36 protein-coding genes and 6 pseudogenes are annotated in these 40481 nt (G+C 60.6%); 25 read left to right on the top strand and 17 right to left on the bottom strand.

The window, feature by feature from the left end:
• The 6 genes from MRBLSP13_RS11415 to MRBLSP13_RS11390 form a co-directional block, all read right to left on the bottom strand.
• The coding region (locus tag MRBLSP13_RS11415; RefSeq protein ID WP_363754571.1) for a DUF6644 family protein at nt 1-491 on the bottom strand (491 nt) is incomplete at its 3' end.
• Between the two features lie 121 nt (nt 492-612).
• Nucleotides 613-1593, bottom strand: a complete 981-nt coding sequence (locus MRBLSP13_RS11410) for a hypothetical protein (protein ID WP_363735830.1) — start codon at nt 1591-1593, stop codon at nt 613-615.
• 127 nt (nt 1594-1720) lie between these two features.
• On the bottom strand, nt 1721-2329 hold the full coding sequence (locus MRBLSP13_RS11405) for a YceI family protein (RefSeq protein WP_363735829.1): 609 nt from the start codon (nt 2327-2329) through the stop codon (nt 1721-1723).
• 153 nt (nt 2330-2482) lie between these two features.
• A complete protein-coding gene (locus MRBLSP13_RS11400; RefSeq protein WP_363754570.1) occupies nt 2483-3475 on the bottom strand; it encodes an extracellular solute-binding protein in 993 nt (330 codons plus the stop codon).
• Nucleotides 3476-3740: 265 nt separating this feature from the next.
• Nucleotides 3741-4331 carry a DUF3237 family protein gene (locus MRBLSP13_RS11395; protein ID WP_363735827.1) on the bottom strand — a complete coding sequence of 197 codons (591 nt, stop codon included), beginning with the start codon at nt 4329-4331 and terminating at the stop codon, nt 3741-3743.
• Nucleotides 4332-4360: 29 nt separating this feature from the next.
• On the bottom strand, nt 4361-6205 hold the full coding sequence (locus MRBLSP13_RS11390; protein ID WP_363754569.1) for a CocE/NonD family hydrolase: 1845 nt from the start codon (nt 6203-6205) through the stop codon (nt 4361-4363).
• Nucleotides 6206-6764: 559 nt separating this feature from the next.
• Here MRBLSP13_RS11390 and MRBLSP13_RS11385 point away from each other — a divergent pair.
• The 10 genes and pseudogenes from MRBLSP13_RS11385 to MRBLSP13_RS11340 all read left to right on the top strand — a co-directional run bounded on the left by MRBLSP13_RS11385 (nt 6765) and on the right by MRBLSP13_RS11340 (nt 14863).
• Nucleotides 6765-7937 (top strand): amine dehydrogenase large subunit, encoded by a 1173-nt coding sequence (locus MRBLSP13_RS11385; RefSeq protein WP_363754573.1) that lies wholly within the window; start codon nt 6765-6767, stop codon nt 7935-7937.
• Entirely contained in the window at nt 7934-8497 is a 564-nt protein-coding gene (locus MRBLSP13_RS11380) for a MauE/DoxX family redox-associated membrane protein (protein ID WP_363754568.1), read from the top strand. Before MRBLSP13_RS11385 ends, MRBLSP13_RS11380 begins: the two co-directional genes overlap by 4 nt.
• Entirely contained in the window at nt 8494-9147 is a 654-nt protein-coding gene (locus MRBLSP13_RS11375) for a methylamine utilization protein MauD (RefSeq protein WP_363735823.1), read from the top strand. Before MRBLSP13_RS11380 ends, MRBLSP13_RS11375 begins: the two co-directional genes overlap by 4 nt.
• Nucleotides 9144-9689 (top strand): methylamine dehydrogenase light chain, encoded by a 546-nt coding sequence (locus MRBLSP13_RS11370; protein ID WP_363735822.1) that lies wholly within the window; start codon nt 9144-9146, stop codon nt 9687-9689. The genes MRBLSP13_RS11375 and MRBLSP13_RS11370 overlap by 4 nt, the downstream gene beginning before the upstream one ends.
• 13 nt (nt 9690-9702) lie before the next feature.
• Nucleotides 9703-10245, top strand: coding sequence for a cytochrome C (locus tag MRBLSP13_RS11365; RefSeq protein WP_363754567.1), 543 nt, complete (start codon nt 9703-9705; stop codon nt 10243-10245).
• Complete coding sequence (locus MRBLSP13_RS11360; protein WP_363754566.1) at nt 10242-10706, top strand: (2Fe-2S)-binding protein; 465 nt, start codon at nt 10242-10244, stop codon at nt 10704-10706. The genes MRBLSP13_RS11365 and MRBLSP13_RS11360 overlap by 4 nt, the downstream gene beginning before the upstream one ends.
• On the top strand, nt 10703-12844 hold the full coding sequence (locus MRBLSP13_RS11355; RefSeq protein ID WP_363754564.1) for a xanthine dehydrogenase family protein molybdopterin-binding subunit: 2142 nt from the start codon (nt 10703-10705) through the stop codon (nt 12842-12844). The genes MRBLSP13_RS11360 and MRBLSP13_RS11355 overlap by 4 nt, the downstream gene beginning before the upstream one ends.
• A gap of 51 nt (nt 12845-12895) precedes the next feature.
• A pseudogene (locus MRBLSP13_RS11350) lies at nt 12896-13264 on the top strand (integrase core domain-containing protein); the annotation flags it as partial.
• Nucleotides 13261-14157, top strand: coding sequence for a 3-keto-5-aminohexanoate cleavage protein (locus MRBLSP13_RS11345; protein ID WP_363735817.1), 897 nt, complete (start codon nt 13261-13263; stop codon nt 14155-14157). The pseudogene MRBLSP13_RS11350 and the gene MRBLSP13_RS11345, both read left to right, overlap by 4 nt.
• A gap of 268 nt (nt 14158-14425) precedes the next feature.
• Nucleotides 14426-14863, top strand: coding sequence for an acyl-CoA thioesterase (locus MRBLSP13_RS11340; protein WP_363735816.1), 438 nt, complete (start codon nt 14426-14428; stop codon nt 14861-14863).
• A gap of 252 nt (nt 14864-15115) precedes the next feature.
• Here the strand turns inward: MRBLSP13_RS11340 and MRBLSP13_RS11335 are convergent, their stop codons facing one another.
• The gene (locus MRBLSP13_RS11335) at nt 15116-15652 is read right to left on the bottom strand and encodes a hypothetical protein (protein ID WP_363754563.1); all 537 of its coding nucleotides are present in this window, start codon (nt 15650-15652) and stop codon (nt 15116-15118) included.
• Nucleotides 15653-15759: 107 nt separating this feature from the next.
• On the opposite strand from MRBLSP13_RS11335, the pseudogene MRBLSP13_RS11330 reads away from it, so the two are divergent.
• Nucleotides 15760-15939, top strand: a pseudogene (locus MRBLSP13_RS11330) (tyrosine-type recombinase/integrase); the annotation flags it as partial.
• A gap of 111 nt (nt 15940-16050) precedes the next feature.
• Here MRBLSP13_RS11330 and MRBLSP13_RS11325 read toward each other — a convergent pair.
• A complete protein-coding gene (locus tag MRBLSP13_RS11325; RefSeq protein ID WP_363754561.1) occupies nt 16051-17961 on the bottom strand; it encodes a glycosyltransferase in 1911 nt (636 codons plus the stop codon).
• 43 nt (nt 17962-18004) lie between these two features.
• Nucleotides 18005-19315 carry an HlyD family secretion protein gene (locus MRBLSP13_RS11320; protein ID WP_363735813.1) on the bottom strand — a complete coding sequence of 437 codons (1311 nt, stop codon included), beginning with the start codon at nt 19313-19315 and terminating at the stop codon, nt 18005-18007.
• Nucleotides 19316-19375: 60 nt separating this feature from the next.
• Here MRBLSP13_RS11320 and tnpA point away from each other — a divergent pair.
• The 3 genes and pseudogenes from tnpA to MRBLSP13_RS11305 all read left to right on the top strand — a co-directional run.
• Nucleotides 19376-19767, top strand: a pseudogene (gene tnpA / locus MRBLSP13_RS11315) (IS200/IS605 family transposase).
• A 261-nt stretch (nt 19768-20028) separates the two neighbouring features.
• Nucleotides 20029-23643, top strand: a complete 3615-nt coding sequence (locus MRBLSP13_RS11310) for a beta strand repeat-containing protein (protein ID WP_363754559.1) — start codon at nt 20029-20031, stop codon at nt 23641-23643.
• A gap of 523 nt (nt 23644-24166) precedes the next feature.
• Nucleotides 24167-24436: pseudogene (locus MRBLSP13_RS11305) on the top strand (tyrosine-type recombinase/integrase); the annotation flags it as partial.
• A 183-nt stretch (nt 24437-24619) separates the two neighbouring features.
• Here the strand turns inward: MRBLSP13_RS11305 and MRBLSP13_RS11300 are convergent.
• The 3 genes from MRBLSP13_RS11300 to MRBLSP13_RS11290 are packed head-to-tail and all read right to left on the bottom strand — an operon-like array spanning nt 24620 to nt 26180.
• Entirely contained in the window at nt 24620-24871 is a 252-nt protein-coding gene (locus MRBLSP13_RS11300) for a hypothetical protein (RefSeq protein ID WP_363735810.1), read from the bottom strand.
• On the bottom strand, nt 24868-25593 hold the full coding sequence (locus MRBLSP13_RS11295; protein ID WP_133654631.1) for a hypothetical protein: 726 nt from the start codon (nt 25591-25593) through the stop codon (nt 24868-24870). The genes MRBLSP13_RS11300 and MRBLSP13_RS11295 overlap by 4 nt, the downstream gene beginning before the upstream one ends.
• Entirely contained in the window at nt 25590-26180 is a 591-nt protein-coding gene (locus MRBLSP13_RS11290; RefSeq protein ID WP_166666449.1) for an RNA polymerase sigma factor, read from the bottom strand. The genes MRBLSP13_RS11295 and MRBLSP13_RS11290 overlap by 4 nt, the downstream gene beginning before the upstream one ends.
• On the opposite strand from MRBLSP13_RS11290, the gene MRBLSP13_RS11285 reads away from it, so the two are divergent.
• From MRBLSP13_RS11285 to MRBLSP13_RS11275, 3 genes are all read left to right on the top strand, one after another.
• A complete protein-coding gene (locus MRBLSP13_RS11285) occupies nt 26167-27447 on the top strand; it encodes a S8 family serine peptidase (protein ID WP_363754557.1) in 1281 nt (426 codons plus the stop codon). The genes MRBLSP13_RS11290 and MRBLSP13_RS11285 overlap by 14 nt on opposite strands.
• Nucleotides 27448-27571: 124 nt before the next feature.
• On the top strand, nt 27572-28180 hold the full coding sequence (locus MRBLSP13_RS11280; protein WP_363754555.1) for a hypothetical protein: 609 nt from the start codon (nt 27572-27574) through the stop codon (nt 28178-28180).
• Nucleotides 28181-28251: 71 nt separating this feature from the next.
• Entirely contained in the window at nt 28252-29025 is a 774-nt protein-coding gene (locus tag MRBLSP13_RS11275; RefSeq protein ID WP_363754553.1) for a transporter, read from the top strand.
• 56 nt (nt 29026-29081) lie between these two features.
• Here MRBLSP13_RS11275 and MRBLSP13_RS11270 read toward each other — a convergent pair whose 3' ends face one another.
• Both MRBLSP13_RS11270 and MRBLSP13_RS11265 read right to left on the bottom strand, forming a co-directional pair.
• Nucleotides 29082-30206, bottom strand: coding sequence for a S8 family serine peptidase (locus tag MRBLSP13_RS11270; protein ID WP_363735805.1), 1125 nt, complete (start codon nt 30204-30206; stop codon nt 29082-29084).
• A gap of 313 nt (nt 30207-30519) precedes the next feature.
• Nucleotides 30520-30663 (bottom strand): hypothetical protein, encoded by a 144-nt coding sequence (locus MRBLSP13_RS11265; protein ID WP_363754551.1) that lies wholly within the window; start codon nt 30661-30663, stop codon nt 30520-30522.
• A 121-nt stretch (nt 30664-30784) separates the two neighbouring features.
• Here MRBLSP13_RS11265 and MRBLSP13_RS11260 point away from each other — a divergent pair, with 121 nt between their 5' ends.
• Entirely contained in the window at nt 30785-31042 is a 258-nt protein-coding gene (locus tag MRBLSP13_RS11260; protein WP_133654637.1) for a ribbon-helix-helix domain-containing protein, read from the top strand.
• Between the two features lie 5 nt (nt 31043-31047).
• Complete coding sequence (locus tag MRBLSP13_RS11255; RefSeq protein ID WP_363735803.1) at nt 31048-31362, top strand: type II toxin-antitoxin system RelE/ParE family toxin; 315 nt, start codon at nt 31048-31050, stop codon at nt 31360-31362.
• Between the two features lie 51 nt (nt 31363-31413).
• Here MRBLSP13_RS11255 and MRBLSP13_RS11250 read toward each other — a convergent pair.
• A pseudogene (locus tag MRBLSP13_RS11250) lies at nt 31414-31707 on the bottom strand (integrase core domain-containing protein); the annotation flags it as partial.
• Between the two features lie 272 nt (nt 31708-31979).
• On the opposite strand from MRBLSP13_RS11250, the gene MRBLSP13_RS11245 reads away from it, so the two are divergent.
• The 5 genes from MRBLSP13_RS11245 (at nt 31980) to MRBLSP13_RS11225 (ending at nt 35505) form a co-directional block, all read left to right on the top strand.
• The gene (locus MRBLSP13_RS11245; RefSeq protein ID WP_363754572.1) at nt 31980-32936 is read left to right on the top strand and encodes an acetaldehyde dehydrogenase (acetylating); all 957 of its coding nucleotides are present in this window, start codon (nt 31980-31982) and stop codon (nt 32934-32936) included.
• Entirely contained in the window at nt 32933-33988 is a 1056-nt protein-coding gene (dmpG, locus tag MRBLSP13_RS11240; RefSeq protein WP_363735802.1) for a 4-hydroxy-2-oxovalerate aldolase, read from the top strand. The genes MRBLSP13_RS11245 and dmpG overlap by 4 nt, the downstream gene beginning before the upstream one ends.
• A 4-nt stretch (nt 33989-33992) precedes the next feature.
• Nucleotides 33993-34493: a ketopantoate reductase family protein gene (locus MRBLSP13_RS11235; RefSeq protein WP_363754549.1), complete on the top strand. Its 501-nt coding sequence runs from the start codon at nt 33993-33995 to the stop codon at nt 34491-34493.
• Nucleotides 34375-34731 (top strand): ketopantoate reductase family protein, encoded by a 357-nt coding sequence (locus MRBLSP13_RS11230; protein WP_363754547.1) that lies wholly within the window; start codon nt 34375-34377, stop codon nt 34729-34731. The genes MRBLSP13_RS11235 and MRBLSP13_RS11230 overlap by 119 nt, the downstream gene beginning before the upstream one ends.
• A 237-nt stretch (nt 34732-34968) precedes the next feature.
• The gene (locus MRBLSP13_RS11225) at nt 34969-35505 is read left to right on the top strand and encodes a winged helix DNA-binding protein (protein WP_133654642.1); all 537 of its coding nucleotides are present in this window, start codon (nt 34969-34971) and stop codon (nt 35503-35505) included.
• A gap of 240 nt (nt 35506-35745) precedes the next feature.
• Here MRBLSP13_RS11225 and MRBLSP13_RS11220 read toward each other — a convergent pair whose 3' ends face one another.
• Both MRBLSP13_RS11220 and MRBLSP13_RS11215 read right to left on the bottom strand, forming a co-directional pair.
• Nucleotides 35746-36591, bottom strand: a complete 846-nt coding sequence (locus MRBLSP13_RS11220; RefSeq protein WP_133654643.1) for an N-acyl homoserine lactonase family protein — start codon at nt 36589-36591, stop codon at nt 35746-35748.
• A 107-nt stretch (nt 36592-36698) separates the two neighbouring features.
• Nucleotides 36699-39179, bottom strand: a complete 2481-nt coding sequence (locus tag MRBLSP13_RS11215) for a TonB-dependent receptor (protein WP_363754545.1) — start codon at nt 39177-39179, stop codon at nt 36699-36701.
• A 1010-nt stretch (nt 39180-40189) separates the two neighbouring features.
• On the opposite strand from MRBLSP13_RS11215, the pseudogene MRBLSP13_RS11210 reads away from it, so the two are divergent.
• Nucleotides 40190-40481 (top strand): annotated as a pseudogene (locus tag MRBLSP13_RS11210) (TonB-dependent receptor); the annotation flags it as partial.

Genomic DNA, 40481 nt, shown 5'->3' with positions numbered 1-40481 from the left:
AGTATCGCCGCTGAGGTGAGCCGGACTGAAGTTCGACGCGCGTGCGTGGCTTCCCAATCCTTGACGTTGAGCCGCACCGTCCGCGCCTGGAAGGCCAGAGTCACCCCGATCATCGAGATCACGAGGACCATCTTGATCCAGAAGGCCGCATTGAGGAGCTCGCGGGTTGGCTCGGCAATGATCATCCCGAGTCCGCTGATGACCAGGACGAGCAAAGCCCACCAGATCCACGGCGCGAACCGCGCGACGGTGTCGCCCATCGTTCGGTCGACCCCGCTGATCCTCAGGATGCGCATGTTGATCATGAGCACAGATCCGAAAGCAGCCGCGATCGCAAGGATGTGCGCGACCTGAAGCGCCGGGACCGCCCAGAAGTTGCTGCTGATCGACTGGCTGAGGGAGGTCGCGGCAATCCGATCCGCCAGATCCAAAGCCGGAGTGGTCCGCAGATACTGGCTCAAATCATACAACAGGTCACCGAAGGTGGACATGTGCTTCCTTCACTGCTGGCACTTCAACTCCGTGAAGCTGTGTCGTCCTTAACTCTCGATAGCTTCTGCTGCCGCCAAGCCGATCAGAATGCCCATCGAGCGTGCTGAGATGACCGCAGGCCTACTGCTCAGCGGGGGCGGCCGCGCCTCTCGCCCGCGCTTCCGCTTCCTCGATCTCCTGCGGCAGCATCATCACCTGGAAGCCGTCCGCATCCATCTTCACGTTCGGAACGCATGGACGATCATTGAGGCTGAGCAGGCGGTCCGTTCTCATCGTGCCGTTCATCGTGAGCGGCTTGGTCCGGCCATAGTAGCGCTTCACCACCCATGGCTTGGTAAAGGCCTCGGGATCCGTGATCGTCATCTCGTTTTCGATCACCTTTGGATCGATTAGCCTGATCCGCTCCACCATCGAGAGCTTTTCGCTGTGTGGAGCAGCCGTCTCGTCGAAGAAGGCATTGATCATGTTGACGGTCTCTACGACCAGCGTGTCACCCTCCCATCGGCCAACTGAATGACCGGAATAGCTGGGTCCCGCTCGATCAGTCTCTTCACCCGACGGATGCTTGCGGCCATCCAGGAAGATGCGCCTCTCGGTTCGGCCGTAGGGGTTGTACCAGAGCATCACATCCGGAGCCTGGATGATATCGAAAGCCACAGGAGACGCCCCGACCATCCTTGGGACACCATAAGGGACACAGGCGGCGAACGTGTCTCGGGCCTTACCTTGCAAGGCGTCGGCGACATAGGCGTCGTACATCTTCTGGTACTTCGCATTATATGGGATCCCCTGCATCTTGGTGCCGGGCAGCGGCCCAAAAGTCTGTTCCCCGGAAGGAGGACGAGGTGGACAGACCGCGGATTCCGGATTGAACAGCGGTCCGCCGCATGCGCCCTCGGGATCGAGCATCTGCCAGATTCCAGTCATATCCGGCTGCGCGGCCAGCTTTGCGGCTTGTTCCGTCAGCTTCGGGCCGACGTAGGTCTTCGCGCGCGAGAGGATCCCCGGCGTCGGATACTGTGCATAGGCCAGCTGGCAGAAGGGCAGCGACAGCGACGTCACGGCGACTGCGGCCGTCAGAAGGAGTTTTCGGGCGAGCATGACGGAGACTCCGGTGCAAGAAATGGAAGGGGCTGCCCGTCGAGCCGAGCTCTTCGCAACGGCGCACCGGTGGACTGCCAGTGCCGCCTCGCGATTATGGTTGGCCGAAACGAGGTCCCGATCGACATCAATCCTTCGTGAAGGCTGCATTGATTTCGAGCGTCACTTCGTCGCTGACAGCTGGCACCGCCATTCCCAAGCCGAATTCACTGCGCTTGATCGTGCCGGTGGCGAGGAACCCGACGTCGAACGTGTCACCCATCGGATTGTCGCCCGCGCCGACCAGCTTCACCTGCAGTGTGACCGGCCGGGTGACGTCCTTGATGGTGAGATTGCCGACAATCGTGGCAGTGTTGTTCGGGCCCGGACGGACTGAGCTCGAGACGAAGGTGGCGGTGCCGAACTTCCCCGTGTCGAAGAAGTCCGAACTGTTCAGATGCTTTGTGAACGCTGCAAAGCTGGTCCTGAGCTGAGTCATGTCGAACGTGACATCAACCTTCGCAGCGGCGAGATCAGCCGGGCTCAGCCTCAGCGTGCCGCCCCAGGCACCAAATTGGCCCTGCAGCATGCTGAAGCCCAGATGATTGACCTTCCAGGTGACCTGCGTGTGGTTCGGATCGATGGAGTAGGTTCCTGCCGTGATCCGCTTAGGATCAGCCGCGCCTGGCATCTGCGCAAAGAGGTGGACAGGAGCCACGGCGAACATCAGTGGCAGCATGGCCAAGCGGAAACGCATCTTCGGTTCCTTCAAGCGACTTTGTTTAAGGTTAGCTGAGGTGCGGTGGGCGACAACGCGAAAATGTCCATGCTGCGGTGCCTTGAATCTCAGATGCGGTGAGTTCTGATCACCGTCTCTTCCTCCGCATTCACGCGCGCACGACCCGCATCTTCACTGCGCCGCAGTGATCTTTTTCCAGCCAGCTTCGACTAGTGAGGCTCGCGCTTTCACGGCCGCGGGAGACGTGGGCACTAATCGCTCGACGCCTTCGGGCGACGGCGCCACGTCGGGGGCGTGTCTACGGTCTGCGGCGATGTTGGGCGCGGCAAGCCGATTGATCGTTCCGTAACCCGTATGGTTCGTGGTGGACGCGCTGACCTTCGGATCCAGCATGTAGTCGATGAAGGCATGGGCATTGGCGGAATGCGGCGCGTTTGCAGGTACAAGGTAGCTGTCGAACCACATGCGGGAGCCTTCACGCGGGATCACGATCCGGATCTCCCTCGATGACGGCGATGTTGGTGCCGAACGCATCTGGCCACCATAGCCAGCCGCGGCACACAGCTTGCCGCTCTGAAGGTCCCTAGCTTCCGGGAAGCCGAACTGCACGTAAGGCGCGACGCGGCTCAGAAGGTCGGTCGCGCCGTCGATGTCGGTGGGATCGGTGCTGTCAGGCGAACGGCCCAGCGCCAGTAGCGCCACCGAGTAAGCCTCGTCCGGATATCCCGGCAGCATGACTCCGCAGCTTCTTAGTGCCTTCAGGACCGAGGGATTCAAGAAGCGCTTCCAACTGACGGTCGGATCGTCCGCAACGAGGGTGCGGACCTTCGCCGGATCAAAGCCGATCGCGACGGCTCCCCACATATGTACCACGGAATGAGCATTCTCCGGATCGGACACTGCGGCCTTCCGAGCGATGGCAGGATCGACGTTGCTCAGCCGGGGGATCAGATTTCTGTCGAGCTTGCGGAAGTAGCCCCGGGCGATCGGATCCGGGTAGGCGGAATCAGACGGAATGATCAGGTCGGCCCATGCGGCTCCCTCCGCCAACTGTCGGCCCATCTCCTCGTCGGTCGCATAATTGACGACCTTGACCTGGATCCCTGTCGCTTTTTCGAAACCCTCGATCGTGCCTTCCGCCAAATAATGGTCTGCGCTGCCCATTCCACCCACGGTCGGAGGGTGAGGGGACCAGACAAAGAGATTCAGGACACGCTCTCCTGCAGCCATCGGCCTTTCGGTCTGGGTGTCGGCTTGGCAGGCGGCGGTAACGAATAGGAGCGGCAGCACCGCTCTTCCCAGCAGCTGTGCGGCTGCGTCCAAACCTCTCATCGTCATGCCTTCCGCAGATGTTGTGACATTCGAACAATCTACCTTAGCCAAGTGTCGCGACGTGTTTAGACGCCGCCCGCGATCACCTTCGTCGGGCTCAGAGGACACGGTGGACCTGAAGCAGGCGGTCGTTCTCATTTGGACCCTTGGCTAGCGCCATGTGAGTGGGCACCGGATCGACCAGAGTGCAGAGGAAGATCGACTTGTTGAGCCAGTCGTATTTGCCCACCGGTGCGATGAACTCGGGGACCAGACGGTATTTGTCGTTCGAATAGCCCAGGCCTCGGTTGTGGATGATGATAGTGACCCCATCGGTGGTCTTGAGGCGGTACAGGGCGTCGATGACGACGGCTCCGTCGGGTCGCTCCACGGGAAAGTCACCGCCGCCGGGAATGACGGTGCCGCTGATGCCGGGACCCTGGAAGCGACCGCCGATGATCGGCCAGATGCTGTCGCGGTTACCGTCCTTGCTCGCGCTGGACGGCGCCATTTTCTCGGGCGAACTGCACGTCACCACAAGATCCATCACAAGTTCAGTCCTGATCGGATCGTAATCCTTAAGCGCTGTCCTGGTATCGGGCGCAGCCAGCGCCTCCGCGCCCGCCCCCGCCAGGATTGCGACGGCGGTCGCCGTCTGGCTCCCCGCGAGCAGAATGGACCGACGGCTTAGCTCTTCCCGAGACTGCATTCCAACCTCCTGTTCCTGCGCCCCAACAGTTAGTTCGCACCGCTCGCGAGAGGATCACGGCGGCAAGGCTGCATCATTACGGTACCGCAGTTGGGGCGTGCGGCAGGTACCGGCCGGCTGTCAACCGCTCCCAGCACGAGGCGGGATGGGTGCGTGGCATCGTGCCAAATCTTCACGGTTGAAGGCTGCGATATAGGCGAGAAGCCGTAGCCGCCCCATGCGCTCGGCGTGTCGATCCAGATGCGTAGACGCGAACCTTTGCGGAACGGATGGGCGAACTTGTTCAACTCGACCCGTCCCAGCGCCGGCTGCTCGGGTGTTAGCGACTGCATCGTCTCCGGAAGATCGATCGGAAACGGACGCAAGTCGGTCGACCTGCCGTCATCCTGCGCGCGATTGGACATCCGCAGCCAGCCGCGCTGGACGAACATCTCCTGACCGTCCGGACGTACCTCTGTCAGTGTGACCTGCAAGTCGACATCCGTTGTCGACGCCGATACCCAAAGGTCTGCACTGCCGGAGCCGTAGAACATCATCGTCCGTGCGAATGGCGGAGACGTGTAGGCTACGCTGCCCCGGCGCCACTCGGCGGGCTGCGCGCCCCAATCTTCGGTCCCGTTCTTGGTGGTGACCGTCGGCCCGGGGATCGGGTAGGCGTAGTTGTCCGGCTCGCCGCTCGGCGATCCATTCTCGGTCAGTGAGTTGCCAGCCCCCAGCGTGAAGCGCACCGGCGTCACCGCCATCGGAAACTCGGACGAAGTCAGTTCGAAGCCCGGCTTGAGGCTCTCGAACTTCGCATGGCCGTCGCCGGTGCCGCTGCTCTCCGACCAGACCCGAACGTGCGGCTCCCGCTCGAAGCCGTTGCGATCGCCTTTGACGAAACGGTCGAAGAACGAAATCAGGATCCGTCGGAACCAGGTAGACTCGTAGAGGTCGTGAGGGCCGTTGACCTGGAGGAACCACAGCTTCTCGGGATCCAGCGTCTCCTGATAATAGCCTTCCCGCGAGGTGACCGCCTCGTCCTGGAAGGCCTCCATGGACAGGACCGGAACTTCGATATTGGACGTGCGCAGCGCCAAAGCTCGCTGATCAATGTAGTCGTCGCGAAGCGGGTGGCGGATGATCACGTTGGAGAGGTTGTTCGCCTCGGCGGTCTTACGATTGAGGTCCACTTGGGCCATGCACTGTCGGTCTCCTTCGGCTTCGGCACTCGCACGCACCGCCGTCCATCTGGAGTGCACGAACCGCCACCAACCAGCGACGAAGGCTGGGGAGGGCACGCCACCGGGCGCCCAGCTGTCGAGACGTGCATCGCCCAGCACCATGCCCGGAGCGACGGCCTTCAGGTGCGGCGGTCGTTCAGACGCGGTGGCGAGCTGGGACATTCCGGCCCATGACCAGTTGGCCATGCCGATTTTACCGTCCGACCAGGGCTGCGTCGCAAGAAACTCGACCGCGTCCCTTCCGTCGCGGCCGTATTCCCGCCCCAGGAATTCGAATACGCCTTCGGAGCAACCTGTGCCCCGGGCGTTGATCCCCACCACCGCATAACCTCGCTCGACGAGCGTCCTGTCGAGATTGACCGACATCGCTGTGTCGTTGTTCAGGTAGCTGGAGCCGCCGATAGCTCCGGGATCGTAACCACTGTAGTTGATGATCACCGGGAACGGACCACTGCCCTTTGGAAGCAGCGCGCTGTACCGCAGGCGTGTCCCGTCGCGGGCGGTGAGGTAGCCGGTCAGCCGCCGGCCCCAGAAGGGCTGAGTACCTTTGGCTTCACGATTGTAGCTGGCGACGGGCGGAAGCGGCGGCTGAGCGACCGACGCAGTCGCGGAAATCAGCAAAGCCGCGATAGTCGCGCGGACCAAGATCATAGATAACGCCCCCCTCACAACATCGTCGTCCGAAGCGCAGTTCAGCTCGCGTCGGGCGCGCCTTGGCAGCCCACAACGCACAGCCCTTCGGCTCGGTCGTCGGCCTGGAGGGCCGGGCTGCGTCAGGCCGTCTTTCGAACGGTGCGCATCTCAGCACGTGGCGAAGTGCAACACCATAGCTCGCACTGCAGATGGTGCGACCTAATCGTCACCCGGTGGCGCCGTCCGAGCAACGCTGACCGAGGTGCACGACTCTACTCGCGGACCATCGACAGCGGCCCGTCAAATGCGACGCGGCGCGCACAGACTGTCGGCATCGTAAGCTGGCTCCAGCTGGTGCTGATCCGACAACACTTTGGAGGGTCAAAGGCCTTGTCTGTGATCGGCCGATATGTTCTATCTCGCTCGACCAGACGACCATGGGGGCACGGTGTTTTCGCGGGGCTCGTCTTCGGCAGGAATCGTGGCAGCATAACCGGATCTCGGTTCGGGCTGGTTCGAGCGGTTGCAGCTGCGGCCCGAGCCTTTGAGGTCGGGTGGAGGGTTTGAGCAGGTGCGGATGATCGGTTTACTGACGAATGTGGCGCTGGTGGCGCTGATGGTGCAAGGATCTGCAGGGGCTCAAGCTCCGGCAGCTGCGACGTCCGAACCTGCTGCGGTGCCCGAAGTCGAGGAAAGCGACATCGCCACGCTGCCGACGATGAGCGACCATCTGGCCTTCGTGATGAGCGCATGGGGCAATGGCACGCGTCTAATCAACGGCGACACCGGCAAGATGCTCGCCACGATCCATACCATACCTCTGTCGAACGTGGCGATCGATCCGCGTCGCCGCTTCGTCTATGTAGCGGAATCTATCTGGACGAAGGGCAACCGCGGCACCCGCCAGGACATGGTCAGCGTATACGATGCCCGCACGTTGAAGCTTCTCCACGAAATACCGCTTCCCGGTAGACTGTTGACTGGAAACCGCGTGCAGAACCTTGCAATCTCCGCGGACGGCAACCTAGCATATATCTACGACATGACCCCGGCGGCAGCGCTACACGTCGTTGATCTTGCTCGCAGAAGGCTGGTGAGTTCCGTCGAAATCCCGGGCTGCGCGCTTGCCTTCGCGGGGGCAGGCGGGGCGGTTGCATCGCTCTGCGGCGACGGCACGTTGGCGACGATCCGGCTTGATGGACGACGGAAGGCTGTAGTTACCTCATCCGAACCTTTTTTCGACGCTGACAACGACCCCATATTCGACAACAGCGTCGTCGATCGGTCGACCGGAAAGGCTTTCTTCCTAAGCTACAGCGGCCTGATCTACGAGACGATGATCGGACCAGGCGGGGGCGCGATGCAGAAGCCCTGGTCGATACAGGAGGCCGGGGGGATGGCGCGGGGTTCGACCGCTCCGTTGACGAGCGGCTGGCTTCCTGGCGGTCGGCAGCTGCTATCCTACCATTCGGCAACCGGACGCCTATTCGTGCTGATGCACCTGGGCGAATTCTGGTCGCATAAGGCGGATGGCACTGAGCTCTGGGTGCTGGACGCGGGCACGCGCAAGCTGATCGCCCGCAGGGCCTTGAAGGACCCGATCACCTACATGCAGGTCACCCAGGACGACAAGCCGCTGCTGTTCCTGGCCGGCAAGGGCAAGATGATCGTTCTCGATGCCACGACCTACGAGGAGAAGCACGGGCTAGAGGAGATCGGAGCCGGGACGATTAGCGTGAGTGGCCGGTGATCGAGTTCGGGGTGCTTGTGTTGGCTGCGCTTGGCCTCGCCTTGCGCACTTGCCTGAGTCTGATCTTCGCTGCCGCAGGGGTGTCCAAGTTGCGCGATCCGGCGATATTCGAACGCGCCGTGGCGGGCTATCGATTGCTGCCCGGCGTTCTCGTCGCACCAGTGGCGATGGTGCTGCCGTTCCTGGAACTCGCAATTGCCGGAGCACTTTGGATCGAACCGCTCCGTCCCGCTGGCGCGGCGGCGGCGGTCGCGCTGTTGCTGCTCTTCGCGACTGCGATGGAGATCAACATCCGCCGGGGGCGGACCCAGATCGACTGTGGTTGCGGCAGCGGATTCGCCTCGCAGGCGATCTCCAGGCTGCTCGTGCTCCGTAACGGCGTGCTTGCAGGGACAGCCGCCCTCGTCCTCGCGGCGCCCGACGGGCTCGGCGGGCTGGCGCTTGCCAACTGCTTGGTAGCTGGACTGCTTCTGTTTGGCCTTCACATCCTCGTCGACTTGGTATTGGCGCTGATCGCGCGTCCGACCCGCTCGACCCGAAGCGCGTGGAACATTCAATGATCACCGTCCTACTCGTCTCGCAGTTGCTCGTCTGGATCGTGCTGGCACTGCTCGTCTTCGCGGGAATCGCACTAACCAGGCAGGTCGGCATCCTGTTCGAACGTGTCGCGCCGATCGGAGCACTGACCGCGGCCAGCGGACCTTCGGTCGGCAGCGCGGCGCCGCGGCTTTTCTTGGAGGCACTGGACGGGACGGCGATCACGATCGGCGGCCCGTTGCCCGCAGGGACCGGACGACTTGTGCTGTTCGTATCGTCGCGTTGCCCGATCTGCCGCAAGCTCATCCCGATCGCGGTACGCTTCGGACGCTCCGAGCGGCTGGACGTCGTATTCGCCGGCGACGGCGAGGACGACGAGCAGCGTGCCCTCGTCGCGCGCTACGGCATTGCGGACCATCCGTTCGTCAATAGCCGAGAGCTGGGAATGACCTACGGCGTCGACAAGCTCCCGCACGCGCTGCTGCTGGACGATCGTGGACTGATCGTCGCCAAGGGGCTGGTCAACAGTCGGGAGCAATTGGAGAGCCTCGTCGTGTCCCGCGACAGTGGCCATGCGTCGGTGCAGGACTTCCTTCGTACGCGTACAGGGGGAGATCATCAGCAAGATGCGTCGCCGTCGCAAGAGATTGATTCAGGAAGGTTGAGCGTATGAAGAGCCCGAGCCGCCCCTCGATCATGGAGCGCTTCGCGCGTGGGATCGCGGCGCGGACCTCCCGCCGAGGACTGCTGGCGAAGCTAGGTGCCGCAGCAGTCGCCGCACCCGTCTTCCCCCTACTCCCCGTCAGTCGCGCCCACGCGTCGACAAAAGACCGATCAGTCCAGGCAAAGACCGCGTTCGCCCGCCGCGCGCAGACCACGGATGAACTACAATGCGACTATTGGCGGTACTGCGCGATCGATGGTGATTTGTGCACCTGCTGCGGCGGCGGTCTGCATACCTGTCCGCCAGGAACCGAGCCTTCACCGACGGCATGGGTCGGAACCTGCGTTAATCCAGCCGATGGCAAGGCATATCTGATCGCCTATCGCGACTGCTGTGGAGCCGCTCAATGTGGTCAGTGCGCCTGCGACGGAACGGACCGAGAACTGCAGACGTATCGTCCGCAGAGCAACAACGACATCATCTGGTGCTTCGGCGTATCAAGCATGGAATACCATTGCTCCACTGCAGTGCTGGTAGGCGCGGCCGAATGATAGGCATAGAGCCATGTCGGCGCTGACCCGAAGCAGACGGCTTGCGGTCGTCGCAGCGGTCGTCGCACTCGTCACGGGCCTGTCCGCCGTCGTCGGTCTGCCGACCTTGGCGGCGTCATCACTCGGTGCCGCTAGGTCCAGCTACGTCGAACACTGCGCGGGGTGCCACGGCATCCAAGGTAGTTCGGCTCCGGCGCAGGTGCCGCAGCTGCGTGGCAGGGTGGGGTACTTCCTTTGCACGGCCGAGGGGCGCGCCTATCTGATCCGCCTGCCGAACGTCTCGCATGCACCTATCAGTGACAATGAAGAACTTGCCGAGCTGATGAACTTCGTGGTCTTCGGACTCGGCGGGGCCAGCGCTCCCGAAGGTGCGCTGCGGTTCGACGCGGCGGAGGTTGCCCGTCTGCGGAAGGAGCCGCTTACGCCGGGCGCCTCACTCGTACGTATACGGCGCAAGATCGTGGACGGCCTCATCCGGACCTGCTCCGCGCCGGCGGATCTGCGGGGCATGTATGGATCGCTGGCCGCTTCGCGGCCGGCCAAGGAGATGCGATGAAGTACGCGATCACCGTGAACGGCGCGACTCGTTCAGTCGAAGCGTCCGAGGACACGCCGCTACTCTGGGCTCTCCGCGAGCAGCTTGGGCTTCAAGGCACGAAGTTCGGCTGCGGGGTTGGGCAGTGCGGCGCCTGTACCCTGCATCTTGGCGAGGAAGCAGTGCGTTCATGCGTAACGCCGATTTCCGCTGTCGGCGACATGGCGGTCAGGACGATCGAGGGTGTTGACCAGGATGTACTCGGCAAACGCGTTCAGCAGGCTTGGTTGGATCTGGCGGTCGTGCAGTGCGGCTACTGCCAGCCCGCGCAGATCATGTCCGCCATTGCGATGCTCCGGCGCATTCCCGATCCGACCGACGAGCAGATCGACAGCGAGATGACAGTCCTCTGCCGCTGCGGCACCTATCCGCGAATACGGGCCGCCATCCATCGTGCAGCACGCGGGGGGACTGTCCGATGAGCGAAGAGCACCTGATGGAAACCGGGCGCCGCACCCTCCTGAAGGCCGCCGCTTGGGGCGCCGTCGGGCTCCTCGTGCCGGTGCGGATCGCGGCGGCGCCGCCGAAGGGGCTCGCAGTTGGAAGCTCTACGCCGACGTCGTTCGAGCCGTCCGCCTGGATACGGATCACACAGGACGGGCGCATCACGCTGACGATGGCGCAGATAGAGATGGGGCAGGGGGCTCAGACTGGCCTAGCCGCGATCATCGCCGATGAATTGGAGGTGCCGTTCGACTCTGTGCGGATCGAACAGGCTCCCGCGGACAAGGAGCGCTTCGGCGTACAGGCAACAGGAGGATCTACGTCGATCCGGGAAGGCTGGAAGCCGATGCGGGAGGCAGGCGCCACCGCCCGGCAAATGCTGATCCAGGCCGCCGCACAACAATGGAAGGTCGAGGTTGGCAGCCTCACCGCGCGCGATGGTGACGTGGTGCACGCGGCGAGTGGACGGCGTGCGGCCTACGGTTCACTGGTCGAAGCGGCATCGCGACTTCTCCACCCCGACAAGGTGTTTCTGAAGGACGCAACCAAGTTCCGCCTGGTCGGTCAGTCGCTGCCGCGTATCGAGGGTTCAGCAAAAGTCCGCGGGACAGCGGTCTTCGGCATCGATGCCGCCATTCCCGCCCGCAAGATCGCTACTTTGGCGCAATCGCCGGAGTTCGGCGGCCGCCTTCAGAGCGTCAAAGAGTCGACTGCGCTTGCCGTACCCGGGGTGATCCGGATCGTGCGCCTTCCGGACGCGGTGGCGGTGATTGCTGACAGCATGCCCCAAGCACAGAAGGGGCTTGAGGCGCTGGAGATCGGATGGTCAAGCGGCCCGCTCGCCCAACTGAATACCGCAGAGATCTATGCCGATCTGGCAGAGGCGACGACGCGCCCAGGAGCCGTCGCACGTAGCGTGGGCGAACCCGGCAAGGCGGACGGGCGGCGGATCGAAGCGGTCTATCAGCAGCCCCTGCTCGCCCACGCTCCGATGGAACCGATGAACTGCACGGTCCACGTTACCGCCGACGGATGTGACGTGTGGACTGGGACCCAGGTCGCCACCGATGCGCAACAGGCCGTCGCCAAACTGCTCGGATTGCCCATCGGCAAGGTCCGCATCCACGTCTACCTCATGGGCGGTGGCTTCGGCCGACGTCTCGAGACCGACGGAATAATCCGGGCCGTCGAGATCGGCCGGGTGGTCAAGGAGCCGTTACAGGTCATCTGGACACGGGCGGAGGACATGCAGCACGATCTCTACCGCCCTGCCTACTGCGATCGTATCTGGGCGACGGTGGATGCCGCGGGCAAGCCGACAACGTGGAACCACCGCATCGCCGGATCATCGATCATGGCCCGCCTCTATCCGGAGGCGTTCAAGGGGGTGGACAGCGACGCGGTCGAGTGCGCGGCTCAGCCGGTCTACGCTCTCTCGGATCTGAGGGTCGAGTTTGCTCGGGTCGAATGCGGCCTACCCACCAGCTGGTGGCGCGGAGTGGGCCCCACCCGAAGTCTGTTCGTGATCGAGAGCTTCGTCGACGAACTCGCGACGGCAGCGCGGCAGGACCCAGTGGCGTACCGCCTCTCCATCTTAACCGATCCACGCGCGCGCGAGGTGCTCAGTCTGGCGGCTGAGAAGTCGGGATGGGGCGCGAAGCTGCCCGCCGGGTGGGGACGCGGGATCGCTCTGGCGAACGCGTTTGGGAGCTACATCGCACTGGTCGCCGAAGTTTCCATCGAGCCCAAGGAGGAAGTGCGTGTGAGGCGCGTCGTGGCGGTAATCGACTGTGGCCGGGCGGTTAACCCCGACATGGTGCGCGCGCAGATCGAGGGCGGCGTCATCTTTGGCGCCGGCGCTGCTCTCATGAGCGAAATCACCGTGGCAAATGGTCGTGTGGAGCAGGCGAGCTATAGCGACTACCCGATCCTGACGATGGTCAATGCTCCGAACGTCGACGTTCACATAGTGGAAGGCGCGGAAGATCCGGGAGGAGTGGGTGAAATCGGAACTGCGGCCATCGCGCCGGCGATCACGAACGCGATCTTCGCAGCGACGCGGAATCGGATCCGGACGCTCCCAGTCAGCCGATCCCAGCCTGTCTGGATGGGATGATCCGCGACACAGTTGGCGGGCTGCCACCAAATATGCGAGCCATCTCAGCGGCAGATCGGCGTGAAGACGCTCTACATCGCACCGGGATCACCATGGGAGAATAGCTATAACGAAAGCTTCAGCGGGTCGCTTCGCGACGAATTGTTCAATGGCGAGATTTTCTACAGCCTCGCCGAAGTCACGGTGCTGATCGATACATGGCGGTGACTTTACAACGCCGCGCGCCGGCACAGCAGCCTGGGCTACCGATCACCGGCCCTGGAAACGGCGATATCGCCATATCCGGCCTCCGGTTCCGCTTCGCTCCACCTCGGCCCGGATATGGCGGTAGCGGCTTTAATCCACAACAAACCTATCGGTCCAGTCGGTGGGGGCAGATCACGAGGACTGAGCAACCAGCTCTTTTGGGGGTGCGCATGAACAACACAGCTGCAACAAAGGTAATTGTTACCGTAGCGCCCACGGGCGGAATGGCATCAAAGCAACAAAATCCCAATCTGCCAACGCAACCGGATGAAATCGCCCAATCAGTTCTCCTTTCATATAAGGAAGGAGCGGCTATTGCAGCGTTACACGCTCGCCGGCCCGATGATGAGGCAACCTGCAACCCGGATATCTATCGTGACATTAACCAGCAGATCCGGCAGAAATGTGATATAATCATCAACAATTCTACTGGCGGTGGGTCGAACGGCGACATGCTGATCGCCCGAGATGACGGTTTGTTCGAGTCGAACTTTGATGAGCGTTTGAGAGGTTGTGACGCGGGGGCGGAGATGGCCACCTTTGACGGTATGACCTTCGTCGATGTCCATGGCGGCCGAGAGATTATCGTCACTACAACGCCATCGAGATGCGAGACGCTGGTGAAGCGTATGGTGGAGAAAGGCATCAAGCCGGAATGGGAAGTCTTTAGTCCCACCCATATCCTTCAAGATGTGACTCGGCTGATCCAAAAAGGTTATGACAAGCCACCTTACTACATCAATATGGTGCTAGGGGCAGACAAGGGCTTCCAAGGCGCTATGCCTTATAGTCACGACATTCTGTCCGCAATGATTGCGGCCTTGCCCCCGCAGTCAATATTCTGCGTCTCGGCAATCGGCCCTGCTCAGCTGCCGGCAACCACTCAAGCCATACTGCTGGGCGGTCACGTTCGCGTTGGGCTGGAAGATAACAACTACTATTCCCGAGGCGAATTGGCGACCAATGAACAACTCGTGGCGCGCACCGTCCGTATCATCCACGAGCTCGGGCTTGAGCATGCATCCGCATCCGAGGCTCGTGACATGTTGGGCTTGGCTCAGCGGTAAGAGCTGATTGCTAGGCATCGCTTTGATGTCTCTTCCGAGGATCGTGCGATGGTGAGCAGACAATTTGAGAATGTTTCGCCGATTGGTATTCTTAGCGACCGTCATATCCAATTCATCGTGGTCGGGGCGGGATACCTTGTCGAGCCGAGCAACGGCAAAAACCCATATTTGGCTAAGTCTATCGCGACTTCGTCTCGCAGTCCGAAAACATGCGTGATCTAGTGAGTGATTTTAGTCTCTCTCAGCATTATACGAAAGTCGAGAAGCGATGATTAATCAACCCTTCAAAAACTTGATACGTTTGCAGATTGAGTGGGGAGACTGCGATCCTGCCGGGATAGTTTTTTACCCAAACTACTTTCGTATGTTCAACGCGGCGACAGATGCGCTATTCGCGGCCGCCGGGTTTGAGCCGGCGACCGCATTCACTCGCTTTGGTATCATCGGCTATCCCATGATCGACACGAGTGCCGCGTTCAGTTCTCCAAATCGATTTGGCGACTCTATCACAATCTTGTCATTCATCGCTCGCTGGGGGCGCAGCAGCTTTGATGTCCGGCATCAACTATCGAACGCAGCAGGAGAGTCGGTACAATCTTCTGAGAAGCGTGTTTGGGCAACCGTTGACGAGGCCGGTCGCCTTCAGGCGCTTCCCGTGCCCGACGAGGTCCGCGCGGCGTTCTGCGCTGATCACCTGAACACCTAGGCTTTATGTCCGCAGCTAGTCGTTGTTTCCTAGATGCTGTAATGGGCCGGCGTCTAAAAGGTAGCCAGTTGGGTGGTGACCTGCCCCCCGGAAGGTCCCTCATTCTGATGTAGAGTCTGCCTACGAGGAAGGAGCAGACGCATGAGGAAGATGCGACCTCAGGTGGTGGAAGCGCTGAGGGCTCTGGGCTTTCGCTGATCGTATCCGGCCCACATGGCTGAGAGTGTTCCGCGGCAGGCCAGTTAACCCGCATCATCGCGACTGGTGCATGGCTGGCAGGAGTCGCTTGTCCTGTTCATTCCAGCTGGGATCGACACCGCCGGATTCAAGCAATGCAGTGACAGAGAGCCCGGATTTCTGTCGCCCCGCAAGAATGGCTTCGGTGGCAGCCGGCGAAAGAAAAGCAAGACGCACCACACGTGTCATCCATGAGGCGGTCACCTTCTCCCGCTTTGAAAGCGTCTTGATATCGATTTGCTCATTGCGAAGAATTCGCCACCAGCGATGTGCCTGAGCCAGCAGGCGCACAATCGATTGATCGACTTCTGCTGAAGGTTGGCTCCCTCCGCTGTCCATCAACCGCAGCGCCCGACCGGATCGGGTGAGCCGTACTTCTGCAACGAGAATCAGCGGGTTTATGACGCTCCCGCCCGGAAGCTTCAGAAATGTGGCGAGAGCCTCTCCGGCGCAGCGGATCACTACGCGCATTGCTTCGATCTGGCCGTCATCTACCAGCGTGAGTATGACGTCCCTGTTCCGCTGCCGAAGAAGTGAACCGTTCAGTTGCACGACCCATGGGGGTGATTGGAACTGATCGGCTGGGAGGAGACGCTTTCGGGCATCGGACCTCCTCAGGAAAACATCAATGCAGACATGGAAACATGCGACCTTTTCATAGGCGTAATTACGGCACCCACTCCCTGCGGAGGACGAAGGCATCTATCATCTACAAGGCCACTGGAAATCTGCGTGCGGTCCAGATTCTGCTGGGGCATACGAAGATTGAAAGCACGGTCAGGTATCTTGGAGTGGATGTGGAGGATGCCTTGACTCTAGCGGAAGGCACAGAAATTTGAAGTCGGCTGGCTCCTCGCGTCTGCGGGGAGCCAGCGCCGGTCTCGCGTCCGCCACGCGCCAATTGTGGCCGTTCTTGGGCTCAAGTGACCTTCCCAGAAGCCGTCATTCGCTTAGTTCAATGCAAGACCTCTGATCAGGGCCAAGACACTACCGAGCGTGGACACATTTGGCGTGCGCATACGGCCGCCCGCAAATTGGAAGTGCGTGAGCGCCAACTGCTGCTGGGGCGAGAGGAGCATCTTGGCTCCCACGACACGGTCCGTGATCCGCGCAATAATCGCCGGAACCTCGCCCAGTTCTCTAATGGAAATCATGCCTCTGTCGCCAATGCGCCAATTGCCTTCGTTGGCGAAGGCTACGCCGCTCGATGAAATGTCGAGCAGCCGCACTGGGATTGTCCTGTCTTCGGCGTTGAAGAGGGCCGTTCCGCTGATCGGCGCCCGCTCCTCCGCTCTTCGCGGTGTTTCGACACAAACGATGATGGCAATGATGCAGACTAGGACGTTGTACACGCTCCAGAAAGCCACCACATCCTTCTGGTCGGAGAAGAAGGTCGGCGCAAGCGGCGAACTGTAGCTGAACAGCAGCCCGCAAACGGTAAGCAGCAGAACAATCGCAAAGCGCGACAGCAACTTCCAATGGATCACCGTCCGCGAACGGTCGCCGCCCTTGGCCGTCACCTTGAACGGACGCTCGCCTGGGAACAGGAGGGTGTGGCAGGAGGCCGCAACGATTTCCGGCGCGATCAGCAACTGGGACGTGTCGGTCAACAGCGGCAGGATGCGCCCGTTGGAATACCAACTGACGGCGAAGGCTTCGACCAGGATCCGAGGCAACAGGAAGGTCGCCAGCTGTCCGATCGGCGCGTCCATGATGGTGAGGCCGGTCATCCAATAAAGGATCGGCACCAGCAGGCAGGCAAGGCGAAAAGGAAAGCTGCCCACCCAGTAGAGCAGGGTTTCCAGCAGGCTCATCCTGTCGATCCAGCTCAGTCCCTTGCGCGAAAGCAGACCATCGGCGCTGCGCATGATCTGCATCGCGCCCACGCACCACCGGATGCGCTGCGTGCAATATTCACCGATTCCTTCTGGCGCGAGGCCTAGGCTGAGCTTTTCGTTGAGATAGGCGGTGACAAAGCCATGCTCTTTCATGCGGATCGACAGCAGCATGTCTTCGGTGACGCTGTCGGTCGGAAATCCGCCGATGTCGGTCAGCGCGCTGGTGCGGACGACCGACGATGTTCCGCAGGAAAAGGCCGTGCCCCATCCGTCCTTGGCCGGCAGCAAGGTGTCGAAGAAGAAGCGCTGCTCGTCAGGCAGGTCCAGATGTCCCTTGATCCGGTGTTGCAACGGATCGGGATTGAAGAAATGTTGCGGCGTCTGCACCACGCCGATGGCGGGATCCCCGAACAGCGCCATGCAATGGGATATGAAATTGGGCAGGGCGACGAAATCCGCGTCCAATATGGCTATGAAGTCCGGCGTCTCGCCACGCGCCGCCAATGTCGCCATACCCGCGTTCATATTGCCGGCCTTGGCATGTACATTGTTTGGGCGCGTCAGCCATTCCACTTCGCGGCGTTGGCATAGCGCCTCGACCTCCGGCCGGCGACCGTCGTCCAGCAGATAGACCTTTGCCGGATAGTTCTGATTGAGCGCCCCGGTGATCGTGCGGTCCAGAATCCCGATATCTTCATTATAGGTGCAGATGAAGATCGCCGCGCTGGGCCTGTTGGCGCGCAACCAGCCTATATTGTTGCGGACATCCTTCAAGCGGTCACGCTTTCGCGTCAGGACGATCAGCACCAGGGTTCCGCCCAGCGTGGAGCAGACTTCCAGTATGAAGAAGCTCACGGAAAGCAGGGCGGCGCCAGGCGTGTCCAGGTCGAGCGTAGCTACCAGGCGCCATATCATATAGATCAGGATCGATCCGATCGCGGCGCCGCTGACGATCAGTCGATGCAGGGGGTTGGCTGGCGTGAGTTTGGGAAAGAACAGCAGGCAGAGGCCCAGGGTGGCCATGCCCCAGAAATAGGATGGGATTTCGGCGGCATTCATGGCTGCGTTACAGCACCACCCGGCCCGCCGTGCCGACCGGGCACTGCTTCTGGCCCTGCGTGTCAAGCGTGATCCGTGCGCCGATCAGATATTCGCCTGGGGCGGGGTTGGGAACATGGCTGGTGACGCGGAGCTGGGAAGGATCGCTCACCCCCATATTGACGATGGTACCCGGCCAGCGATCGCCGCTCGAAAATGCGATGAATGTCACCGGCGCGCCGATGTTGAGCTTGCTGTAGGCGCTGCGGCCGACGGTGAAATAGGCGAAGAAGGACGCACAGTCGGCGAGCATGTAGATCGGATCGCCTTCACGCAGTGATTCCCCCGGAGCGGCGACCTTCGCCCAGACTCTGCCATCGATGCTTGCTTGCAACGGAAGTTGCAGCCGCCGCATGGCGCTGACCTTGCCGCCGCTCAATTTTTGCGCGGTGGCGAGCGCTGCGGTCAGGTTCTCCCTCTCGCCCTGGAGTTCGCTCAACGCCAGATTGAGATCGCTCAGGCGCTGGGTTGAATATTGGACGTTGCTATAGCCGTTGTTGAGGAACAGGCCTTGCCCTGCGGCGCGTGCTTCGATCAGATTGGTGCGCCGGCGGGCCATGGCCGCATTCTGGTCCGCCAGAGCGGCGCGCTGATCCTGCTCTGCCCGCTGAAGTCCGGCGGCGCTGATGAATCCTCGATCGGCTAGCGCACGGGTGCGGTCCAGTTGCTTTTGTGCGAAGGTCAGCCGTGCCTGCGCAGCGGAAAGTTCTGCGGAGCTTTCGTCTGCGACCGCATCCATCTGCACCAGCTTTTCAGAACGATAGATGCCCGATTCGCTGCGGATATGGTCGGCGTCAGCGCGCAGAGCGGCCATTCGGCCGTCGATGCTGGCCAGTTTCGCCTGGAGCTGATCCACATCTTCCGATCCGGCACGGACAGCCGCCGACAGGCCCACCGGAGCGGCAAAGCGTCCCAGCAGTTGGTCCCGCGCCACGCGATCACCGACATTCGCGTCGAGCCGATCAATCTCGCCGGAGATCGGCGCCCTGACGACGCCCATATCCGCCACTAATGTCGTGTTGTAACCGGCTGTGAAGATAAAGCTGCGTAACAGCACCGCGAAGGCCATGACCAACAGCAGGCCACCGACCAGCATTCGGCGCGGCAGGTGGAACCATGGCCGCTTGGACTGTTCGGGTAGTTGCAGTTCCTCTGCATCATCAGTGGAAAATTGGGTTTCTACGCTCATTTCGCCCTCGATCTCGCCGGTGGATCGTACGCCGATATGGTTAAGAAAGGTTGGATGACCCGACATCCGGCAGCGTTGGATGTCAGTCACGATGCACTACCCTTGTGACCTGCCCCCCGGCTGGCTCCCTCGATTTGATGGGTACAGGCTATGGGCTACAGCAGCGGTTGCCACACGACATTTCATCATCGCTACCATCTGGTCGGGGCGCCGAAATATCGGTTCAAGGTGCTTCACGGCGAAGTGCGCCTGCGGGTGCGCGAGATCATCCGGCAGGTCTGCGCCGAGATGGGCGTGACCATCGTTCACGGGGTGCTCTCGTGCGACCACGTTCATATGTTCGTCGAAATTCACCGCACGTCTCGGTCAGTGACTTCGTACGCCGTGCCAAGGGGCGGTCATCGCGCAAAATCCAGTAGGAGTTCGAGCATATCCGCAAGCGCTATTCATCGCACCTGGATGAGGATCGAATAGTTCAATATAGATTATATATATCCTGCGATATAACTCTCTTTTTATTCCCACAATATCAAACTCATTGACATTACATCAATAAGAAGTTTGATTTTCAGACCGATCTCGTTTATAATTAATTTCATATTCACTTCACAGATCTATTCATGTCCTTTCACTTGCGATGAGTGGGCAAATAAAATTGCGCGTTAATTGCGCAGATTGTTTATATTTTGACGCACTAATATTATAATAATCCTGTCAACTGCCGGAGCTCTTTGGTCGCGATGCTATGCATTGGTACGAGGTGGTCAGCGCACCGTTGATCATCCTAACTGAGGAGGATCATCATGGCTCTCGACATCGTGACCCAAAACATCATCATCGATGAGACAACGGGCTTTCAGGATGATGATGTTGACCCGTCCCTTCATAACAACGCTACGGTGAACTACCTTCTATCGCTCGACAGTTCGGGCGGCCTGAGTTCGCCCCAGGTCGCCTTCAAGGCCGACTTCGTGACGGCAACGGCGACTGGAGGCGACACTTTCTCCTCAGTGTCTCTCACCCAGAGTCTCACTGGAACTCCATTTTCCACCACCGTGGGCGTGAACAGCGACATTCGAACGGTCGATGGCAACTATGTCTGGCTGTTCCAGGATCCGAACAATGCCAATGTAGTCATCGGCGTGATCGGGACGTCCGACCCGACCACCATGCCTCAACCAACCGGAGCGCTCGCCTTCTCGTTCGCGCTTATCAACACCACTACCACCACGCCGGATCTATATCTGGTGCAGTATGTGGCGTTGTTCCAACCGGATCCAACCGTCACCGACGAGCGCATCGACCTCACCAACAAGGTATTCGCCTCGCTCTCTGCGACCACCACGGTCAGCTTTTCGGGCGCGAATGCCGCGCCCGGCAATCATGACTTCTACGCCATCAACTCGCCCACGGACACGTCCAAGCAGCTTCTGGTGATCGGTCTCAACGGCGGTACCGCCAACGTCAGCACACAGGGTTTCGGCGTCAACAACCAGAACATCAATCCGAACGAAACACTCCAGGTCGATTTTGTGACCGGCGCCAACCTGGCCGCAGGCACCGCCTCGCAGATCCAGTATGGCAGCCATGTCGAGGATGTCACGCGGGCCGGATTCACGATCAACCAGATCACGCCTTCCCAGCCGGATAAGCGGGTCGACATCAGCATCACCGCCTTGAACAACACGGGGAACGAGCAGGGCACGGACTTCTTCGACGGAACCGCGACCAATCCGGTAGACATCACCAGTATTAAACTGACGGGAACGTCGGGATTTGCGACCGTCATCACGGCAGATGGAACCTATGCGACGGGAAGCGGCAACGTCACCATCACCGGGCTTGGAGGGACCGGGAACGTTGTCACTATCACTGGGCTCGATAACGTCACCACGGTCGATATCACGACCGCCACCGGGATGGACCGGCTACAGGTCAAGGGTGTCGATGCCAATGAAGGCTGCGACATCACCGAATTCCATTTTTCAACGACGACCCCCAATGCCCGTACCGAGGAGGTTGGCTCCTTCATCAACTTCGACGATTCCGGTCCGGATCTCTCGATCACGGCCGCGCCGGTGGTTGGCGCCCTCGAGGTGATCGAGGCGAGCAACATTACCGGACAGAGCCAGGCGACGATCACGCCGCCCAGCTTCACCGCGAGCGCGGTTGACGGCGCCACGACGAATGTAGGTTACGCCTTGGCCCTGGTGGGCTCGACCGCGACGGGGTTGCAGACGACGGCGGGCAACAAGGTGATCACGCTTGTGGCCGACTCGGCCAGCCTGATCTCTGGCAAATATGACAGCGACAATAATGGCTCCCTCGATGCTACGGCATTCACCGTGACACTGTCCGGCACGACGGTGACGCTAAGGTCGATGGTGGCGCTCGAGCACGACAACACGCAAGGTGGAAGCGAAGACAACACGCTCGACCTTAACGGCCTTATCAAGGTCGTGGCGACGGTTTCGGTCACGGACGGCGACAACGATCCTTTGTCGCAGCAAAGCTCCAGCCTGGCGTTGTCGATCACGTTCGACGATACCGATCCGACGCTGTTGATCACATCGCCGCCGACGGTTGGCACTGCTGCGGTCGGCGAGGCAAGCGGGGCCGGCGGCAAGAGCACGGTGCCCATCACGGCTCCGGGCGTCACGGCGAGCGCCGTCGATGGCTCCACAACGGATGTGAGCTACGCGTTGAGCCTGGGAGGCACTGCAACAGGTCTTACCACGACGGCCGGCAATCATCCGATCACGCTGGTAGCGGACTCGGCATTCCAAGTTTCGGGCAAGTATGACAGCGACAATAATGGCTCGCTCGACGCGACGGCCTTCACGGTCGCACTGTCCGGCTTGCAGGTGACGCTGACGTCGCTGGTTGCGCTCGAACACGACAACTCGCAGGGCGGCGGCGAGGACAACACGCTCGACCTCAATGGCCTGATCAATGTCGTGGCGACAGTGACGGTCACGGACGGAGACAATGACTCAGTATCGCAGCAAAGCACGACGGCGTCGCCGCTGTCGCTGACCTTCAATGACACCGATCCGACAGCGGTCCCATTTGACGCCGATCCTGGCGGTACGGGCGATCATTCGCTGGAACATTTGGGCAATGCGATAGGGCAATCAGCCAGCGGCAAGATTGGCTATAACATGACAGACCAGATCGCCGCCGCTGACTATAATCTGGTGACGCCTGTCAGCGACTTCGTCGATGCCGATCCTGTCACTGCCGGCGTGCAGATCAGCCTGACGGGTTCGATTTCTAATCCGCAGACCCCGGCTATCACCCAGGCGGTCGCCACCCTCGTCTCCGAAGATATCAACTCCGCGACTTTCAACTTCTCGTTCCATTACGACAAGGACCCGATCACTGCTGGCGTGCAGGATTCCACGGCGGCCGGCACTCTTTATCTCGACAAGGTCAATGACACCTACACGCTCACTCTGACCGACGTGATCGACGGGTTCAGCTTTGATGTGCTCCACACCAGCGAATTGCTCGCCAAGGCTCCCACCGGGAACACGGGACATCCGTTGATCGTCGCCGAGCAACTGACCCCGAACGGCGATCCCGATCCGTTCTTCGTTCAGTTCACCGGAAATTCGATCACCCAGCAGATCGGCTTCGGGTTCAACTCGTCCGGCGACGGAGCGGCCGTTGCAGGCGACATCACGTTTAACGGTTCCGCCCACGACATGGTTACCAACACCAACGAGGACTGGGTCAGTGCGACCCGAGACACCAATGGCGTCGCGGGCGATACGATACAAAAGGGTGAACTGCTGACGCTGCGGTTCTTCGATCAGAACATCCTCGGCGATGTTAATCCAAAAGCTGCCGGCGGCGGCACTGAGCGGACTGACCCGACAACGGAAGCTAGTGGCGTCGTCATCAAGTTCGACGGTATCGGCATGTCCGAGGATCTGGTCGTCATACTCGATCTGAAGGACGCGAACGGCGATGAAATAACGAGAGCCATCAACGTCCAGAACTCGGACCTGATCAAGGGCAACGCAAATATTCCCGCGCCCTACAACATCGAGTTCACGCTGGATAACAACGATGCCCTGCTCGTCATCGAACAGAATGACTACGCGGCCGCTGGTGAAACTTACCAGATCCAGGGCATCCAGATCATGCAAAGCGCCAATGGCTTGTCGGGTGACGCCATCGACCTGACCGGGGCTACAGGAGCCGGGAACGGCAGCAGCACCACGACCGGTCTGACGGCTTGGGATCCGCTGGACAATGATGTTCTGAAGATTGTCGATATCGGCTTTGTTCAGCAGACGAGTGGCACATTGAATGCCGACCTCGATTTTGCCTTCGACATAGCGGACGGCGACCTGGATCTGCTCGGCGTCCAGCACATCAATGTGCGAATTAGTGATGAGTTCATCGTTTAAGCAACAATCGTCTTACGGGAGGGGTGGCGCGCCACCCCTCACCTTTTTAGGGCAGACCGTTGCGGTCATCTGCGGCCAACTGCTTTGCCGAAGAGGTGATGGCGGCATTCCGATTAATCTGCCTCTAAGCTGCCATTCTGGAATCGGCCAAGGGGCGGGCGGTCGGGACGAAAACCTGACGGTTCGCAGTTGGGCGCCAGAAATTGGCCGCTGAACGTCTGCAAAGGGTCGGAAGTGAACCTGCTCCAGCCTTGGGCGGCAAAGGCATATCGAGCCGATAAATGGCGTCGCCGCCCAGTTCATCAGGATTTTGCTACGAAAGCTTGTCCTGGAATTGAGCGGCGGCGTTGCTACATCCGATCCATTTCACCGATCACTCAGATCGACTCATGTTCGGTTGCTGACAGCAGCATACACCTCAATAGTGCGCCACCCAAGCAATTTGCGTGACTTTCGACACCTGACAGAGCAGCAAAATTTGCGCATTGGCCTCCCACCTTGGCGAAGCGCACCGGGCAGGCGGATTGTGCCGAGCCGCACCGATCATTCGGCCCACATGAGCACCCGCCAATATGCCCGCCTGGTATATGAATGGATCACAGGGATCGGCCTGCCCAGCGAAGATTATGGCACGCACTCCCTGAAGAGGACAAAGGCGTCGATCATCTACAAGGCGACCGGAAACCTCTGTGCGATCCAGATTCTGCTGGGGCATACGAAGATCGAAAGCACGGTCAGATATCTTGGGGTGGATGTGGAGGACGCCTTCACTCTGGCGGAGGGCACAGAAATTCGATCTTGGCTGGCTCCTCGCATCTGCGAGGAGCGGGTACCGAATTCGCGTCTGCCGCGCGCCAAATCATGACGTTCGATTGATTCTGTCATCCGTTTGGAAGCGGACATTCTCCGGCAACTCGTTATTCTATGTATCTGAGCAGGCCTCATTGGGGTTTCAGAACGCCGCGTGGAGCAGGCCTTACCGCCCGCCCAATTTCTTTTGAACCGAGGGGCAATGACGGGATAGTCCAACTTCGCGGTTGAACCATTGCTCGGCAATTTCACGATCCTCGAATGGTGCTGTTTCAGAAATGCGCAGTGATCGGATCAAGTAGGAGGGTGATCCATCGGTCGGTTCCAATCGCCACATTTGAACGCCCTCTTCCTGAAGCAGAAGACTCTTGCGGTCAGATCCCTCCAATCTCCTGCTGTTTTCCGCCTTGCGCATCATTGCGATCGCCAGGCCTGACGGCGGAGATCTTCGACCTCCCGCTGAGTCAACGGTTCGCCGACGATCCGGGCATCCACCTCGTTCATGACAGATGCCGGAAAATCACTTCCGGCCAGACGGAAGTCTGGCGAGGCGGGGACTAAGGAGGAAGGATTGGCCAGCATGGGGATGGTCCACCCATTGCCGTCCCGGCAGCCAATGCCTGCATAGCCGCCGTCGATGCGGAAAGTGCGGCAGACGCCCTTTGCACTGCGAAAACTGAGTCCGATATGGATCGGGCTGCCCACGCCATCGGCCCATTCGGTGAGCGCTTTATCGAGGCGACTGGTCGCCACTAACTGCCCGTGCTGTTGGACTACCAAGCCCTGTTCCCACCAGTCCATCCGGCCGATGATCAGCCCGCCCACCAGCGAAGCAGCGATGGCGCCGCACCAGAGCGATACGGAAATGCGGCGCCTTTGCCTGGCTTCTCGCTTCGGAGCGAGCTGGGTGACGACGCCCTGATCCCACAGGCCCAGCTTCTCCAGTTCCGCTGCATCGAAACGCTTTTCGGCCGGAACGGGATAGGCGATGTGCAATTGGGTGAGGACGTCGCGATGATCGTCCGCCGCCTGCGCTAGTCCGGGGTCGCCCGCCATTCTCGTTTCGAAGGCCAACCGGGCTGCACCGGTCATTTCGCCGTCGAGATAGGCCACGATCTCTTCATGGATGCGGTCGGTCATGGCCTGCCCTCCATGATCTGGCGGGACAGCGCAGCGCGCCCGCGGGCAAGGCGGCTGGTCAAGGTTCCTTCGGGTATTTCAAGGATCTCCGCAGCCTCCGAGTAGGAAAGCTCATTGAGCACGACCAGCTTGATCGCCAGCCTCTGCTCCTCCGGCAAAGCTTCGACCTGCTCGCGGAGCCAGCGGTTTTCAGTGCTCCGTTCGAGATCGCTGGCGGTTGCGCCTTCGTCGGACAGCAAGTCATCCTCGGGCATCGGCTCGACAAGCCGGGCCCAGCGGTTGCGCATGCGGACCTCATCCAGCCAGATATTCTTCATGATCCGTGCCGCCCATAAATCGAGTCTGCTGCCCGGTTCCCAACCGTCTTCCCGTTCCAGCACGCGCGCGATGGTCTTCTGGAACAGGTCGTCGCCGTCCTGACGGTTGCGCACGATCACGCCCGCCAAGCGATGCAGGCGCGGCAGCACCGCAATCAGTTGGCGTCGAAGATCGGACAAACTAGACTTCCCTATGGATGAAACGTCCGGGACGAGACGTTTAATCCCGAGAGGGCGTATGAAAGCAAAAAAAATCTTGTCGATCGTCATGGCGGGCGTGCTGATCGCTGGCGGTATGGGGTTTCCGGCCATGGTGGCGCTGGCCCAGATGCGGGGCGGCCCGCCGCGCGACATGCCGATGCCCAGCCTGCCGCGGGCGGCGATCGAGCATGGCCGGGCCAGCGAGGTCGGGCGGCCGATCGATCCCTGGGAACGCGGTCTCGAACGGGCAGAGGCCGCCCAGGCCGAGCGCCTTTCGCGCAACCAGCGGGACAAGGCGGAGACGACCGCGAAGCAATATCCTGAGGATTATGAGCTGGATCGCAATGGCGCGCTCGCCATTCGGGGCGAGGTGTTGGCGAGTGATCTGCCGGATCGGGCGTTGGCGGCGGCGCAGCGGGCCGGTTTCTCTGTCGTGCGGCGGGAGCAGGTCGAGGATCTGGGGCTGACCATGACCGTGCTGACGCATCCGGGCTGGTCTGTCACGCGCATGGTGGACGCGCTGCGCCGGATTGCGCCAGATGTCGCGATTGAGGCCGATCATCTCTTCTTTCCATCCGGGGCAGTGGGGTCGGGTAGCGTCCCCGGCATGCCGGTGCGTGGCCAGCATGGGGATTGGCGCGTAGGCATGATCGATACCGGAGCCGAGCCAGTGGCGCGTCAGGCGCGTCTGGTGCAGCAGGGTTTCGCAGCCGGAGGCGTGGTGCCCAACGATCACGGCACGGCGGTCGCGGCTATTCTGGCGCGAACCCCGGCCTCTGGAGCCGTCTATGTCGCGGATATTTTCGGCAATGGTCGCCGGGGTGGGACGGCGGAGTTGATGGTGAGGGCGCTGGGCTGGATGGCGCGGCAAAATGTACCGGTCGTCAATATTGGCATGGTCGGACCCTATAATGGGGTCGTGGCCTCCGCGGTTTCCATCCTCGTCCGGCGCGGTTTCCTGATCGTGGCGCCGGTCGGCAATGATGGGTCGTCGGCCAGACCGCTCTATCCCGCGTCGCTGGAGGGCGTGATCGCGGTTACGGGCGTCGACGCACGAGGCGTCCTGCTGCCGGAGGCGAGCCGTGTGCGGAAGGTGGATTTCGCCAGCCCCGCCATCCTCTCGATCCGGGGCGTTGCGGGCAATATGGTGCAGATGCGGGGAACCTCCTTTGCCTCGCCAGTGGTCGCTCGCCAACTGGCGGAATTGCTGCCTGCGCCGGCTCCACGGGCCGCACGAGCGGCGGTCGAAACCTTGGCGCGGTCGGCGTGGCAGCCGAAAAAGGGTCGGTCGTTGCCGGGGCATGGCGTCATCGGAATGCCCCAGCCCTCTCATTGAGACTTTCCCGTTGAGAGACGTGCGATTTTTCCGATGAATGGCAGGACGCTGGGAAGAACCGGCCTTGGTCAGACGTTCTTATCCTGTGGGGGCGCTTTGTGCGCTCAACCTCGAGGAGAATGTGATGTTGGAAAGCAGATATTGGTCCCTGGCGGGCGTGGCCGCCATCGCCTTGGCGGGCACGGCCATCGCTCAGACGACGGACAGTTCGACACAGCATGGCCAGGGCCTTGGCACCGATGTATCGGCCATGGCAAAGGCTCAGAAGGATGCCCAGACTAAGGGCATAGGCGCGGACGTGTCAGCCATGGCCCATGCGCGGAACGATGCGCGCAAACAGGATCATGGCGACGATAGCGATGATGCGGATGACGCGACAGCCACCATCAGCACTGCTGATACGCAAGCAACTGCGGATGTGACGGGCCGTGATCACGCCTCCGACAAGTCGGCGGCTGCCGATGCTGCCGTCGTGGCCGCCGCGAAGGGCGACAATGCCTCCATCAAGGACGGTACCGGCGCGGTTGCGACATTGCGTGACAGCCGGTCCAGCGCCAGCGATGCGCGCGGTTCGGTCAGCGATGCCCGTCAGACCGCAGCGGCGGCCCGGGCGGCGGCGGCCGATGTGCGGAGCAGCGCTCAGGACGCCCGCGACAATGCGGCGGCGGTCCGCGAAAACGCCACGGCCATCAAGGATGCCGTGCGCGCGGCGCGGCCCGGCCGGGGCGGCTGAATAAAGCAAATTCAAGGTTTGGCGGGCGGGTTCGATGGACCCGCCCGCTTTTGCGCAAAAGGGGAGAAGAAATGAAGGGGATCATGACGCTGGCTCTGGCCGGCATGGTGTGCATCACGGCGGTGGCGCCCGCCTTGGCACAGGATGACAGCAGTCTGACGGCGATAACCGGGGTCGACTATTCCAGCGGCGATTACGGCACCGGGGTCGACACCAATATTCTCGTCGTGCCGATGAGCCTGCGTTACAAGACCGGCAATCTGCGCCTGACCGCGACCTTGCCCTGGCTGCGGATCGACGGGTCTTCGGCCATTGTCGGTGGCGGTTCCGGCGGGATCGTCATCGATCCCAATGCGCCGCGCACCACTCGAAGCGGGCTGGGCGATGTGACCGTCGGCGCGGCCTATATGATCCCGGAAGACCGCATGGGCTTTGGCCTCGATCTGTCCGCCCGCGTGAAGCTGCCCACCGCGTCCAAATCCAAGGCGCTGGGCACCGGCAAGGTGGACGTCACGGTTTCAGCCGAGCTTTCCAAGACATTCGGCATACTGACGCCCTTTGCCAATGTCGGATATCGGATGCCGGGCGATCCATCCGGGTTCAACCTGCACAACGCCTGGACCGCATCGGGCGGCGTGAGCGCGGCGCTGGGCAAATCGGTCCTGATCGCATCCTATGACTATCGGGAGACGACCAGCGATTTTGCGCGTGACAGCCATGAACTGTTCGGCGCGTTCAGCACCCCTTTTGCGCAGAAGCTCAATCTGACCCTCTACGGCACGGCGGGGTTGAGCAAGGGCGCGCCGGACTATGGCGTGGGGTCGATGGTCAGCATCAAATTCTGACGCAAGAAGGATAGGAACCGCAGAGAGGGGTTAGCCGCTCTGCGGTTCTGCACGGCTTAGTGAATGCCTATGATATCGGCCGTTCCGTCGGGATCATTCTGCACCGGGCCGCCATTGTTGGCGTTGCCCAGCAGAAGCAGTCCCGCCAGATGCGGCGCTGCCATCGATGTTCCCGACAAGGTCACATAAGAGCCGCCCTTGGTCGTCGAATAGATCGATACGCCGGGCTCCGAGAAATCGATCGGCGGATTGCCGAAATTGGAAAAGGACGCGAAATTCCTGCTGCTGTCGAAGGCGGACACGGTGTAAACTCCAGGCCCATTGGCGCGCGCCGGGCTGTAATTATTGGCATTGTCGCTCGAATTGCCCGCAGCGATCGTGAACTTGACCCCATGGGCGGCCGCGGCGTTGATGACTGCTGCATCAAGGGCGTCAGAAGCGCCAGCGCCCAGGCTGAGATTGGCGACGTCACCAGCACGGCCATATTGGGCGACATAGTCGATGCCAGCGATGACATCGGAAACCGAACCGCGTCCGGTGCGATCCAGCACTCGCACGGAAACGACCGCAGTGCACGGCGCCACGCCGACCACGCCGATGCTGTTATTGCAGGCCGCGATGATACCCGCGACATGCGTGCCATGCCCATTGCCATCATTGGGCGAGGAGTCTCGCGTGAAGCTGATATTGCCGGTTTTATTGACGTTGAGATCGGGGTGGGTGAGGTCGATCCCGGAGTCGATGACCCACGCCAGTGCAGGAGACGTCGTGATACCGCCGCCAACCAGTTTCACCCCCCAGGGGATGGTTTGAGCGGGCTGAACGCTGCCGCCACCGCTGCCGGGCTTTGCCGTCGCGACTTGCGATGCGCTGGCGACCTGGTCCTGCTCGCAAAAGGCGATGCCGCTGTTGACCTTGTCTATTCGGGCGACTGCCTGAGCCGACATATGGGCGGCAAAGCCCCGGATCGAATGACGATATGTCCGCAGTAGATTGCCGCCTTGTGCCCCGACGACGCGGTTGGCCTGAGCCTGGACATTCGGTTGCGTGATGGAAGGCTTGAACACGCAGATATATTGATCGGCAATCACCTGCTTGGCCGTTTTGGGCGCCGCCTGTGCGTGACCGGCAATCGCCAGAAGCGATGCAACGCCCAATATCCCAACGGGCATCTTTTGCATGAGCCTATCCTTCCCCCAAAAGTCGCAGCCAAGCTGCAAAACAAGATTTAACATAGCGACAGCGTTTCGGGCTTAAGCGAAATTTACCAATGCATTCCCAATGCTAAGCGCCCCACCTCCGGAGTGGAGATGGGGCAGGGTTTGTAACCCTTTCAAGGGTTGGCAAGAGCAAAAGCGGCAATACCCCGGATCGTATGGGAATGCGATATGCCGAACGGCCTATGGGGTTGGTTTCAAAGCCGTAACTCAGTTCCTTGCATCAGAATAATTTGCTGATCCCCAGCGAGACAGCGGGGCTGGTTTTCCCATTGGCCTACACTGTCACGCCAGTGCCCAGTTGCAGGTCAAGCTTGTTGGAAATGGGCTCGTCGAGGACGCGCTGGCCCTTCGCTGCGGCGAAGCGCCAGACCGCCATCATGAACGAACGGCAGGAATCTGGAACGCCAATTTCGTCCATGCGCGGCAAAGATGGGTCGATTTCAACGTGACTGCTCGATGCTGTTGTTTGCCGCATATTCCCCGGTGACCCTTGCGTTTGTCCTCGATATTCCATATTTTGTGGACAGAAAGGTGGCCTGATGTCCAAGCCTATGACTTTGAATGTGCGCGTCAGCGGTGCTCTCAGTGACTTTGTCTCCGCTAATATCGGAGACGCTGGTGCCTACGAAAATGTGAGTGAATATGTCCGAGACTTGATTCGGCGCGATAAGGAACGGGTCGAGAGTGAGCGCTTGGCGCTCCTCCAGGCTGAGTTGGTCAGCGCATTTGCCGCGCCGGAGGGCGACTATCAGTCTCTTGATGCTGACGCGGTCATAGCCCGCAACGCTCATAACTGAGTCTCATGATCGGATATCGCGTCCAGCAGGCCGCCAGTCGGCGGATTGACGACATCTACATCCACACGCGTGAAACATGGGGGGAGGATCAGGCCGACCAATATATCCGGGGCCTTTTTGCACGGTTGGACGATATTGCTGCGCGGCGCCTTGCCTGGCGGGATGTGCCACGGGAACTGGGCATTCAAGGGTTCTATTGCCGGTATGAGCGCCATTATATCTACTGGCGTGTTTTGTCAGATGGTGCCGTTGGTATCGTGACGATTTTGCATGAACGCATGCATCAGATCGATCGTTTTCGACAGGATTCTCCACACTGAGAGTGACCCTGTCCCGGTTTTGCCACCGGCCAGAACGAGAGATCCGGCGCTTCATCGGCCGGGGTTAACCCCGGCCGATGAAGCAAATTCGGCAGGCGTCATGAACCCCAGGGATGTGTGAGGTCAGGTCTCGTTGAAGTCCGTCCGCCACGCCTCGATCTTGCTCCTGGCGTCGTCCAAAGACAAGAACCAGTGCGTGTTCAGGCATTCATCGCGCAGCCGGCCATTGAAGCTTTCCACGAAGGCATTGTCGGTAGGCTTTCCCGGCCTGCTGAAGTCCAGCGTGACACGGTTGATGTAGGCCCAGTGGTCGAGCGCCCGCGACATAAATTCCGGGCCGTTGTCTGAAGACCAGCGTTGAGCCAACTTATGATCGCTATGATCTCGAAGAGGAGAAGCGACGGTGCCAACGGCGTGGCGCTCCCGATTTGCACGATCTGCGTGTTCAGGAAGCCATGGCTTGCCTAAGCCGATCTCGGCTCTTTTCAGCCCGAGGGGGCGATGCTTGGCAGTGCGGGCTTCGCATCTCATCAGATGAGAAATCGGTCGCTCCGGCCGCTGGTTTAACCGGAAGGTTTGGCCTAGTTTTATCGAGCCATCCTTGTTGGGAATTTGCAATGGATCTCCAGACTAGAAAGAAGACCAAGGTAGCCATCATCGGTTCGGGCAATATCGGCACCGACCTGATGATCAAGGTGCTGCGCTTGTCGAACGTGCTCGAAATGGGCGTAATGGTGGGCATCGACCCGGCGTCGGATGGCTTGGCGCGTGCATCGCGGATGGGCGTCGCTACGACGCATGAAGGCATTGACGGCCTGCTGGCCATGCCCGAATTTGCTGACGTGGAGATCGTTTTCGATGCCACCAGCGCCGGCGCGCACAAGCGCAACAGCGAATTGGTCTTGGCAGCAGGCAAGCGCATGATCGATCTGACGCCCGCGGCGATCGGCCCCTACACGATCCCGCCGGTCAACGGCGAAGCGAACCTTGACGCAGCGAACGTCAACATGGTGACCTGTGGTGGGCAGGCGACCATCCCTATGGTCGCGGCAGTCAATCGCGTTGCCAAGGTCCACTATGGCGAGATCGTTGCCTCGATCAGTTCGAAGAGCGCCGGCCCGGGCACGCGTGCGAACATCGATGAATTCACCGAGACGACCAGCCAGGCCATCGTAGAGGTCGGCGGGGCCACTCGTGGGAAGGCGATCATCATCCTGAACCCGGCCGAGCCGCCCCTGATCATGCGCGATACCGTCTATTGCCTGTGCGAGGACGCCGATCGCGAGGCAGTCCGCCAGTCGATCGACGATATGGTGGCGCAAGTGCAAAGCTACGTGCCGGGCTATCGCCTGAAGCAGGCCGTGCAGTTCGAAAGCATCGGGGGCAACCGTCCCTTGCGCATTCCCGAGATGGCCAGCACGGGACAAACCGAGTTCACCGGCCTCAAGGTTTCGGTCTTCCTCGAAGTGGAAGGCGCGGCGCACTACCTGCCTGCCTATGCCGGCAATCTCGACATCATGACTTCGGCTGCCATGAAGACCGCCGAAAAGATCGCCGAAAGGATGGCGGCATGACCCTGAACTGCACTTTCAACGATCCCACGAGCCAGAAGCTCTACATCCAGGACGTTACGTTGCGCGATGGCATGCACGCCATTCGTCACCAATATGGCCTCGAGCACGTGCAGGCGATTGCCAGGGCGCTCGATCAGGCCAAGGTTGACGCAATCGAGGTGGCGCACGGCGACGGTTTGCAGGGCTCCAGCTTCAACTACGGCTTCGGCGCCTATACCGACTGGGACTGGATCGGTGCGGTTGCCGAAGTGCTGGAGCATTCGGTGCTCACCACGCTGCTGCTGCCGGGCATCGGAACGGTGCATGACCTCAAGCACGCTGCGGAAATGGGCGTCAAGTCGGTCCGCATCGCCACGCACTGCACCGAAGCCGACGTTTCGAAGCAGCATATCGAGGCCGCACGCAATCTGGGCATGGATGTTTCGGGCTTCCTGATGATGAGCCACATGACCAGCCCCGAAGCGCTGGCGCAGCAGGCTTTGCTGATGGAAAGCTATGGCGCGCATTGCGTCTATGTCACCGACAGCGGCGGGGCGATGAGCATGGACGACTACGCCGCCCGGGTTCAGGCCTATGACCGCGTGCTCAAGCCGGAAACGCAGCGCGGCGTCCACGCGCACCACAATCTCTCGCTCGGCGTGGCGAACTCGATCGTGGCCGTGCAGAACGGTGCGGTCCGTGTTGACGCGAGCCTTGCCGGCATGGGCGCTGGTGCGGGCAACGCGCCGCTCGAGGTGTTCATTGCTGCTGCCGATCGTATGGGCTGGAACCATGGCTGCGACCTCTATGCGTTGATGGACGCCGCCGAGGATCTCGTCCGTCCGCTGCAGGACCGTCCGGTGCGCGTGGATCGCGAAACGCTTACACTCGGCTATGCCGGCGTTTATTCGAGCTTCCTGCGCCATGCCGAGAAGGCTGCGGGGGACTATGGCGTCGATACACGTTCGATCTTGGCTGAAGTCGGGCGGCGCAAGATGGTTGGCGGTCAGGAAGACATGATCGTCGACATTGCGCTCGACCTGGTCAAGCAGAAGGAAGCCCACCAAGGCTGACGACATGCGCATTGCGGTTGTCGGAGCGGGCGCGATAGGAAGTGCAGCCGCCGCCATCCTGGCGGCGGCTGGCCGCGATGTCGTGCTGGTTGCGCGCGGGCAGAGGTTGCGCGCGCTCCGCGCAGCCCCGCAGATCATATATGGCGGCGGCAAGGCAATCGAAGTGCCGCTCCGTGTCGCAGCAGCGGATGACGGCTTGCCGCAGGTCGACCTCTCGATTTGCTGCGTGAAGATGCCGGATCTGGAACAGGCGCTCCCGGCCGGCAGGGCCGGTGTCATTCTGACGCTCCAGAACGGTGTCGAAGCGCATGAAACGGCGGCGCGCCTGGTGCCCGATGCACACATAGCCGCAGGACGCGTACATGGTTTCTTCGAGATGGACGGTGATGCGGTCCGTCATGTGGGGGTGCCTCCTTCAATCCTGTTCGGATGCACCAACGGCGACCGGACTCTGGTCGATCAGGTTGTCGGGGGCCGCTTTCGCAAACACGACCCTTCCGGTTGAGGCTGCTCCGGACATCCGCCGCAGTCTGTGGGAGAAATTCCTTCTGGCCGCATGTCTTGGCACAGTGGCCGCCGCGCTTGATCTGCCGGCGGGCTCTGTCCTCTCCCATATGGACGGTGAGAGCCTGCAGCAACGCGCATTGGCCGAAGTGGCGGCGGATGTCCGGAGCACGAGGCCCTGGGCGGTGCAGTCCTGCGGCTTGCTGCGCAGCATGGCATTCCGCACCCGACTTTCCTGATGCTCGACAAGATGATCCGGCAGCGGGCGCCTTGCTGAATCTTAATCCGTCACCGGACATATCCGGCTTGGCGTTGCGGGACGAAAATCCCTGACCGTCTTACGCAGGTCGGCAATCTTAGCCGCAAGCCCCGTTACATGCTGGACAAAGAGTCTGCTTAATGCTTTCGCCTGCTCAAGGTACGATTGCAAAAGCAGCCGGTCGTTTGCAGGCCGCCGAAGAAGCAGGAAAATCAGCATGGATTCCAAGTACTACAGCCATTGGCATCTTGCCTCGAACGAGCTGGAATACAAGGTAACCGAGTTCGAGTGGTCCATCATCCGCTGCTACGAAGCGTTCAGTCGCTGGCTCGCGACGGCCGGCGCCATCGTGGCCGACGGTGATCTGAAGGTTTCGGAATATCTGATCCTGCAGGTCATCCGCATGCTTGACCGCCCGCGCAACGGCATGACCATCGCGCGCATGCTCAACCGCGATGACGTTGCCAATGTCCAGTACAGCTTGCGTAAGCTGGAGAGCCATGGACTGATCCAGAAGATCAAGGAGCCGGGAAGCAAGATTCACGCATTCGATGTGACCGATAAGGGCAAGAAGGCCTGTGAGGAATTCTCGGTGATCCGCAGGGAATTGCTGATCGAAAGCGTAAAGGGTCTCGAGAACCTGAACGAGAAGCTCGGAAATGCCACGCATTTCCTCTCCTTCCTGACCGGGGTCTATGAAGAGGTTTCGCGCACGTCGGCAGCGCTTTCGCACACGGCCACAGAGATTTCCTGAGGGCGGGCGAGAAGGCAGGCTTTGGCCTGCAGACAGACTGGAGCGGGTTTCGATCTGATTGAATCAGATCGCCGCTCTGGTTTCCCTGTTTTCCGCGATTTCCTAATCAGCGATCGGTTCCGATCGTCTGGAAATCGCTCTACCTGCTTCAGGGCGATATGCGCCCTGAAGCAGGTAGCAGTTGGAATGGACCGCTATCACCGACTTCTGCTTGCCGTGATCGAGGCCACCCCAGGGAGTTCAGGTGTAGACTTTCGTGCCGCCAGTGGTGTGAGGTTTGCGGCTCGGATCGTTGTCACGAAGATTGACTTCGGCGATCTGGTTGCCGTTCGGCGCGGCCCATGAACTGTGGCGCCGCCAGACTTCCGGATCGTGGCCGGGGATCATGCGATCGGTCTTCTGCTTGAGCAGTTCCTTGATCTCACGATAAACCTTGATCTGGTTGAACGCGTTGCCCTGATGGTAACCGGGAGGCCACATGTTCTCGATATTATGGTACCAGTAGACCGCATCTCCCGCCATGGCATAGGGTCCATTGCGGGTGTGGACCTCGAACCATTGCGAGCCGAAGGTATGGCTGTCCTTGGCCAGACGCGCGATCACGCCGGGCAGCACTTCCTCGTCACCGCGCACGAACTTGATCCGGCCGTCGGCGACACCCTGTGAAGCGCGGATGAGATCCTGTGGATCGAACGAGGAGAAGATCCAGGCCCGTTCCTCTTCGGTCTCGTGCTGGTGGGCGGCGCAGACGGCGTTTGACCAGCCCATATACTCGTCAAACTGGATATAGAGCTTGGCGTTGGGAAAGGCCTCGAAATTGCCCATATGATCAAAATGCATGTGGGTGACGAGGATCGTGTCGACGTCTTCCGGCGAGAAGCCGACCCGGCCGAGCACGTCTTTTGGCTCTTCCCAGCTGGAGAAGGCATAGCGCGTCAGCCAATAGTCATTGCGGAAGCCGCAGTCGACAAGCGCAACATGCTGCTTGCCGCCGACTTCACCGCCCACGAGCAGGGTGTAGATCATCGGGGCGTGCACATCGCCCTTGTTGCTGTAAGGACCCGAGCCGCCGAAAAAGTCCTGCATGATATCGACCTGGCAGTAGGCGAGGGACCAGATCGAATAGTCGGTATCCCTTTTGGGGAATGTGTTAAGTATCGGAGTTGACACCCTGTTTCTCCCGGCAGCTATTATCAGAAGTTATACCTGGCACCCAGTTGGAAGAGGCGCGGCGGCTTGTAGGAAACCTCGTTGCAACCGCAGAGCGAAGCCAGATCGAAGCCCTGCACGCCGGCGCGGACATCGGTGAGGTTGCGGACGCGCAGGTTGAGGGTCCAGACATCGTTGGTCCAGCCGAGCCCGGCATTGACCATCACGTACCGACCGAACTTGTCTGCATCGAAGTTCCTGAGATTGTAGTAGAAGCTGGAGCTGTACTGGGCGTCTGCGCCGATCGAGAGCTTCCCGCCAAAGGCGTCCCATTCGTAGCGGGCAATGGCGCTCGCCTGGAAAGCTGGAGCATAGACAGGCTTGACGTCACGCGTGATCGGCCCGCCCACGCGCAGCGGCACGTCCTTCACCTTGGCATCGAAATAGGAAACCGAGACCCCGAGATCGAGCCCGTCTGCCGGAGCGGTGAACAGGCTCGCTTCCGCACCGTAGTTCCTCGCGTCGGCGTTGACGACAACGCCAGATACACCGCTGAACAGGAAGGCCTGATAGTCGCTGTAATCATAGTAGAAAGCGCTGGCATTGAAGCGCGTCTTGCGATCCGGGGTCGTGTACTTGAAGCCACCTTCGTAGCTGAGCAGGACTTCCGGGCGGTATGGGATCGCACTTGCCGGAACACCCAGTCCCCCTGGTATCTGGGCGTTGTAGCTGCCGGCCTTCACGCCACGGTTGATGCCTGCGTAGACGAGCAGGTCAGGCGTCACCTGAAAATCGAGCTGGACCTTTCCGGCCCAAAGCGAGGAGCCCTTCTTGTCCACAAAGGGAGCCGGCCCGTTTGCGCCGAAGACCGGACCGATAACAAAAGGCGTGCCGACCTGGGCCTGCCGGGAATCCGTTGTTCCCCAGATGCCCTGAAGGAAGTTGTAGTCCTTCAGTTCGCGGATGAAGCGGCCGCCCGTGGTGAGTTTGAGGCGGTCTGTCAGATGCCAGTCGATCTGACCGAACACGGAATAGGAATTCGTGATCAGGTGGGCATCTGTCCCGAGATCGAATGGTGCGCCCGGCACGACGCTGCCGACGGGGAATTTCAGGCCGTTGATCGAGTGCGTGTCGATGTGGAGGTAGTAGAAACCCGTCGTCCAATCGAACATGTCGGTCTTGCCGGAAAGGCGGAATTCCTGGCTCAATGTCCATGCATCGACGCCTTGATAGTTGCCGGTCTGGTTGCCCGGACCCGCATCGACGTCGAGAAAGAGAAGCTTGTAGAACTTCTTGTAGTCCGTAACCGAAGTGAGCGTGATGTCGTTGCCCAGTTCGAACTCGCCGTTGAGATTTACGCCATAGGTGTGAGACTTGTTCAAACCCGAGAAGGCGAAATCCGAAGAAGTGCGGAAGTCAGCGCCATCGGGATCGATATAGCCGAAATAGTCACCCCCCGCGACCGGACGGCCGAAGCTGTCGCCGAAGACGCCGTCGTTATTGAGGTCCGAACCCGCGTCCTGACCATTGGCTCCGATGGATGCTCGCGTTTCATTGGGGGCTGCATTGATGACGTTGATCAACTCGCCAGCGGCATCGAACTGCGCGATAGTCGGCTTCTGTTGATAGGCTGCGGTTGCGAGGCGCGATCGGCCGGCGTTGATCGACAGCGTGATGGACGCACTGTCGTTCGGCTTGAACAAGGTGGTCAGACGGCCGGCGAGGGTGTCGTCGTCACCCATGTTCGCTCCTGCGCCTGCGCCCGGCGAGCCGCCGACCGCACCCAGCGGATAGAGATTGCGCAGCAGCGCTCCGCTCTTGTTCCAGAGAACCGCGACGCGGGTGGCGACCTTCTCGCCCATCGGCAGATTTAAGGCCGCCTCGCCGCGGAACGTGCCCGGATTCGCCGGTGAGTCGTAAATGCCGTAATTCAGATCGACGAAGCCGCTGGTTTTTCCGAGTTCAGGCTTAACGGTGATATAATGCACCAGGCCGCCGGTGGCGTTCCGCCCGAAGAGAGTGCCCTGCGGTCCTTTCAGCACCTCGACGCGATCGATGTCGAACAGAGCGAACGTCTGTCCCTGGCCGATCGCAATGTAGCCATCGTCAAGGTAGACCGCGTTGGGTGCTTCCACGACGTCATTGAAGTCATTCTGGGTGACGCCGCGGATGGTGTACTGGCTGTTCTGCCCGGCAATGGCGCCGCCGAGGTGTACGCCCGGGGTGAGGGCTGCGATATCGCGAGAGTCGACGACGTTGAGGGCGCGAAGCTGGTCGCCGGAATAGGCGCTGATCGCGATGCCGACATTCTGGATGTTTTCTGAACGGCGCTGTGCCGTGACGATGATTTCACCGCCCAAGGCCGATTGCCCCGTTGATCCGGACGTGTCCGCGCTTTGCACCTCGGCGGTAGCTGTCGTCGACTGTGCTTCCTGAGCATGTCCCGTTGTAGAGATCAGAGCAAAGGTTGCGGTGCTGATGCCAAGTAGAGCCTTCGTTCTTAAACGCATGTCCCATTCCCCCATCTGGCCGGCTCCAGCCGGACTCTCGTTATTCGAGATATCACGTCAAAATAGTAAGATCAATTGAAAATCAATCTAAGATGCAGGCAGTTTCGATCAAAGGTGGAAAAAGCCAGCGACCGCGCTGCCAGGCCGTGGCAAAGCTGCGATTGCAAATTGGGTGAACGGAGGATGTGGCCTGAAGGAACGGGCTGCCGGCGCGCGCCTTAAGGGCGGACCCATGCGGCGGCTTACCAGTCCAGGGCTAGAGCAGTAGCAGTTCGCTGAACCGATGTGGCCCGCCACGTTCGAACTGCGTACCGGCCCGTGGCGCCCGCAAGCCAAATCAAAAAGCCTGACCCGCGACCGATGGAAGCGTTAGCGAGGAAAGTCAGAGGATCCCTTGCGGAGTTGGGGACAGGAAGGCGCCACACAAGACCCTCGGCACGGCATGGCCATTCGTCGTGCCGAAGGCACTGTCCACGGCGCATTTCTTTACTGCCTTTGGGCACGCCGGCCCGCCATTATCCGCCCAGATCATGCTGCTGCGATCCCACTCCAGTTCGCTTTCCGGCGTCCAAAGGTGGGACTGGCATAATTTAATATATGGGGTGCTTGACAGCACAAGAAAAATCGACAAGTTTTGCTCAAAGGCCGAAACTAACGAAATTAGTGCCTGTATGTTTCATTCGTGCGAAATTGCTCGCAGCGGCATCGAAGGTACCGGGCGAGGCGAGCCCATAAGGCGGTCATCCACACGCGTGTGAGACGAACATCATCGGACGCTCTGCAAGGGGCGCGATTGCTTGAGGCGTATTCGGCTGGATCAAGATCAACCGGGCCACACCACCGATAAGATCACCTGGCCAACAGTCCCCGCGGAATGGTCCATCTCGCCACTGCCAGATACCGGCTCAAATTTAGCCAAGGTCTGGCAGCATCTTGGAATGATTTCTCTTGATCTTGATATGTAGACTCGATATCTCGAATATCGAGAGTCCGGAGGGAACCGGGCTGATAAAGGGGAATAAGGCATGCGTTTAAAAACGAAGATTCTGCTTGGTATCGGCGCCACGACTTTCGCCCTGGTTTCCACAACGGGATATGCTCAGGCGCAGGCCCCGCAGTCGAAAGCCTCTGAAGGCGGTATGGACAACGGCGAGATTGTCGTGACGGCGCAGCATCGTGAGCAGCGTCTTCAGGATGTCGGCATCTCGATCACCGCCCTGGGGAGTGAGCAGCTGGCCCGGCTTGGCGTGACGAGCAGCATCGACATTGGCCGCATTACGCCGGGCGTCCACGTTTCGGGCAATTTCGGTGGCCAGA

This window comes from Sphingobium sp. LSP13-1-1.1, from assembly GCF_040676415.1.
In the GTDB taxonomy this organism is placed as follows: domain Bacteria; phylum Pseudomonadota; class Alphaproteobacteria; order Sphingomonadales; family Sphingomonadaceae; genus Sphingobium.
This window is presented reverse-complemented; position numbering and strand designations above follow the sequence as displayed.

Coding starts and splice junctions, on each gene's coding strand:
- MRBLSP13_RS11360 (WP_363754566.1), top strand. CDS start 10,242: ATGAAGTACGCGATCACCGTGAACGGCGCGACTCGTTCAGTCGAAGCG.
- MRBLSP13_RS11310 (WP_363754559.1), top strand. CDS start 20,029: ATGGCTCTCGACATCGTGACCCAAAACATCATCATCGATGAGACAACG.
- MRBLSP13_RS11280 (WP_363754555.1), top strand. CDS start 27,572: ATGTTGGAAAGCAGATATTGGTCCCTGGCGGGCGTGGCCGCCATCGCC.
- MRBLSP13_RS11370 (WP_363735822.1), top strand. CDS start 9,144: ATGAAGAGCCCGAGCCGCCCCTCGATCATGGAGCGCTTCGCGCGTGGG.
- MRBLSP13_RS11340 (WP_363735816.1), top strand. CDS start 14,426: ATGATTAATCAACCCTTCAAAAACTTGATACGTTTGCAGATTGAGTGG.
- MRBLSP13_RS11275 (WP_363754553.1), top strand. CDS start 28,252: ATGAAGGGGATCATGACGCTGGCTCTGGCCGGCATGGTGTGCATCACG.
- MRBLSP13_RS11365 (WP_363754567.1), top strand. CDS start 9,703: ATGTCGGCGCTGACCCGAAGCAGACGGCTTGCGGTCGTCGCAGCGGTC.
- MRBLSP13_RS11355 (WP_363754564.1), top strand. CDS start 10,703: ATGAGCGAAGAGCACCTGATGGAAACCGGGCGCCGCACCCTCCTGAAG.
- MRBLSP13_RS11260 (WP_133654637.1), top strand. CDS start 30,785: ATGTCCAAGCCTATGACTTTGAATGTGCGCGTCAGCGGTGCTCTCAGT.
- MRBLSP13_RS11410 (WP_363735830.1), bottom strand. CDS start 1,593: ATGCTCGCCCGAAAACTCCTTCTGACGGCCGCAGTCGCCGTGACGTCG.
- MRBLSP13_RS11270 (WP_363735805.1), bottom strand. CDS start 30,206: ATGCAAAAGATGCCCGTTGGGATATTGGGCGTTGCATCGCTTCTGGCG.
- MRBLSP13_RS11325 (WP_363754561.1), bottom strand. CDS start 17,961: ATGGCCACCCTGGGCCTCTGCCTGCTGTTCTTTCCCAAACTCACGCCA.
- MRBLSP13_RS11225 (WP_133654642.1), top strand. CDS start 34,969: ATGGATTCCAAGTACTACAGCCATTGGCATCTTGCCTCGAACGAGCTG.
- MRBLSP13_RS11300 (WP_363735810.1), bottom strand. CDS start 24,871: ATGATGCGCAAGGCGGAAAACAGCAGGAGATTGGAGGGATCTGACCGC.
- MRBLSP13_RS11255 (WP_363735803.1), top strand. CDS start 31,048: ATGATCGGATATCGCGTCCAGCAGGCCGCCAGTCGGCGGATTGACGAC.
- MRBLSP13_RS11215 (WP_363754545.1), bottom strand. CDS start 39,179: ATGGGGGAATGGGACATGCGTTTAAGAACGAAGGCTCTACTTGGCATC.
- dmpG (WP_363735802.1), top strand. CDS start 32,933: ATGACCCTGAACTGCACTTTCAACGATCCCACGAGCCAGAAGCTCTAC.
- MRBLSP13_RS11345 (WP_363735817.1), top strand. CDS start 13,261: ATGAACAACACAGCTGCAACAAAGGTAATTGTTACCGTAGCGCCCACG.
- MRBLSP13_RS11265 (WP_363754551.1), bottom strand. CDS start 30,663: ATGGACGAAATTGGCGTTCCAGATTCCTGCCGTTCGTTCATGATGGCG.
- MRBLSP13_RS11395 (WP_363735827.1), bottom strand. CDS start 4,331: ATGCAGTCTCGGGAAGAGCTAAGCCGTCGGTCCATTCTGCTCGCGGGG.
- MRBLSP13_RS11375 (WP_363735823.1), top strand. CDS start 8,494: ATGATCACCGTCCTACTCGTCTCGCAGTTGCTCGTCTGGATCGTGCTG.
- MRBLSP13_RS11230 (WP_363754547.1), top strand. CDS start 34,375: ATGCGGTCCGTCATGTGGGGGTGCCTCCTTCAATCCTGTTCGGATGCA.
- MRBLSP13_RS11400 (WP_363754570.1), bottom strand. CDS start 3,475: ATGGGCAGCGCAGACCATTATTTGGCGGAAGGCACGATCGAGGGTTTC.
- MRBLSP13_RS11290 (WP_166666449.1), bottom strand. CDS start 26,180: ATGACGATCGACAAGATTTTTTTTGCTTTCATACGCCCTCTCGGGATT.
- MRBLSP13_RS11385 (WP_363754573.1), top strand. CDS start 6,765: ATGATCGGTTTACTGACGAATGTGGCGCTGGTGGCGCTGATGGTGCAA.
- MRBLSP13_RS11295 (WP_133654631.1), bottom strand. CDS start 25,593: ATGACCGACCGCATCCATGAAGAGATCGTGGCCTATCTCGACGGCGAA.
- MRBLSP13_RS11405 (WP_363735829.1), bottom strand. CDS start 2,329: ATGCGTTTCCGCTTGGCCATGCTGCCACTGATGTTCGCCGTGGCTCCT.
- MRBLSP13_RS11220 (WP_133654643.1), bottom strand. CDS start 36,591: ATGCAGGACTTTTTCGGCGGCTCGGGTCCTTACAGCAACAAGGGCGAT.
- MRBLSP13_RS11235 (WP_363754549.1), top strand. CDS start 33,993: ATGCGCATTGCGGTTGTCGGAGCGGGCGCGATAGGAAGTGCAGCCGCC.
- MRBLSP13_RS11245 (WP_363754572.1), top strand. CDS start 31,980: ATGGATCTCCAGACTAGAAAGAAGACCAAGGTAGCCATCATCGGTTCG.
- MRBLSP13_RS11390 (WP_363754569.1), bottom strand. CDS start 6,205: ATGATCTTGGTCCGCGCGACTATCGCGGCTTTGCTGATTTCCGCGACT.